The sequence below is a fragment of the Lutibacter sp. genome, assembly GCF_041555395.1.
Lineage (GTDB): Bacteria > Bacteroidota > Bacteroidia > Flavobacteriales > Flavobacteriaceae > Lutibacter.
In genome coordinates this window covers 1-54173 of sequence record NZ_JBFFKM010000013.1, presented here as the reverse complement: position 1 = coordinate 54173, position 54173 = coordinate 1, and the positions used below count along the sequence as shown (strand labels likewise).

The window sequence follows — 54173 nt, the reverse complement described above, 5'->3', positions numbered from 1 at the left end:
AAGTACTTTACTTATTTCAAATTTCATCAATTTTCCCAACAAAATTGCGTGCTATGTGATAAGTTATTAACATAGTTGTTAAAAGAATCATTGATTGTTTCTTTTTAATAGTTTCCTTACATTTGAAATCCTAAAATTATTTAAATGAACATTCATTTTATTGCAATTGGTGGAAGCGCCATGCACAATTTGGCATTGGCTTTACATCAAAAAGGAGATATAGTAACAGGCAGCGATGATGCTGTTTTTGAACCCTCAAAAACCAGATTAAAGGAAAAAGGGTTGTTGCCGGAAGAAGAGGGCTGGTTTGTAGAAAAAATCACTCCCAATTTAGATGCCATAATTCTTGGAATGCATGCAAAAGCTGATAATCCTGAATTGATGGAAGCGAAAAGGTTGGAACTTAAAATATATTCTTATCCTGAATTTTTATTTGAACAATCAAAAGATAAAACGCGTGTCGTTATTGGTGGATCTCATGGGAAAACCACCATTACCTCTATGATTTTGCATGTGCTCAACTATCACCAAATTGCCGTTGATTTTATGGTTGGCGCTCAGCTGGAAGGTTTTGACACCATGGTGCATTTAACTTCCGAAAATGAATTTATGGTGCTGGAAGGCGATGAGTATTTATCGAGTCCCATAGATATGCGCCCAAAATTTCATTTATACAAACCCAATATTGCGTTGTTAAGCGGTATTGCCTGGGATCACATTAATGTTTTCCCAACCTATAAAAATTACGTTGAGCAGTTTTCTATTTTTGTCAATTCAATTACCAATGGCGGTATTATGGTGTACAATGAAGAAGATGAAGAGGTGAAAAGGGTAGTGGAACAAGCCACAAGTCCGATTCAAAAATATCCGTACGAAACGCCAAATTTCAGAATTGAAAATGGCACTACATTTATTGAAACTTCTTTGGGTGAAATGCCTTTGGAAATTTTCGGGAAACACAATTTACAAAATTTGGCTGGCGCAAAGTGGATTTGCCAGCACATGGGTGTTGATGAAGCTGATTTTTATGAAGCCATTGTAAGTTTTAAAGGGGCAAGCAAGCGTTTAGAAAAAATTGCAGAAAGCGAATCAACAGTAGTTTTTAAAGATTTTGCCCACTCACCAAGTAAAGTTGAGGCCACCACAAATGCGGTTAAAAACCAGTATGCCAATAAAAAATTATTGGCTTGTTTGGAATTGCACACTTACAGCAGTTTAAATGCCGAATTTTTAAAAGAGTATAAGGGCGCTTTAAAATTTGCTGATAAAGCCGTGGTTTTTTATTCTCCCCACGCCGTTGAAATAAAACGATTGGAGAAAATTACTGAACAGCAAATTAAAGATGCATTTGAGCGCGACGATTTAATTGTTTACACCAATCCAACTGAATTCAAAGCTTTTTTGTTCAGCCAAAATTTTGAAAATACCGTTGTTTTGTTAATGAGTTCAGGCAATTACGGCGGGTTGGATTTTGATAAATTTAAAGCGCTAATTTAATTTTTTCTCCAGAAGAATGGCGTAAATAATATCAACACCGTAAATAACTCCAGCCTTCCAATTAACATTAAAAATGAACAAATCCATTTTGCGCCAACGGATAAATGTGCATAATTATCAACCGGACTTAAAGATCCAATTGCAGGACCAATATTTCCTAAAGAAGATGCCGTAGCACCAATTGCCGATAAAAAATCTAGTCCAAAAAAGGTTAATACGATTGCGCTAAGTATAAAAATCAACATATATAATACAAAAAAGGGCAAAATATTATAAATAATATGCTTCGGAACTCCAATTCCGTTATATCGAACCGGAATAATGGCATTTGGATGTAATAATTTTTTAAATTCAAAAATGGTATTTTTTATCATGATCACATGACGAACAATCTTTATTCCACCACTGGTTGATCCTGCAGAACCACCAATTAAAAACAAGGAAAATATGAGCATAGTAGCAAAGGAATTCCACATCGTGAAATCGGCAGATACAAAGCCAGTTGTTGTTAATATGGATGTAACTTGAAAAGCCGCATGCCTGAATGCACTTTCGGTTTCACCCCAAGGTTTTGGAAAATCAATCCCAGAGACCAAATTTGGATCTTGAAAATTTACAATGATAACAGTTATTAAAATAGTTAAACCTATTGTTCCAATAAAGTAATACTTAAATTCCTCGTTATTAAAAACTTTGCTTATTCTTCCTTTTAAAGCAAAGTAAGTTAATACAAAATTTGTTCCTGCAATAAACATAAACAGGGTTATAATGTATTGTATTATAGGATAACCATTCCAATAGGCAACACTTGCGTTTTTTGTTGAAAACCCCCCGGTACTCATTGTTGCCATGGCATGATTAATGGCATCAAACCAAGTCATACCGGCAATTTTAAGCATAAAGAATTCAGTAATAGTCAATAAAAAATAAATGATCCAAAGTCTTTTTGCAGTTTCTGTTATTCTTGGATGCATTTTGTCTGCAGATGGTCCGGGAGCTTCAGCCATAAAAAGCTGCATTCCTCCAATGCCTAACATGGGTAAAATAGCGACTGTTAAAACAATAATTCCCATACCGCCAATCCAATGTGTTGCACTTCGCCAAAATAATATCCCTTTTGGCATGGATTCAATATCGGTTAAAATAGAGGCTCCAGTTGTAGAATATCCCGAAATAGTTTCGAAAAAAGCATTGGTATAAATGGGTATGGTATCTGTAAAAACATATGGTAAAGTTCCTGTAACAGTCAGCATTAACCATCCTAATGTTACAATGAGATATCCTTCTTTTTTTCCAAGATTTTTTTTTGCATTTCTATTAAAAAACCACAGCAAAAAACCAATTGCAATAGTTGTAATTCCGGCCAGTAAAATATCCCATTTTTGGGGTTCATTATAATAAATACTAAAAGGCACAGCAAATAACATAAATACCCCATTTAGCATAGAGGTTAATCCTAGGAAACTAATTATTAGCTTGATATTGAGATATTTCATTATTAGTTAAATAATTTTTCAACACTACGGATAGCTTCCGGCAAACAAAACACAACTGCTTTATCACCGGCTAATATTTGAAAATCACCAAAGGTCATATGTGCTATTCCATTTCTGATTACGCCACCAAAAACAGCTTTTTTAGTTAAGTTTATATCCTTTATCAGATTTTTTGTAACCAAAGAATTTTCTTTTACTCTAAATTCTAATACTTCAGCATCAACATTGTGCAGGTTTGCAAGTTTTAATACTTCACCTTTACGAACATATTTAAAAATGGCGCTTGCCGCCAATAATTTTTTATTAATTAAAGTATCAATGCCAATGGTTTGAGAAATATTGATATAATCCATATTTTCAACCAGAGCAATTGTTTTTTTAACGCCTTTTGATTTTGCAACTAAGCAGGACATAATATTGGTTTCTGAATTTCCTGTAACGGCAACAAAAGCATCCATTTGTGAAATATTTTCTTCCTCCAGCAACTCAACAATTCTACCGTCTCCCCAAATAATTAAAGCACCTGGTAATTTTTCAGCAATCTCTTTAGCCCTTTCTTTATCAATTTCAATTAGCTTAATATTAAATTTATTGTCACATAAATTTCTCGCAGCTTTTATACCAATTTTACCACCACCTAAAATCATAACGTCTTTTACGCCAAAAGGCTTTTTCCCCATAAGCTTATAGAGTTTTTTTATGCTTTCTTTGGGAGCCGAGAAATAAATTTGGTCCTTGGGGCGATAAACCGAATTTCCTCTTGGAATTATAGTTTCACTGCTGTTTTCCGGCTTAATGGCAATTGTAATAAATTCAACATCTGAAAAACGCTTGCGAGCTTCCTGAACTGTTAAATTTATTAAAGGAGATTTATAGTCTAATGTACTTCCCAAAATATTTAAGGTTCCGTTCTCAAATTCAATGGTGTCATTAAATGCCGATTGGCTTAATAACATTTTAATCTCATCAGCAGCCAATTCACCAGGGGAAATCATACTGTCAATTCCTATTTCGGCAAAGTCAATTTCAGAATTTTGAGTAAATTCATGATTTGATATTCGTGCAATTGTTTTTTTAGCACCCAATTTTTTTGCCAAAACAGCTAAGGTAAAATTCGTGTTTTGGGACTCCGTTACCGCTAAAAAAATATCAGCTTTATGAATGTTAACTTCTTTTAAAAGTTTTATTGAAGTCGCATCTCCTTTTCTGGTGATAACGTCTATATGATTACTTGCATACTCAAGTTTTTCGGCGTTAAGATCAATCAAATAAATGTCTTGAGATTCGAAAGAAAGTAGTTTTGCCAAATGGAAACCAACATCTCCAGCACCGGCAATAATAATTTTCATACACAGAATATTTGACGCAAAGATATTACTCTTATATTTGATAAAAAAATTGTTTATGAATTACGAGAATAAATCCGTTTCTATAAAGTCCTGGGCTGAAGATGACAGACCAAGAGAAAAATTAGTACTAAAAGGAAAATCAGCATTGTCAGATGCTGAATTGATTGCAATTTTAATAGGTTCGGGGAGCAGAAATGAAAGTGCCGTTGACCTATCTAAAAGAATTTTAAATTCAATAGACAATAATTTAAACAAGCTTGGGAAATTATCAGTTTTGGATTTGCAAAAATTTAAGGGAATTGGTGATGCTAAAGCCATTTCTATTATCACTGCCTTGGAACTCGGTCGCAGAAGAAGGATTGAAGAAGCATTGGAATTACCTCAAATTAATAGTAGCGAAGCCATTTTTAATTTGATGCAGCCTTTCATTGGAGAACTTCAGCACGAGGAATTTTGGATTGTTTATTTAAATAATTCCAATAAAGTTTTGCATAAAGAACAATTAAGCAAAGGCGGATTAACAGGTACTTTTGTAGATGTTAGATTGGTATTTAAAAAAGCGATTGAACTGTTTTCAACGGCTATAATTTTGTGTCACAATCATCCTTCCGGTAAATTGCAACCGAGCCAGGCAGATAAATCCATAACCAATAAATTGAAACTGGCCGGAGAAACGCTTGATATAAAAGTGTTGGATCATCTCATTATAACAGAAAATGCGTATTTTAGCTTTGCCGATCAAAATATAATGTGAGGTAAGATTTTCGACTTATGGACATAGAATTTCACAAAGGACAGGCAATTGAACTTAACTAAAAAAAGGGAATGTTACTCATTTATACACATAAAATCACACCAAGACTTAACTACATCTTTAAACATTTTTTTGGCAGAATACTTAAAATTCCCGTAACATTTACTACCAAAGTTAATGAATTTGTGGCACATAACGGGCCAAAAATAACTTATTCAAAAGCACCTTTGGGTTCTGAATTTTTCATTAGAAGCCACGATTTGTTATTTGAGCAGGGTATTAATGATATTGACATCAAGATTCATAACTGGGAAGAGATTCCGTGTTTTTTTCCTGCAGGGGAATCTTCAACAATTCCATTTGATATTTTTGCGGCAAGTTTTTATTTAATAAGCAGGTATGAAGAGTATTTGCCACATGTAAGAGATGTGCATGAACGATTTACAGTAGCCGAAAGTTTGGCCTTTAAAAATGGATTTCTGGAAAAACCAGTGGTTGATATTTGGGCTTTTAAGTTTTTGGAACTGTTAAAAATTAAATTTCCAAATTATAATTATATCACAAGAGAATTTAAGTCAATATCAGCAATTAATGTAAATGTGGCTTTCATTTATAAGCATAAAGGTTTAGTGAGAACAGTTGGTGGTTCCTTAAGGGATTTATTGAGTTTACAATTTATACATTTTCGGAACAGAATGTTAACTGTTTTGAATTTCAAAACAGATCCTTATAACACTTTTTCAACGTTGTTGAAAATTAAAAATGAGTTTAAGGTGGATACGATTTTTTTCTTTTTAATCGGGGATTATACTACTTTCGATAAAAATGTTTCATCTTCAAATATCAATCTTAAATCATTAATAAAATCGGTTGCCGATTATTCAAAGGTTGGTTTACTATTCTCCTATTTTACTTTTAATGATGCAGTAATGTTGAAAAAGGAAAAATTAAGATTAGAAAACATTATCAATAGGCCGATAACCTGTTCGAGCCAGCATTATTTGCGTTTAAGTTTGCCTGAGACTTATCAAAATTTAATAGATTTAGATTTGAAGGAAGATTATACAATGGGCTTTGAAAAATCCGTTGGTTTTAGGGCAAGCACTTGCTCGCCATTTTATTTTTATGATTTAGATTTTGAAAGTCAGACACCCTTAAAAATATTTCCTTATGCGGTCATGGATGTTACTTTAAAAGAGCATATGGAACTTTCAAATGCAGAAAGTTTGGCGAAGATTTTGGAATTAAAAAATGAAGTGCAAAAAGTGAACGGAACATTTATCTCGGTTTTTCATAATGATACTTTATGTGAAAATGAGTATTGGAATGGGTGGACCAATATTTATAAAGCAACCGTAATTTAAGAAGTAGCCCAATTCTTCAATTTTCAGGAAAAAGATGTTCATTATTGTTTAATTTTAAAAGCAATTTAAGTAAATTGTCCAAAAAAATAAATGAAACACATTAAGCACATATTCTTCGATTTGGATCACACGCTGTGGGATTTCGAAACAAATTCTAATATTGCATTTGAAACTATTTTTAAAAAACATAAAGTAAAAGTTGAACTTCAGAAGTTTTTGAATTATTATAGGGGAATTAATGAGGATTATTGGAAATTATACCGTGATGAAAAAATATCAAAAGAAGAACTTAGATTAGGCAGGTTAAAAGATACTTTTGTAAAATTAAATCATAAGGTTGATATTCAATTAATCGAAGATTTATCAATAGGCTATATTGATGTACTTCCTAACAATAATCAATTATTTGAAGGCACTCACGAAATTTTAGAACATTTGTATGTGAATTATAAACTGCATATTATTACCAACGGATTTAACGAAGTACAGTCTAAAAAGATAAAAAATTCAGGGCTTAATAAATATTTTGATAAAATAATCACTTCTGAAGATGCTGGTGTAAAAAAACCAAATCGTGTAATTTTTGAATATGCTTTGGCCTTGACAAATGCAGTTTCCGAAGAATCTATGATGATTGGCGACAATTGGGAAGCCGATATTATGGGCGCTAAAGATGCAGGCTTCGATGTTATTTTCTGTAATTTTAACGAACAACCTGTTTCTGAAAATATTAAATCGATTACTAATTTAGTTGAAATAAAACACTATTTATAAACTTTGACAGCAGTAACTTTTTTTAAAATAACAAGTTAAGTCAGTACATTTACAAAAATAGGATGCTTCCGATTTTAAAATATTATAATTATGAATAAATTATTTTCAACCTGTTTTTTATTTTTACTGCTTAGCAGTTCGATTAGTTATGCGCAAAAAAGCATCAATTCGTATAAATATATTTTAGTGCCAAAACAATTTGAATTTCAAAAATCATCAGATCAGTATCAGCTGAATTCGCTCACTAAATTTTTATTTGAACGTGCTGGTTTTACTGTATTTTTCATGGATGATACTTTACCGGATGATTTGGCCAATAATAGATGTTTGACATTAAACGTTTCCGTAAATGATATCCCAAGTTTATTAAGTACAAAACTTAGAATTGATTTATCAGATTGTTATAATCAAGTGGTTTTTTCAACCGAAGAAGGAAAGTCGAGAGAAAAGAATTATAAAATGGCATATCACGAAGCCCTAAGAAATGCATTTGTTGACCTTGAAGATTTGAAATATGCGTATGATGGTACTTTAGCTGCCGATGAAAAAGTTAATACAGAAAAGAAGGTGAAAATTCAGAAACCTGCAGTAAAGAAAATTGTGCCTATAGTTGCTGTAAAGGAAGTTCAGGAGGTAAAGGATATTCCACCTATGGAAGTGGCAAAACAAATTGTTGTTAAAGAGACGAATGAAGCTAAAAATGAGCCGGTAAAATCATTCGTTAGTCCTGTAGTTAATTTAATTGAAGGCAAATATTTTGTCGATAAATGGGGTGAATGTGAAATTTCGGCCAAGGAAGGTTATTACGCTTTTGCTGGTGGTGATGAAAAATTTGAATTTGCGGTCATTTATAAAACATCTATTCCCAATTTATTTATTATAAAATGGGCAGCTTTTAAACAACCTCGGTTGCTTGAATTGGACTTGCAAGGCAATTTAAAAGTGGAAGATGAAACTGGTGATAAAATATATAAAAGAGTGGAATAGCACTGTCATTTTGCAAAATAAGGTCGATTGTAAGAATGATTATCATAATTAAAAAAGGAGTGGTGTTTTGACACCACTCCTTTTTTAATGAAATATTTTAGGTGACTTTATGCATTGGCATATTACCCAAACTGTTTAAATAGTAGCAACCTAATTTAATCGTTAAGCATTTTCCATAAGGTGTCTTTTAATTCCATTAGGCCTTGTTGGGCAATCGATGAAATAAAAAGGGTTTTAATTCCTTTAGGTAATTCCTTGATAATTTCTTCTTTTAATTCATCATCCAATAAATCGGATTTTGAAATTGCAAGCACCCTGTTTTTATCCAGCAATTCAGGATTGTGTTGTTTTAATTCATTCAATAAAATAGTATATTCTTTTTGAATATCGTCAGAATCGGCAGGAATTAAAAACAATAAAATAGAATTTCTTTCAATATGGCGTAAAAATCGATGTCCCAAGCCTTTTCCTTCTGCAGCACCTTCAATTATCCCTGGGATATCAGCCATTACAAATGTTTGAAAATCACGATATTCCACAATACCCAAATTGGGTTTTAATGTAGTAAAAGGATAATCAGCAATTTTAGGCTTAGCGGCTGTAAGAACAGAAAGTAGCGTAGATTTTCCAGCATTTGGAAAACCAACCAAACCAACATCAGCCAATATCTTTAATTCTAATTGAAACCAGCCTTCTTTCATATCAATACCTGGCTGTGCGAATCTTGGAGTTTGACGTGTTGACGATCTGAAATTCCAGTTTCCCAATCCGCCCATTCCACCTTCAAGTAAATGCTGCTCTGGGTTTTCATGCGTAATTTCAAATAAAATTTCCTGTGTTTCCCCATCTCTAATAATGGTTCCCATAGGAACTTCAATATAAACATCTTTACCGTCTTTTCCGGTACTTCGCTGCTTACTGCCATCGCCACCGTGGTCGGCTTTGAAGTGTTTTTTAAATTTTAGCGGAAAAAGTGTCCACATGTTTTTATTTCCACGAACAACAATATGTCCGCCGCGACCGCCGTCTCCACCATCCGGCCCACCTTTATCAATATATTTTTCCCTGTGTAAATGTGTGGAACCACGCCCTCCTTTGCCGGAAGAGGCGTAAACTTTTACATAATCAACAAAATTTTCTTCAGTCATTTTCGTATAAAATTGTTTACCCAAGTTTGGGTTTAAGCGCGCAAAGGTACAATTTTGAAAGTGAAAATTTAACTCTTTGTCAATTTACCAAAAAATATTTTTCTATAATTGATCAATTATTTCCGATAATCGTTTGGTAATATCATCAATGGTTCCTACGCCGTTTGCACCAAAATATTTACCTTGAAGTTGGTAATAATCCTTTAAAACTGCCGTTTTTGTATTGTATTCGTTAAATCGATTTCGAATTTTACTTTCGTCCTGATCATCGATTCTTCCGCTAATTTTACCGCGTTCCAACAAGCGAGTAACCAATAAATTTTCAGGTACTTCCAATGCAACCATGCCACTAATGAGTTCCCCTTTTTCTTCTAAAAATTTGTCTAAAGCCTTTGCTTGGGATTTAGTGCGCGGAAATCCGTCAAATATAAACCCGTTTGCATTTGGATTTTTATCAACTTCAGCCTTCAGCATATCGATAGTGACTTTATCAGGAACCAAATCACCATTTTCCATAAAGGATTTTGCCAATATTCCAAGTTCTGTTTTGTTATTGATATTGGAACGGAAAACGTCACCTGTTGAAATATGGATAAGTTTGTATTTTTCTTTAAGCATATCTGCTTGCGTTCCTTTTCCTGCGCCCGGAGGCCCGAATAAAACAATGTTTTTCATTTTTGGGGGGGTGGTAAGTTGATAAATATTGGCAAGATTTCTGCCTAAGCCATCATAATCTAAACCGTAACCGATTATAAATTTATCTGGAATTGAAATTCCGATATAATCTATTTGCAATTCTTTTTTAAACACATCTGGTTTAAAAAATAAGGTGGCTATTTTAAGTTGTTTTAATTTTCTATCACTAAATATGTCATAAATTTCCTGAAGCGTATTTCCTGTGTCAATAATATCTTCTAAAATAATAACTGTTTTCCCTTCCAAATCTTCGTTTAAACCCACTAACTGTTTTATTTTTCCAGTAGAACTAGTGCCTTCATAAGAAGCCAATTTTACAAATGAAACGGTACAGTTGTAGTTGTATTTACGAACCAAATCGGCAACAAACATGAATGAACCATTTAATATTCCGATAAAAACCGGTGTTTCGCCTTTACAGTCTTCAGTAATTTGTTCAACCATTGAATCTATGGCTTCAGCAATTTTTTCTTTTGATATGTATTTTTTAAAATAGGTATTGTGTAATTTAATAATGCTCATTTTTATGCTTTGTTACAAATTTAACAATCAATAAATAATATTAGCCCTTAATTCTGTTTTATTTGCTAATTTGAAATACAAAAACCGTTTTGACTACTCAAAACGGTTTTGCAGTTTGTAGTTGAAATAGGTATTATTTTGTAGTTTTTACTTTATCTAATTTTTTAGTGGTATCATACAATATTGGAGAGGCAATAAACCAAGAAGAATAAGTACCAACGCCAATACCAATAATTAATGCGAACATAAATCCTTTTATGGAATCTCCTCCAAATATAAATATGGCAATCAATACCAGTAATGTAGTTAATGAAGTATTTATCGTTCTACCCATTGTACTATTTAAACCGGTATTTATAACCTTATAAAAAGTCCAAGAAGTATGTGTTTTGGAGAACTCACGAATTCTGTCATAAACAATAACCGTATCATTTATTGAATATCCTAAAACTGTTAATATGGCGGCAATAAAAGATTGTCCAATCTCCATATCAAAAGGTAATATTTTATAAAATATAGAAAATACACCAAATACAATAAGCACATCATGAAATAATGCAACAATAGCGCCTAAACTGTATTGCCATTTTCTAAATCGCACTAAAATATAAAGGAATATAACTAAGAGTGACCCTAAAATAGCCCAACCTGCAGCCGTTTTAATATCATCGGCAATGGTTGGCTCAACTTTTATGGAACTTAAAATACCAATTGATTTTGCGCCATCGTAACCTGGTTTAAATTCTTCTAAAGTAAGTGCGGCTGGGTTATATGGTTTTAAACCTGTATATAATAAATTTTGTACTTCATCATCAATTTCCTTGTCTTCTAATTCGATTTTATATTTGGTGGTAATTTTTAATTGACTCACATCACCGTAGGTTTTCACCTCCGGAGCATCACCAAATACGTCTTTTAATGAAACAGCCACATCTGTAGCGCTCATTGCTCTATCGAATTTTACAACATATGATCTACCACCAACAAAATCAACTCCGTAGTTTAAACTGTTAGTATATAATGAATAAATACTAAATAAAATTAAAACACCTGAAAATATATAAGCTGGCTTTCTTAATTTCAAAAAATCCACATTAATTTTGGTAAACCATTTTTTTGTGATGTTTGTATTAAATGTGAATGTTTTTCCTTTGTTCGCATACCAATCAATTAACAAACGAGTTATAAAAATTGCGGTAAACAAAGAAGTTATTATACCTACAATAAAGGTGTAAGCAAATCCTTTTACCGGGCCTGTTCCAAAAACATACAAAATGATACCTGTTAATAATGAAGTAACGTTGGCATCTAAAATGGCTGAAAATGCACCGTCATAACTAAATCCGTATTTTATGGATGCCTTAAGGCCTTTTCCATGACTCAATTCCTCTTTAATCCTTTCATATATAATTACGTTGGCGTCAACCGCGATACCTATAGTTAAAATGATACCTGCAATTCCGGGTAAAGTTAAAACTGCTCCGAATGCTGTTAAAACACCAAAAATAAATAAAAGGTTTACAATTAAAGCAAAATCAGCTATTATACCTGCTTTACCGTAATAAAAAATCATCCAGGCAAAAACAATGAGCAATGCTAAAAAGAAAGAGGACATACTGCTGTCAATAGCTTGTTGCCCTAATGATGGACCAACAATTTCAGATTGAATAATATGTGCTGCAGCCGGTAATTTACCTGCTTTTAATACGTTAGCAATATCCTGGGCTTCTTCAACTGTCATACTTCCGCCAGAAATAGAAGTTCTTCCATTTAAAATGGCCGTATTCACTGAAGGCGCAGTATAAACATAATCATCTAAGACAACAGCAACAAATTTGCCTACATTGTCTGTAGTCATTTTTCCCCAAAGTTTTGTTCCAGATGCATTCATGGTCATACTAACTTCAGGAGCACTAGTTTGCCCGTACTCTTGACTTGCATCTTCAATTACATCGCCTTCAATTGGCGCAATGTCTTCACGATTAGATTTAATCCCGTATAAATAAATTAACTCGGTATTTTCATTGGTACCAGTTGCCGTTGCAGAAAATGGTTTTGCATCCCAAAGAAATTTAGCATACTTCATTTCATTAGGAAGTAATGATCTAATTTCTGACATGGCTAAATAGTCATTTACCTTGGCTGTATCAGCTACTTTAGCAGTTCCTATTACTGAGGATACTTGGTTTTCGGACTGAGGGACACTTGGTGTAAAAACAGAGAATAAATTATTCGTTTTTTTAGTCGCTAAGGAATCAGAAACAGCTCCCAATAAATCATCGATATTTTCTTTTACAGCTGTAGTGTCTAATTTAGTATCTTCTTTTAATAAATTTTCAACAACTGAGTTGGCTTGAAAAAAGAAATTTGCAGTTTCTTGATTTGAATATACTTCCCAGAACTCTAATTCAGCTGTGCTTTGCAATAATTTTTTAACACGGTCAATATCTTTTGCTCCTGGCAATTCAATTAAAATACGTCCTGAATTTCCAATTCTTTGAATGTTTGGCTGTGTAACACCAAATTTATCGATACGACTTCTTAAAACTTCAAAAGCAGTATTGATGGAACCTGAAATTTCAGCTTCAATAATTGGTTTTACTTCTTCATCCGTTAATTTAAAGTTTATTTTTTCACGTAACGATTTGTTTCCAAAAATACTTGGGTCACTTAATTTAACCTTTCCGTCACTTAATTCTTTAAATTCGATAAAAAATAAATTTAAAAAGGTGTCATCACTACTTTTTTGGGCTTCAGAGGCTTTTGCCAACGCTTCATTAAACGTTGGGTTTTTTGAATTGTTTGACAATCCAATTAGAATATCCTTAACAGAAACTTGTAAAATAGCATTAATACCGCCTTTAAGGTCTAATCCTAAGTTTAGTTGTTTGTCTTTAATTTCATTATAGCTAAATTGTGCAAAACCTATATCTATAACTGGATAATTTGCAATAGAGTCTAAATATGCCCTTTCTAATCTGGCTATTTCTCTACCGTCTTCAGATTTAGATTCTGCGTAAACTTTTGCTTTATTTTCAACACCATTGGAAAACCAAGTAAATGATAGTTGATATAAACTTACTAATCCGAATAGAATAGCGAATAACTTTATAAGTCCTTTGTTTTGCATCTTAAATTTATTTTATAAAAAATTCATTTGTAATTAACGTGCAAATATATAATTTCAAATAGGAACTGACAATTCTTTTTTTCTTTTATTATAGGTAATTTACCATATCCATATTTATGACTATTTTGAACAATGAATTTTATATATTTGTTACAAAATTTTTAAAAAAATGAAACATTTATCAGATATAGAAATAGCGCAGCAAAAAAAATTATTACATATAAAAGAAATTGCTGCCAAGTTAGGAATTGATGAAGACGATATGGAAATGTATGGTAAATACAAGGCCAAGCTGCCTTTAAGTTTTATTGATGAAGAAAAAATCAAAAAGAATAATTTGATTTTGGTTACAGCGATTACCCCAACACCGGCAGGGGAAGGAAAAACAACTGTTTCTATAGGGTTAACGGAAGGATTGAATAAAATTGGAAAACAAGCTATGGTGGTACTTCGGGAGCCATCACTAGGACCTGTTTTTGGAATTAAAGGTGGAGCCGCCGGTGGCGGTTATTCACAAGTAGTTCCAATGGAAGATATAAATCTTCATTTTACAGGTGATTTTAATGCCGTGGAAAAGGCAAATAATTTATTGTCGGCATTAATCGACAATAATCTACAAAGCAAAACAAACAATCTTAAACTTGATGCAAGAACTGTGGTTTGGAAACGCGTTATTGATATGAACGATAGGGCTTTGCGTAATATAGTTATTGGGCTTGGAGGCACAGTGAACGGAATTCCCAGAGAAGATGGGTTTAACATTACTCCGGCTTCTGAAGTGATGGCCATTTTATGTATGGCAACCAATTTTGAAAATTTAAAAAAGCGTTTGGGAGATATTTTTATTGGATTTACATTCGACAATAAGCCAATTTTTGCTCGTGATTTAAAAGCCGAGAATGCAATGGCAATTTTGTTGAGAGATGCAATTAAGCCCAACTTGGTGCAAACACTGGAAGAAAACCCAGCCATTATTCATGGCGGACCGTTTGCGAATATTGCTCAGGGAACCAATACCATTATTGCTACTAAAATGGGACTTTCTTTGTCAAATTATGTAGTTACCGAGGCGGGTTTTGGCGCTGATTTAGGCGCTGAAAAATTTTTAAACATCAAATGTGTAGCTGCTAATTTAAGTCCAAAAGCGATTGTGCTGGTTGCTACAATCAGGGCATTACGTCACCATGGTGGTGCGAAAAAAGAGGAGTACAATACGCCAAATCTTGAATTTGTAAAAAAAGGTTTTTGTAACCTGGAAAAACATATCGAAAACATTAGAAAATTTAATATTGAGCCTGTTGTCGCAATTAACGCTTTTATAAGTGACTCTAAAGAAGAGGTGGATTATGTTATTGATAAATGTACTGCATTAGGTGTTCAGGCGGTTGTTTCTGAAGGTTGGGCAAAAGGAGGAAGCGGAACTGTAAAATTAGCGGAAGCCGTTGTAAAAGTGGTTGAAGTTAATCTATCGGAATTTAAACCATTATATGATTGGAATACACCGGTAAGAGAAAAAATTGAAAAAATTGCCAAAGAAATTTATGGTGCTGATGGCGTTGATTTTGAAAAAAAGGCATTGTTAAATTTAAAAAGAATTGATAGGCTCGACCTTAATAATTTACCTATTTGTATGGCTAAAACCCAAAAATCATTTACGGATAATGAAACCATTTTGGGAAGACCAAAAGGATTTACTGTAACGGTTCGGGAAATTGAAATTTCTTCTGGTGCCGGATTTATAGTTCCAATTTTGGGTGAAATGATGCGGATGCCTGGGTTGCCTGGAGTTCCTGCTTCTGAAGGTATGACCATTGACAATAATGGCGTAATTTCGGGATTGTCGTAATTATTTTATAAATAAATTATAAATCGAAGATGGATTTAATGAAGGTTTGCTCTTTTATGAGTAAACCTTTTTTATTTAAAATTATTAATGTCTTATAAAAAATAAAAATAGCTAATTTCGTTTTTTATCTATTTGATTTTTAATTGATTACTATTTTTTGTTTTAAAGAACAAGGTGTCAGAAAAACGCTAGCTGTTCGTTTTTAGGTTTGTAAATAATCCATTCTTTTTCAGTGTTTTATAGAAATTTCATCAAATGTATGTAATTGAATAGATGAGTTATGTAAAAACTAACCAGATTTGAAAAAGCCCAACTTCGTTTAAGCTTCTTTTTTATTGGACATTAACGGTTCTTAATGTAAAATTTATATCTTTGATTTCTTGGTTTTGTGTGCGTTATTTTTATGATTCAACATATAAATTCAATTGTAAAATAGACTATTAGATATTGCGTGAAAAATTTCCGAGATTTAATAAAAATTAATATAAATGATTGGTATTGTTGGTGGTGTCGGACCTTATTCCGGAATAGATTTACTTAAAAAAGTATTTGATAATACTCTGGCAAACTGCGATCAGGAATACCTTGATGCCATACTAATATCCGCATCATCAAAAATTGAAGATCGAACAGAGTACTTGATTGGTAATATAAAAGAAAATCCTGCCATTGCCATTGCAGAAGTACTTTTTAAACTACAAGATGTTGGAGCTACTGTTGCCGGTATTCCTTGTAATACCGCTCACTCAGAAAAAATTTTCAGTATTATTCAACTTCAATTAAAAAAATCTGAAGCCACTATTAACGTTTTGAATATGATAGAAGAGACGGTCTCATTTATAGGTATCAATTATCCAAACATAAATAAAGTTGGTGTGCTCTCAACTACCGGAACCTATAAAAGTGGCGTTTATACCAAAGCATTACAATCAAAAGGATATGAGGTAATTGTGCCTTCATTAGAAATGCAGGAAAATCTGATTCATCCCGGAATTTACCATTCAACCTATGGAATTAAAACCATCTCCAATCCTATTCACCCGAAAGCAAGAAAAAATTTATTAGAAGGCATTTCGTTTTTAAAAGCGCAAGGAGCTCAAGCTGTGATTCTTGGCTGTACGGAAATACCTCTAGCAATAACAGAAACAGTGATAAATGATTTGATAACCATAGATCCAACCAATGTTCTGGCTAGAGCGTTGGTACTACACTCTAATCCTAACAAATTAAAACCTCTTTAATAAATGTATAAATTTATAATTCTTTTTATCGCTATGCTAAGTTTCCCTTTAGGGGCTCAAGCTCAAAAAAAATTAAGATCAAGAGAATTGGGTATAGAATCCGGTATCCTTACGCCAGGCCGTTTAAATGCCATTACTGATGTCAAGGGCGTTAGTGTAGGTCAAAAAACACTTATAGTTGGTGATTCTATTCGTACAGGTGTTACAGTAATCTTGCCACATCAGGGAAATATATTTCAGGAGAAAGTTCCAGCCGCAGTATTTGTAGGTAATGGATTTGGCAAAGCTATAGGAACTACACAAATTGAAGAATTAGGCAATATAGAAACACCAATAGCTTTAACCAATACGCTCAACGCTTTTCTAGTGGCAAATGCGTTAATAGATTACACCTTGTCAATCCCTGAAAACACCAAAATCAGATCTGTCAATCCTGTTGTAGGTGAAACCAATGATGGCTGGCTGAATGATATTAGAGGACGTCATGTAAAAAGTGTGGACGTAATGGAAGCAATCAACTCAGCCACAACAGAGGCTGTTGAAGAAGGAAATGTAGGTGCTGGTACGGGAACAAGATGCTTAGGTTTTAAAGGAGGTATAGGTACATCATCTCGTGTACTTCCAAAAGAAAAAGGAGGCTATACAATTGGGGTTCTTGTTCAAACCAATTTTGGTGGAATACTAAATATAAATGGCGCTCCGGTAGGAGAAGAACTAAACAATTTTTATATGGCAGAAGATGTTCCATACGTAGTAGATGGTTCTTGCATGATAGTAATTGCTACAGATGCACCATTATCTTCCAGAAACTTAAAACGTTTGGCAAAGCGTTCTTTTCTGGCATTCGGCAAAGTGGGATCTTTTTCATCTAATGGCAGTGGCGATTATAGTATTGCATTTAGTACGCACCCCAAACTCCTTATTTCTTATGATTCAGAAGAAATAGAAAAAACTGTTATCGAAGTTTCTAATGATTATATGTCACCTCTTTTTCTTGCAGTTGTTGAAGCTACAGAAGAAGCAATCTATAATTCGCTTTTTATGGCGACTGATATAAAAGGTCAAAAAGGAAGAGTGATGGAAGCGCTGCCTATTGAGAAAACTCTCAAAATAATGGATAAATATAATGCGCGTAAGAAATAGCTATTTCTTAATGACAAAAATACTATTCGTTAATTTGTATGGGAATAAATAATTTATTTGCCAGCTTTGTATCTGATTATTTCCGCTTTCTCAAGGGTGATTAGCCCTCCTGATTTTGATTGCTCAAATAGATTTTCAACAATCTTTGTAAAATCTTTAATTTTTTCATTGGTGTCAACAATCTCTATTACTATAGGGAGATCAGAAGAAATTTCAAGAAGTTTTGACGTATGAATTTTACTGTTTGCTCCAAAACCCATAATGCCTCTTGTTACAGTTGCTCCTGAAAGCCCTTTTTTCTTTGCCTCAAAAACAATGGTTTCATAAAGTGTTTTATAACCTATTTTGTCAGATTCACCGATGAAGATGCGAAGCAATTTGGCGTTAGGATTATTTTTCATGATTAGATAAGTTTAAGAAGTGAGTATCCAAAAAATGTTGCAAGTACACCAAACAAAACACTGGAGGTAATGTAAGCAGAAGCATATAAAAGTTGTCCGTCACGCAATAAACCGAAAGATTCGTTAGAGAAAGCGGAGAATGTGGTGAAACCGCCACAAATTCCGGTTGCAAGAAATAGCCGCATTTCAGGAGTCATGTTGGTTCTTTCACTTAGTGCAAAGACAAGACCGATGGCGAAACTTCCTATAATATTTATGCCTAAAGTTCCGAAAGGGAAAGTGGAAAGAAACTTTGTTTGAATAAATTGTGCAAGAACATATCGTAAAACGCCTCCAATAAAACTTCCTGTCCCTATTAATAGTAAAATTCTCATTTCTTGCTCGTCAGTTTAATATTAGTGGTGTGGCCAATTGATTGTTTATAACGACAGTTTCTGAAATGCCGTCGTTAAGTATTCAAAAATAGTTAAAAATTAGATGAAACAGAGGCTATTTGATGAACATTTAAAAAAATTTCAGCAAAAGGATTGTAAAAGAAACAGGTTAATTTATACAGGTTTTAAATACATCTCCAATGGGTTGAGGCATAATTTTTAAAACAAAAAGAGAAGCTATTTTATTAAATTGTTTGTTAAGTTTTTCAGCAATTCAATTATAAATGATTACAGTATTGTTAAAAAACCTAAATTTGATTTTATAAACAAAAAAATAATAATATATGAAACCATCTGCACCAAAAAAGAATTTATGGATTATTTCATTGATAATTGGGATTTTAGGAATAGTAGGCCATTTTGTTCAGATTGAATTTATATCGCAATATAGTTTGTGGTTGCTTATAGGCGGATTTGGTTTATTGGCGATTGGGACTACTTTGAAAGATTTTTAAGTTTTGCTCAACTGAGCATAAATTAAGAAAATCAAATCATCAAAAAAAGTGTTTAATATTTTTCAGTGCAATATACCAACAATAAATTATACTAAAATAGGAACTAAAAAAACTCCCCAAAACCTAAGTTTTGAGGAGTTTTAAATTTATATTTAAGAAATGCTGTTATACCAACAAATCGTTTACGGCTCTAACGCCTGCAGCGCTTTCTTTAAGCTTTGCTTTTTCTGCGTCGGTTAAATCAATTTCAACAATTTTTTCAATTCCGTTTTTGCCAATAATACAAGGCACACCTATTGAAATGTCTTTCATTCCATATTCACCATCCAATAAAGCGGAACAAGGGAACATTTTCTTTTGGTCATTCACAATTGCCTGAACCATGGAAGAAACTGCTGCACCTGGTGCATACCAAGCGCTTGTACCCAACATTTTTGTTAATGTTGCGCCGCCAACTTTGGTGTCTTCTACCACCTGAACCAAACGCTCTGTTGATAAAAATTCGGAAACTAACACGCTGTTTCTAACAGCTAAACGCGCTAAAGGAATCATACCAGTATCACTGTGACCGCCAATTACCATTCCATCCACATCTGATTGTGGGCAACCTAATGCTTCAGCCAATCGATATCTGAAACGCGCACTGTCTAAAGCACCTCCCATTCCAATAATTCTGTTTTTTGCAATTCCGGCAACTTTATGCGCCAAATAAGCCATAGTGTCCATTGGGTTGCTCACTACAATAATAATCACTTTTGGAGAATGTTTAAGTAAACTTTCGACAACCGATTTTACAATTCCAGCATTAATTCCAATAAGTTCTTCACGAGTCATTCCAGGTTTTCTAGGGATCCCGCTTGTAATTACTGCAACTTCACTGCCAGCCGTTTTTGAATAATCATTTGTTGCACCTGTAATTTTAGTGTCAAATCCCATTAATGATGCTGTTTGCATAAGATCCATAGCCTTACCTTCAGCATAATTTTCTTTAATGTCAACCAGTACCACTTCCGAGGCGAAATTTTTAATAGCGATGTACTCAGCACAACTTGCGCCTACAGCACCTGCTCCTACTACTGTTACTTTCATATCTAATGTATTGTTTATTTATAATAAAATTAATCCAAATTTACGAATTTTTATGGGAAAAGGAAGTGATATTTATGACAAAAAAAAGACTGCAAATAAGCAGTCCTTTTAAATTTTTGGTCTAAAATATATTAATTGTGTAATTTTAATATATTTGGGGCGCTTACCTAAAACTAAATGCGATTCCGGCTGTTACAGTATTGTATTCTTTTATGGTATAATCTCCAAAGATTTTAAAGAACCCAATATTTAATCTTGCCCCTAAAGTTCCTCTAACACCATTCGCATTAAAATCCATATTTATGGGGTTTGTAACGGACTCTGTTATCGAGTTGTTGCTACCTTCGTAAGTATATGTCAATTCATAAGTGCCATTTAATTTTAAGGTTGAGGTTCCTTTGTCATATCCAATTGCACCATACAATGAAATAAGGGGAAAATCCAAGGAAGCAATTGTTTGTATGGTATAGGCATTTAGCTTGAATGCAGCTTCCTGATTGCTGCCCGCAAATCCAGTAGAAACATTTCCTAAATTATATGTGGCATCCATGGAGGTAAAACCTGCAAACAAAGCAACATTTAAAGGCAATTTTTCTACAGGTCCAAAATATTGCATTAAATTGTGTTTTATTCCAAAACCTATTAAATTTCCTTCAACATCATCGGTATTAATTTTTGGTAAATAACGGATGCTGATATCTGTGTTAAGAGGTATTCCCACACTAGCCTGTATCATTGGAGAAGGAACTGCGTTTAAAGGCAAATCATTACCAATTCCGTCAGGCAAAGAAAATTGAGCAACTTTATAATCCCCAGCTTCAGGGATTCTAACTGTGATAACGCTTTTATTGTCTTCTCCCATAACTGTTTGCATTTTGCTGTCTCCACTTTCCAATGATAAGTACCGATAATCATTTGCATTGAATTGGAATGTTTTTGAAGAATTTGGAACTATGGCCGCATTTGCGCTTATGGTGATGTCAAAACCAAGTTTTTTATGGGTTTTTGCGGTATGATACCATCCGTCATTTAAACTATACAGCATTCCTTCCATAACGGGCGTCATATAATTTTTTATCAATAAATTTGAATCGTCTTTTGCCAATAGCAGCAATTCTAAATCTTGTGATTTTACTGAAAAACTCAGTAAAAATAGAAGTAATAATAGAGGTGTTTTTTTCATGATAGGGGTTTAAAATCAATTGTAAAGATATGAAGAAAGGTTTTACTGCAAAATTTATAACAAAAAAAGAGGCTGCCTTTTGTGGCAGCCTCTTTTTTTTAAAAATAATATAATTCTAAGTACCTAATATTTTAGGCAATTTAGGTACTCATTTTTAATTAGACATCAATATTTGCATATTTCGCATTTTTTTCAATGAATGCCCTACGAGGTGGAACTTCATCACCCATGAGCATAGAGAAAACTCTGTCTGACTCAGTTAAATTATCAATAGTAATTTGTCTGAGTGTTCTGAATTCAGGGTTCATGGTAGTATCCCAAAGTTGCTCGGCGTTCATTTCTCCAAGACCTTTATAACGTTGTATGGAGCTGCCGCTACCCATATTTTGTACAATTAAATCGCGTTGGTCATCGCTCCATGCATATTCCTTTTTTTGGCCTTTTTTCACAAGGTATAAAGGAGGTGTTGCAATATAAATATGTCCGTTTTCAACCAATTCTTTCATATATCTGAAGAAAAATGTCAAAATCAAGGTTGCAATGTGGCTTCCGTCAACATCGGCATCACACATAATAACAACTTTGTTATATCTAAGCTTATCCATATTTAAAGCTCTTGGATCTTCCTCAGTACCGATGGAAACCCCCAAAGCGGTATACATGTTTTTAATCTCTTCGTTTTCAAAAACCCGGTGTTGCATCGCTTTTTCAACATTTAAAATCTTACCCCTTAATGGTAAAATTGCTTGAAAAGCACGGTCACGTCCTTGCTTCGCTGTACCCCCTGCAGAATCTCCCTCAACTAAGAAAATTTCACATTTGTCAGGATCAGTTTCTGAACAATCGCTTAATTTGCCGGGCAAACCACCAATAGACATGACTGTTTTGCGTTGCACCATTTCACGTGCTTTTTTGGCAGCATGACGAGCCTGCGCCGCTAAAATTACTTTCTGAACAATGATTTTGGCATCACTCGGATTTTCTTCCAAATAATTTTGTAACATTTCAGAAACAGCCTGACTGACTGCGGAGGTAACTTCACGGTTTCCTAATTTTGTTTTTGTTTGTCCTTCAAACTGCGGTTCTGCAACTTTAACAGAAATAATTGCCGTCAATCCTTCACGGAAATCGTCTCCGGCAATTTCAAACTTAAGTTTATCCAACAACCCAGAGGTTTCAGCATACTTTTTAAGCGTATTTGTTAATCCGCGTCTAAAACCTGCCAAATGCGTTCCTCCTTCAATGGTGTTGATATTGTTCACATATGAATGTAAATTTTCGGTATACGAGGTGTTGTAAACCATAGCAACTTCAACAGGAATGTCGTTTCTTTCCCCTTCCATGGAAATTACTCTGGAGATTAATGGTTCACGGGTAGCGTCCAAATATCTTATAAATTCAGGCAATCCTTCATCACTGTGAAATGTTTCAGTGATAAGGTTACCCTCATCATCTAAAACCCTTTTGTCTGTTAAAGTTAGTGTAATTCCTTTATTTAAAAAGGAAAGTTCCCGCAACCTTGTTGCTAAAGTATCGTAATTAAATTCAATGGTTTGTGTAAAAATAGTGGTGTCCGGCAAAAAGGTAATCAAAGTTCCTTTGTCATCACTGTCCCCAATTATTTTTGCAGGGTACAATGCTTTTCCTCTTGAATATTCTTGTTCCCAAATTTTCCCGTCTAAATATACGGTTGCTCTTAAATGTTCTGAAAGGGCATTTACAACAGAAACACCAACACCGTGCAATCCACCAGAAACCTTATAGGAATCTTTGTCAAATTTACCTCCGGCACCAATTTTTGTCATAACAACTTCAAGCGCCGAAACGCCTTCTTTTTTGTGCATTCCCACAGGAATACCACGTCCGTTGTCTTTTACGGAAACTGAATTGTTTTCATTTATAACAACATCTATAGCGTCACAATGTCCTGCCATTGCTTCATCAATAGAGTTGTCAACTACTTCATAAACCAAATGATGCAGTCCTCTTAAGCCAATATCTCCAATGTACATCGATGGGCGCATACGCACATGCTCCATTCCTTCCAAAGCTTGTATACTATCGGCCGTATAATTCTGTTTTTTAGGTTCTTCACTCATATTTATAAGTCTGTTTATTATTGTAAATTCTATAAGATACAAATATAATAAATCAGCAAGCTAATTAAACGTGTTTTAAAGCAATGGCAATGCAAGTTATCAACAATTTGCCTATTAAAAAAAAGTGGCTTAAAGAAGCTAAAAACAGTCCAAAAATCGATTGTGTGTGTTTTTATAATTTCAAGGTTGTTTAAAAATTAGAAAAGGCTTTAAATGAAGTTATTTGAGTTCAAAATCGCTCAATTTAAGGAGTTTTTAGGTTTAGTTTTAAGGTTAAAGCGCCTATAATTGTTTTAAAATGCCGTAATTTAAATAAATAATAATTTGGGCGTTCCCTTTCAGGTCGCGCTTTTCGTTATATCTTTTTCTACGTTTCACGCCAAAAAAGTATATCACTCCAATCGCTAACGCAAAATGAATTTCGAATTAAACAATTAGGCAATTAGTTAATTAGCCAATTAAATAATCAAATTAAAGATTGCTGAACGAAGCCGAAGCAAAACGATTAAACAGTAAAGGCAGTTATAATCCCTATTGACTTTTTTTACTTTTCGCTTTTAAGTCTGTAGTGCCAAGAATGCCTAAAGTGCCTAGAGTTGTTTTGTGTATTTGTTCATTTTGAGTTTTAACTTCTAATAATAAGCTTTCGCCTTCTGCTTTTTTACTTTTTGCTTTTGCCTGTTGCCTATTGCCTGTTTTCCATTGCCTATTGCCTGTTTTCCATTGCCTTTTGCCTCTTTCCAGGTGCTAAAATTATTTTGTTCAGAAAAAAGCACCTAAAGTATTATGGTTTATTTAATTAATATTATTTTTGCGGATGCAAGAAAAGGTACTTATTTTAGATTTCGGTTCGCAATACACGCAGTTAATTGCTCGAAGAGTTAGAGAACTCAATATTTTTTGTGAAATTTTTCCTTTCAATAGTGAAAATTTTAAAGTGGAAAATTATAAAGCTGTAATTCTCTCAGGCAGTCCCTATTCTGTGAGAGCTGATGACGCTCCACATCCAGATTTATCTGCCATAAAGGGAAAAAAACCTTTGTTAGGTGTATGTTATGGGGCTCAATTTTTGGCACATAACTTTGGCGGAAAAGTAGGCGCTTCAAACACGCGTGAATACGGGAGGGCAAACCTTTCTTTTATAAAAGCAGATGAACTTTTTTTTGAGGGTGTTAATATGGGAAGCCAGGTTTGGATGAGCCATAGCGATACCATCGTAGCATTGCCTGAGGATTGTGAGTTAATTGCAAGTACGCATGACGTAGAAAATGCAGCCTTTAAAATTAATAATGAAAACACCTACGGGATTCAGTTTCACCCCGAAGTTTATCATTCAAAAGACGGATTAAAAATATTGGAAAATTTTCTGGTAAAAATTAGCTGCGTAGCCCAAACCTGGACACCAGATTCTTTTGTGGAAACAACTGTTGAAAATTTAAAAAAGCAAATAGGCAATGATAAAGTTGTTCTCGGACTTTCGGGAGGTGTAGATTCTACTGTGGCGGCAGTTTTATTGAGCAAAGCCATAGGCAAAAATTTATATTGCATTTTTGTAAATAACGGGTTGCTGCGAAAAAACGAATTTGAAAATGTTTTGGATCAATACAAGCACATGGGCTTGAACGTAAAAGGCGTTGATGCTTCGGCACGTTTTTTGAAAGAGCTCAAAGGAGAATCGGATCCTGAAGGTAAGCGTAAAATTATCGGAAGGGTTTTTATTGAAGTTTTTGATGATGAAGCGCATTTGATTGAAGAAGTGAAATGGTTAGCACAAGGCACTATATATCCCGATGTAATCGAATCTGTTTCTGCAAGTGGCGGACCATCAGCCACCATAAAATCACACCATAATGTGGGCGGATTGCCCGATTTTATGAAGCTTAAAATTGTGGAACCATTGCGTATGTTATTTAAAGATGAGGTGCGCAGAGTTGGGGCTACTTTAGGAATTGATGCTGAATTACTGGGAAGACATCCTTTTCCCGGACCAGGATTGGGAATTAGAATTTTGGGAGATATCACCGCCGAAAAAGTTAAAATGTTACAGGAAGTGGACGCTATTTTTATTAATGGTTTGAAAGAATGGGGGTTGTACGATAAGGTTTGGCAGGCGGGAGCCATGTTATTGCCGGTAAACTCAGTAGGCGTAATGGGTGATGAGCGAACTTATGAAAAAGCAGTGGTGTTACGTGCAGTGGAATCTACCGACGGGATGACCGCCGATTGGGTGAATTTACCTTACGAATTTCTGCAAAAAACTTCAAATAAAATAATAAACGGCGTAAAAGGCGTTAATAGAGTAGTGTATGACATTAGCTCAAAGCCACCGGCAACTATTGAGTGGGAATAACCCACTGTTAAATTAAATAGAATTTATGAAACGAGCATAACAAATTTTGATACAGGAAGGAATGATTAATGGCGAACAGCAGCTGTTACCGCTAAAAAATAAAATTTAAACAGATGAAAAGAATAACACTATTATTAATATGCCTTTTCTTGTTTAGCGCCGTAGCAATGGCGCAGCAAAAAAAGTACATTCCTTACACGGTTAAACGCGGCGAAAATATAAGAAGTATTGCCAGAGAATATGACATCTCCTTTAAAGATTTACTTCGATTAAACCCTGATATTAGTCGATATCCGGAACCCAATACCATTATTATTGTACCTAATAAAAATTACGGCAAAAATATTGTTAACGTAGATGTTGCCAGTGATAAATTTCACATAGTTAAACCTAAAGAAACGCTATATGGAATTTCTAAAATGTATGGAGTTTCTCAGGAAGTGTTAGTTGCTGAAAATCCAGAATTAAAAAACGGTTTAAAAATTGGAATGAATTTGAAGATTCCTGAAGTAAGTAAAATAAAACAAGATGATGACATTAATTATGAATTTCATATAGTAGTTAAAGACGATACTTTATATAATCTGTCGAAACGATATGGGATTGCTCAATCTGAATTGTTAAGATTAAATCCATCTTTAAAGTATGGATTAAAAATAGGATTGGAATTGGTAGTTCCTAAAATAGGTAATTCCAACTCGGAAGCCCCTGTTAATTATGAGTTTCATACCGTGGTTAAGGATGACACCTTGTATAATTTATCGAAACAATATCATGTTTCACAATCGGAATTGATGAAATTAAATCCTGAATTAAATGAAGGTTTAAAATTAGGGGTAATCTTGAAAATTAGACCAATTGAAAATGTGGAAAATAAGAAGGGTGAAACTAAAGAGACTTTTAATTTTACAGAAAAGTTAGATTTTTCAAAAGAAATTAATCTTGCTATGTTGCTTCCATATCAGTTAAACAGATTTACGGATTCTACAAGAATTGAAAACTTCGGTAAAAATCATTCTTTGTTAAATGTGGTCACCGATTTTCATTTAGGCGCAACTATGGCAATCGATTCCTTAAGAAAAAGAGGCCTGAACATAAAGGTTAAATTTTTAGATTCTGAAAATTCAGTACAAAAGCTTCAATCATTAATAAATAAAAATGATTTCAAGGGAGTTGATGCCGTAATAGGACCATTGTATTTTGACAATGCACTTTGGCTTTCGAAACATATTGATGCGCAGGTAATTGTTCCGTTCTACTCAAAAAATCAGGCGACAATTTCAAATATCAACCTAGTGAAAGCTGCACCAGAAAATGATTTATTGGAAAGTGAACTGATTAATTATTTGGAACAACATTACACAGGTCAAAATATTATTGTTATTAATGATGGGAAATCTGAATCCCAAAGTAAATTGTGGCAAATTGTAAATAAGCTGAAGGCATTTAAAAATATTCAAAATGTATCTGTTGTTAAATCCCAAGATGGATATATTTCCAGTAATGATATTTCTGAAAATTTAAAAGGAGCCAAAGATAATTGGGTGCTTTTGGTTAGTGATGAAATGGTAACCACAGCTGCAGCAGTAAATAATTTAAAAGGTTTAGTTGATAATTTCAAGATTACTTTAATTGCATTTGATAAAGGTAAAAACTTTGACAGTATTGATAATAATCTTTTGGGGAAATTAAATTTTATTTTTCCAACCCTGGAATATCTAAATATTGATGACTATAATGTGAATAATTTTTATAAAAATTATCAGAATAAAAATTATGCCATTCCTTCAAAATATGCGTTAAAAGGATTTGATATGACTTATGATGCTTTAGTTAGAATTGCATCAATGGGAGATTTGGAGAATGGATTGCAGGCCGGTAAATCTTCAAGAATTTCAACGATGTTTAATTATGATAAAAATTGGGATGGAAGTTTTGAAAATAATGGAATTTATATCATCCAATACAATACTGCATTAATGCCAGTTATTTTAAATAATTGAAGATAATCAGACATAAAAAAAGCACGCCGATCGGCGTGCTTTTTTTATGTCTGATTTAAAAATTTATATTTTTTTAAGCTGTTGCTTCAGCATTTTAATTTGATCAGTCAAAACATTCTGGGTGTCCAGTTTTTTAGCTTCACTTATTAAAGTCGTAGCTTCTCTTTTGCGTCTTTTAGACATTGCAATACCGGCCAATTGCAGTTTTGCCATCGCAATGTCATGCTTCATACTTAATCCCAGACTTAATGCTTTTTTAAAGTATTTTTCGGCTTGGTTCATGTTGGTTTGAGAAACCATAATTCCCTGTAAAAAATTATAATACCCTTGTTGCTTTTTGATCAAAGCGGTACTTGGATTTTTAATGTAGGATAACCACTTACTTGCTCCGACAAAATTTTGCTTTCTTAATTGAAGAAATGCCAACAATATAAATTCATTCTTAAAGTAAAACAGCACAAAAATTCCTGCCAAGAGCACAATTGAAATTCCATTCATGATGTTTCCGTCAATAAATTGAAATACTGCCCAAACTAAAATTCCTGCCGCTATTACTAATTTTATATACTTATTAAACATTGATAATTATTTTTAATGGATTGCAAAGTTACATTTTTGCAACGGTTTTAATTATTTTTTATAATGTTTTTTAAATTGTAAATAAGCGAATAAGCTTATGGTTGCAAAAATAACAATCGCATAATAAACAAAAGTTGGTGTAATCACTTTATCGCCACTCGCATAGGAATGCAAACCAGATAAGTAAAAGTTCACACCAAAATAGGTCATTACAATTGACGCAAATGCAGCTACCGATAACATATTGAAAGTAAATCGGCTTCTTAAGCCTGGAATCAAGCGTAAGTGAAGTACAAAAGCGTATATCATAATACTAATTAATGCCCAAGTTTCTTTTGGGTCCCATCCCCAATAACGTCCCCAGCTTTCATTTGCCCACATCCCACCTAAAAAGTTTCCAATGGTTAACATAATTAAACCAACCGTTAATGACATTTCATTTATGATGGTTATTTCCTTAATCATTAATTCAACTTTGCTTTTGTTTTTTTTGGTTGTTAATACCATTAATATTAAAGCAATAAAACCTAAAATCATACCCAAGGCGAATGGTCCGTAACTCGCGACAATAATAGCAACGTGAATCATTAACCAGTAAGAATTAAGCACAGGCTGCAGATTTGCAATTTCTGGATCCATCCAGTTCCAATGTGCCACCATTAATATAAATGCCGTTAAAAATGCAGTTGCGGCTATGGTCATCGATGATTTTCTTCCGAAGATTAATCCAAATAACATGGTTGCCCAGCCCACATAAATCATAGACTCGTAAGCGTTGCTCCAAGGCGCGTGTCCGCTAACAATCCAACGTGCAATTAAACCTCCGGTATGCAACAAAAACAAGCCAATGATAATAGCAATACTTATTTTAATTAAGGCATTGATAACCTTGTTGCTGTTAAAAATTTGGAAGATTACAAAAAAGAACATTAAGGTTCCAATATACATATAGTAGCTATATATATTTTTGAAAATATCATACTTGTTATAAGCAATTTCCACATTAATTTTTCGGTCTGAAGGATAGACGTCGCTTCCATATTTCTTTTGGAATGTTATGATGCCATCCAACATTTCATCAGATTGCGAATAATTTTTAGTCATTTGAGACGCTTCTAAAGTTTGCAGATATACTGGCAAAATTTGACGGACAAAAACTGAATCCTGACCTTTAAAATTTGCTTCATCCAAATTGTTATGTGATACCCATTTATTCGTTTTATCTCCCGGGATTGGAAAAATTCTTAAAATATCGCCTGTAATTGCAGAATATAATAAATTAACCCTTCTGTCTACATTAATAACATCTTTTTCAAATTTGCTTTTTATGTTGCTTTTTTGGGCTTCCTGTTGAATCCCTCCAATTTTGTAGTTTCCTTTTTCATCAAAAAAGTTAGAAAGTGCAGCATATTTTTGTTCATGTGGAATACCAATAAGATCTCTTAATTTTGTATTTCCGTTTTCAATAGAAATAATAGGCACCTGAAACCAAAATCTAGGATTTTGTTCAATGGATAAAAACACCTGTGTAGCATTCATGTCTTTATAACTATCTGATTTGCTTATCTTTCTTAATAATTCAGAAGCGTAAGTATGAACGGGTTTCATTCTTCCTCCAGCATCTTGTATAATTACCATGCTAAACTTTTCGGCGTGCTTTACGTCAATAGCATTGGCTTTTATTACAGAATCTATTTGCATTTCATTGATGACATGGTTGTGCTGTTGTGAAAATGAAAAAGTTGAAATCAGCAATAATAGCATGGTAGTTACAGCTGCTTTTTTATTTCTAATTTTTTGCAGGCTTTTTCTTAGAAAATCAAATCTGGTATTTTTCATAAATAGGATTAAAATCAGGCCGGCATACAATAAAAAGTATCCAATATAGGTTACGGTGGAGCCCCAAAAATCATGATTTACCGATAAATGGGTTTCTTCATATTCGGGGGTTATGTTGTAACTGGACTGGAAGAATTTGTAGCCTTTATAATTTAAAATATTGTTCATAAAAATTCTAAAATCAAAGGTTTCTTCAGGTGAAATAACGGTAACTTCACTTGCAAATGACATGGCACTATTTGAACCCGGATAATTGTCAAGTTGAAAATCGTTCAGTTTAATGCTAAACGGCAGCTGCATTTGCATAGCGCCATAACTCATTCTAAAGTTTAGCTTTCCAACAGAAAATTGTGTTGGTTGCTGAATGGCAAATTTTGTACCTTTTAATTTTATGTGTTTCGTTTCACCACCAGCAGTGACATCAAATTCTAATTGGGCTAAACCAGATTGCTCTATAGAATCGGAAATGGTTTTATATGATCCTCTAATCGGATTTTGAGGGACCACAAATTGCAGTCCTGCAAGTGAATGAACAGCCAAAAGTGAGAAATCCTGCAAAGAATCTTTAGCGATAGTGCCTTCAAAGTTATCGGCCATTCTAAAAAATGAGCCTTCGGTAACAGATTTAATTTTTAACCCGCTCTCAGTAGTAACAAAATCGATGGTATTTTTTCTTGGAGAGTCAAAACCAACCAAAACGCCATGCACTTCTTCGGTAGCCCCTTTTTTAATATAATGGTCATGACGGCCTCCGCCAGCCGATTCAACAAATTTTAAATATTCTTCGCCGGCTTCATTGGCTTCAAATACTTCTATGGCATTTGGAATGTAGTTCGTTAATTTTACATCAACATCAATTCCTTTAAAATCTGTTTTGTAATGGTAGTTATTGTTTCCCAAAGCCGACAATAAAATAGCTTTATGTACAGGTGTTTTTTGTTCATTGCCATCATTAACAACAACGCTTATATAACTTTTATCAGAGAAAAAAACATTGCTTACGGCACCTTCTTTAATCGGCATAATACCTTCAGTGCTAATATAGCGCGTTATTCCTGCGCCAATTAATATTAAGAAAAAGGACAGGTGAAAAACCAGCACCACTAATTTTTCTTTTTTATAGAGTTTGTATTTAAAAATATTCCCAAAAAAGTTCAGGGCAAAAACGGCCATAATGGCTTCAAACCACCAAGCATTATATACCAAAGCCTTTGCAGTTTCTGTGCCGTAGTCATTTTCAATAAATGTTGCAACCCCCATAGATAGTGCGAAAACTAGAAATAAAGTTGCCGTTACACGAGTTGAATAAATAAGAGAAAGAAGTTTGTTCATTTTTATAGATTTAATAGTAAAAAATAACGAAATGCGAAGATAATGATATTTGTCATAAAACTAAATTTTAATTGGTGTTTTAAGGAAATTTTAATCTTCTAAAATTTCTGGTATAACCATAATTGTTTAAATATTTTGTAAATTTGAGCCCTTTAAATTAGTAAATGAAAAACATAAACTGTTTTAAATTGAATGCAGATGTCTTTTTGAATATAAAGCGTCCCGATTCTTTTTGTGCCTAATTTTATTCTTATTTAGCGATTTTAAATCACCTTTTTACAAATATCACACAACCTTTAAACAAACATTCTTATGGAATTACCATACGCAGAACCTTATAAAATTAAAATGGTTGAACACATAAAACGTTCAACAAAAGAGCAACGATTAAAATGGATACAAGAAGCCGATTATAATTTATTCAATCTTTCATCAGATAAAGTCTTTATTGATGTGTTGACAGATTCAGGAACTGGCGCAATGAGCGACAAACAGTGGGCCGAAATGATGATTGGCGATGAAAGTTATGCCGGTTCATCATCGTTTTTGAAACTAAAAGATACCGTTCGTAAAATTACCGGTTTTAAATATTTTTTACCAACACATCAAGGCAGGGCAGCTGAAAACGTATTGTTTTCCGCTTTGGTAAAAGAGGGGGATATTGTTCCGGGAAATTCCCATTTTGACACGACCAAAGGTCATATTGAATTTAGAAAAGCAAAGGCAGTTGATTGCACTATAGATGAAGCTTTTGACACCTCCGATATGCATCCTTTTAAGGGAAATGTGGATTTAAAAAAACTTGAAAATGTTTTTAAAAGCCATCCCAAAGAGAAAATTCCTTTTGTTGTTCTTACAATAACTTGTAATAGTGCCGGCGGACAACCAGTTTCTGTGCAAAACACAAAAGAGGTTTCTGCTTTATGTAAAAAATATGGCATTCCTTTATATTTTGACGCGGCACGTTTTGCCGAAAATGCCTATTTTATTAAAAAACGTGAGCCAGGTTTTGAAAATAAATCCATCAAGGAAATTGCCAAGGAAGTATTTTCTTACGGAGATGGAATGACAATGAGTTCTAAAAAAGACGGATTGGTTAATATGGGTGGTTTTATTGCGCTTAATAACGAAGAAGTTTTTAAGCAGGCAACCGTTTTTAACATCATGTTTGAAGGATTTATAACATACGGAGGAATGAATGGTCGTGATATGGGTGCTTTGGCTGTTGGTTTAGATGAAGCTACAGAATTTAATTATTTGGAAAGCAGGGTTGAGCAAATTGCCTATTTAGGTCAGAAGTTGGTAGATTTTGGTGTTCCTGTTCAGCAGCCATTTGGCGGTCACGCAATATTTTTAGATGCCAATAAATTTGTCCCTAAAATTCCGAGAGAAGAATATAGGGCGCAGGCTTTGGCGGTAGAAATTTATATTGTTGGCGGAATTAGAGGCGTTGAGATAGGAACAGTTTTGGCAGACAGAGATCCGATTACCCGCGAAAATCGTTATCCGGAATTAGAATTGGTACGATTGGCTATTCCAAGAAGAACCTATACAAACAACCATATGGAATATATTGCGGTTGCTTTAAAAAACATTTATGATACCCGGGAAGAAGCAAAATCTGGTTATACAATCGTGGATGAAGCACCAATTATGAGACACTTTACTGCAAAATTCAAAAAAATATAATACCATTTACTCTTTTTTTAGTATTTTTGCATAAATGAATTGTTAAAAATATTAAAAAATGTTATCAAACGCCAGTAAGTACGCTATTTTATCTACCCTGTATTTAGCAGAGCATTCAAATGAGGGCAGAAAAATTAGTGTAAAAGAAATTGCTGAAAATATAGATGTGCCGAGTCCGTTCTTGGCTAAGCTATTTCAGCAATTGGTGCGTGGTAAAATTATTTCCTCAACCAAAGGTCCGCATGGGGGGTTTTACCTGTCAGAAAAAAATAAAAATAAAAACGTATTGGACATCATCGATAATATTGATGGCGTAAATAAATTGAATGGTTGTTTTTTGGGATTAAATGAATGTGATTCTGCAAATCCTTGTCCAGTACATTTTATAGTAGTGCCTTTTAAAAATAATATATTGGCTAAGTTTAGGGATAAAACAATTATGGAGTTTGCTCAAGAAATTTCAGACAAAGGGCAATTATTAACACCAAATGATATTGGTCCTTCACTTGAGGAGCCTTGCAAGTAAAGTATTTATGATAAAAATCATAGTTTAATTTACAGAAAACTCATAAATTCGCACTATTAAAAGATAAAAAGGTCTTTTAATGATAAATAATTAACCAATTAAACTCATTAAAACATGTTATCTAAAAAACAAGCAAGAGCTTTCTTTTTAGGCGGAACATTGGTAACTTTTCTTGTATTTATAGGACTTACCATTTATTCTTTCTCAAAAGAAAACGATCAAACAAACAAAGAAAATCTTACTGCTGAAGTGGTAAGAGGAAAAGAAATCTGGGAATCTAATAACTGTATGGGTTGCCATACGCTATTGGGAGAAGGGGCGTATTATGCACCCGAATTAACAAAAGTTATTGACCGTTTAAACATTCGATACGACGGTAATGGAGAAACTGTCATTAAAAGTATCTTAATGTCGCCAACCCCTTGGCAACTCAACGGAAGAAAAATGGTGGCTTATGGAATGACGGAGCAAGAAGCGTCAGACGTGGTGGCCTTTTTTAATTGGATTGGGAAAATTGACTTAAATGGTTTCGATAGGGTGATATCTCCATTGGCTAAAGAAAAAATGAACAAATAAAAAATAACATTATGAAATAGCCTAAGAAAATATTTCAAAAAGACTAAAATGAAGTATAGGCTATTGATAATGACAAATAAAAAAAAATAAAAAACAACATTATGAAATATAAATCACAAAAAGTAGCCTATTGGTTTTTTGCCCTTTCAATGCTATTGCTAGTTCTACAAATTACCTATGGTTTCATCATGGGATTCGCCCACATTGGGTTTGATAATTTACACGAATTCATACCTTTTAACACCGCACGTGCAGTTCATACAAACTTATTGGTTGTCTGGCTTCTGTCCGGTTTTATGGGGGCAGCATATTATATAATTCCTGAAGAAGCACAGCGCGAATTGGTAAACGTAAAATTGGCGTATGTTCAATTAATCAGTTTGGCACTGGTTGGCGTAATTGCAATAGTTGGTTTTCACTTTAATATTTGGGAAGGAAGAAAATTTTTAGAAATTCCACGCCCATTAGATTATCTGGTTGTGGTAAATGTGCTCCTGTTTTTAGGACTCATATTAACTACTTTATTTAAAGGAAAACGACAAACAACAACAGCTTTAGTACTATCTATGGGACTTCTTTTTGCCGCATTGTTGTATTTGCCTGGAATGATACCGTTTGACAGTCAGGTAACAGATTCATTTTTTCGCTGGTGGGTAGTTCATTTATGGGTTGAAGGCGTTTGGGAACTTATAATGGGAGGTATTTTATCTTTCTTGTTGATAAAATTGACAGGAGTAGATAGAGAAGTTATTGAGAAATGGTTGTATGTAATAGTTGGATTAACCTTCTTATCCGGAGTTTTAGGCACAGGGCATCATTATTACTATATAGGAGTCAATAAAATATGGATTATAGTTGGTGGAATCTTTTCTGCATTGGAACCTTTGGCATTTTTGGCAATGGCCTTATTCGCAGTTAATATGTATAGAAAAGGCGAGAAAAAACATCCAAACAAATTGGCACTTTATTGGACGCTTGGTGCGGCAATAGTATCGTTTGTGGGAGCAGGATTACTTGGATTTGCACATACATTGCCACAAACGAATATTTACACTCACGGAACTTTAGTTACCGCAATGCACGGACACTTGGCGTTTTGGGGAGCTTACGGTATGATAGTTTTGGCGATAATCAGTTATAGTTTGCCGAATATGACAGGAAGGAAATTATATGATAGCTCTCGTGGCAGAATGGCTTTTTGGCTGTCCAATATTGGGATGGTTGGAATGACTGTAGCTTTTGGGGTTGCCGGTGTTGCCCAAGTTTATTTAGAGCGAAAGTTTAAAATGGATTTTATGTTGGTACAAAAAGAAATTGCTATTCATTTTGTCGTATTGGTGTTGTGTGCCACAATATTTGCTACTGGAATCATACTTTATATTATTGATTTTTACAAGCATGGAAAACCGAGTGATGAAGCTTTAGAAATAAAAGAATAAATAGATTAAAACAATAAGTGTCTAGAATTATATTGAAACACAAAGATTTGGTTGTATTTTTTTAGATTGATTTCCAGCGTTGAAGATTATAAATTAGTTTTTATAATACCTTAATCTTAAACGCTGGTTTTTTTTACTTCTATTGAAACCATAAAATAACAATAGCTATGAGTGTAAAAACTCCCTATTACCATGCAATTGGTAAAGAAATTGAGGTGTTTGAACACGCCTTCAAAAATAAAATTCCCTTTCTGTTGAAGGGGCCAACAGGAACAGGTAAATCTAGATTTATCGAGTTTATGGCGCATAAATTGGATAAAAAACTAATTACTATTTCATGTCATGAAGAAACTTCTTCAACCGACTTAATTGGCAGATACATTATAAAAGGTGCAGAAACAATTTGGCTCGATGGTCCACTTACCACCGCTATAAAAGAAGGTGCAATTATTTATTTAGATGAAATTGCTGAGGCTAGACCCGACGTAATTGTGGCAATTCATTCACTCACAGATCACAGGCGAGAATTGTTTATTGATAAATTGGGCGAAACTGTGAAAGCTCATGTCGATTTTATGTTGGTTGCCTCTTTTAATCCAGGTTATCAAAAAGGATTTAAAGAATTAAAACCCTCAACACGACAAAGATTTGTGGCAACCTCATTTGCTTATCCCGAAGCTAAAATTGAAACGGAAATTTTAGTTAATGAAACTGGAATTGAATTGGATGTTGCAAAAAAATTGGTAAACATAGCAACAAAAATCAGAAACTTGACAGAACTTGGTTTGGCTGAAACTGTTTCAACCCGATTGTTGGTAGATGCAGCCAAATTGATTCATAGCGGATTGCCAAAACGTCTTTCTGTTGAAGTGGCCGTTGTTGAACCATTAACCGATGATTTGGAAGTGATAGAAGCATTGAAGGATTTGTGTAACTTAATGATTTAACTTTTTAGTATTAAGTATCAAAGTATCTGGTATCAAGATTTTCTACCATATACCATATACCATATACCATATATCTGATACTCAAAACAATGTTCGAACCTGATGAATACCTTTTTACCAAACTCGCTTATTACTTTAAGCGACGCAGCCTAAAAAAGCAGGAAAACTTGGCTCATGCCGTAAATCTGGATGACTTAAAACCACGATTAACAATTTTTGCGCGCGCCATAACTGGAGAATCTATTGAAATTTTTGAAGCAGAAAGAGAAGGCGGGTACAAAAATAATAACTTTTTCCTTCCTGTTAAGTTTGCTGAATTTCCTTCAGAAGATGAAAATATTTCATTTTACTTATTCAGAATATTGTATTTGTCGGTTCAAAAGAATTTAAATTTAAATTGGAGCGACAACCGGGAGCATGACTTATTGGCGTCTCAGCAAAAAGCGGATGAAACTTCTAAAATAGTGTTGGAATCGTTGTTCGAGCAGTTTCCTGCCACCAGAAATTACCACGAAAAATTTATCCAATTTTATAAGGGGAAAGCAAAAGAAGAATCGTTGGCAGATGCTACTTTCATCTACGGAAAATGGATGCGAAATAACCCGGAAACACCTTCAGAAAAAATATTGAAAAACTTTACCGACAAAGTTAAAAATGCCAATGAAGATCAGCCAAAAACCATCTTAAAATCTAAAGCTGTTGAAGAAATAATTTCAGTTCAGGTCGATCAAAAACAACAAGAAGACGCAGTGTTACAACATCAATTTGAAAAAGTGGAAACCGCAGAGGAGTTTGGCGGGAATTTTAAAGATTTTGACGGCGATGATGATTTGGAGGATCATTCCAATGCTTTAGATGAATTGAATATGAAATTTACTGTTCGCGTTGATGATACAGCACATTCGGTTTATCAGGCCGATTTCATTGAAAATACCACGGTTTCGGAAAGTGCAGAATATGACAATGCTGGTTATCACATTATGTATGATGAATGGGATTATTCCAAACGTGCCTATAAAGATAATTTCTGTAAAGTATACCCAAAAACATTGTTAAAATCCAATGTTTCCTATTATAAAAAAACATTGTTGAAAAATAATTCAACCTTAATTGGGTTGCGAAAAATGTTGACGACGGTAAATAATAAATACCAATTTCAGCGTAGGCAAACACAAGGTGAGGAGTTTGATATTGATGCGATAACCGATTTATTTGTTGATGTACACTCTGGACATACACCTTCAGAAAAAATATACCTTTCTAAACGCAAGAAAGAAAAGGATTTATCTATTTTGTTGTTATTGGACATTAGTTTGTCCAGCGATGGATACGCCGCGGGGAACAGAGTCATCGATGTTGAAAAAGAAGTGTCTATTTTATTCGGTGAACTTTTGAATGAATTTAATATCGATTTTTCTATCGACTGTTTTTATTCAAAAACCAGAAACCACTCCACTTACATTACCATCAAAGATTTCGACGAAGATTGGAACAAAGCAAAATTTAAAGTTGGCGCCGTTGAACCAAGCGGTTATACTCGAATTGGAGCTGCATTGCGACATTCTGGTGCGATGTTGGACAAACGTGAAACCAAAAATAAGTGGGTTATTTTAATTTCTGACGGAAAACCAAACGATTACGATAAGTATGAAGGAAAATATGGCGTTAACGATGTTAAACAAGCCTTGCGAGAATTAAATGAACGCCAAATAAACTCGTATGCACTTGCGATTGAAGCCTCTGCAAAATATTATTTACCACAAATGTTTGGGCAAAATCATTATCAAATTTTAACAACGCCCGTTGAATTGCTAAAATCTTTGGTGCAATTATTCGAAAAAATCAGGCACCAGTCTTAGGGTTAATCTCGATTAATTTTTGAATTTTTTATGATTAAATATTAGTTTAATTAATTACACACTTTTTATTAATATTAATCAAATAATAAAAGACTAAATGGTATTTTATTAGTATATTTGCATCATAATTATATACATAAAATTATGAATATCACTAAAGAGAAAACAGTTGCGGAAGTTGTTGCACAAAATATGGGAGCAGACCATGTTTTTAGTAAATATAAAATAGATTTTTGCTGTGGAGGAGGCGCAACACTAGAAACTGCCTGCAAAGAAAGCGGCGTTGAATTCGAAGTTTTGAAAAAGGAAATTGAAATTTTGTCGAGCAAAATTTCAAGCAATTCTAAATTCTAGACATATTTAGAACAACCATTTTTATTAAAATCAAATATCTAACAAAATGAATTCTTTTTTATCAACCATTGAAAAATTACCAAAAGGGCATCCTGTAGAAGTATATTACAGGGAAAGTGCTTTAATTCAGGATATATTATTGGAATTGACTGAAGCAGATCCTGTAGAAGATTTTCAAAAATATTTTAACATTTTCAATCAGTTAACAACTATTGAAAAACGATTTTCCCGTAAAGAAAACCAGTTGTTTCCATATTTGGAAAAACATGGATGGGAAGGACCAAGTCAGGGAATGTGGTCTTTTCATGACAATTTGAGAGCGCAAATTCGATTGTTAAATGATTACAATACTGAAAAAAACACCACTAAAATTATTGAAAATATTCCTTATTTGGTGGAAGGAATTAAGCGTTTATTAAGTATTGAAGATATGCGTTTGTTTCCAAACTCACTTGAATTGTTAACTGAAGAAGAGTGGAAAGAGTTTTATCAGGGAGATGAAGAAATAGGGTGGATGTTGTTAGTAAAACCAGCCCCGTATCCCGAAATTATTGAAGAAAAATATGTTCATCCCAGCGAAGATTTCGCCCAACGCGATTTGTCTTTTTCTTTAGACAATACCTTCCATTATGATGAGGGCTATATGACTCCGGAACAGGTTAATTTGTTGTTGCGTTTTTTACCAGTTGACATCACTTATGTTGATGAAAATGATAAAGTCATCTTTTACAATAGAGGCGATGACAGGGTTTTCACAAGAAGCAAGGGTATTATTGGTCGCGAGGTTCGTTTTTGCCATCCACCAAAAAGTGTGGATATGGTATTGAGGATCGTGGCTGAATTTAAAGCAGGAACGAAAGATGTCGCCGAGTTTTGGTTCAATTTTAAGGGGAGAATTATCCATATCAGGTATTTTGCCATCCGAGATAACGAAAAAAATTACAAAGGCGTCATTGAAATGTCACAAGATATTACGGAAATTCAAAAATTGGAAGGCCAAAAAAGGCTGTTAGACTGGGATTAAACATTTTTAAATATGGAATCACAGCCAATAAATGCAAAAAATATCTACTATCCGCCGGGAGGTATTTTAATGTGGATTATTATTTCTTTAGAGTTATTTACTTTCGGAATGGCTTTGGTTGCTATGGTGATGTACAGTAAAGATGAACCCGAGGTTTTTCATAGTTCCAGATTGCTTTTAAACACAACTTTTGGTATTTTAAACACTGTTTTTTTAATCACCAGCGGCTTTTTTATGACACAAGTTGTAATTAGTTTTAAAGTATTGGCTATTAAAAAATCAGCATTTTATTTAAAATTAACCATGTTGGGTGGTGTGCTGTTTTTAATTTTAAAAAGTATTGAGTATTACGGTAAAATGGAAGCTGGCTTAACAATTAATCACAATACATTTTTCACTTTTTACTGGATGCTTACTTTATTCCATGTAATTCATGTCATTGTAGGGTTGGTGATATTAAGTTCGGTTTATGTGGGTTTACGTAAAAAAAGCATGGTTTTAGAAATGGAAGATGTTGAAGCAAGTGCCACATTTTGGCATATGTGCGACCTGATTTGGCTTTTGTTATTTCCTGTAATTTATTTAATTTTTTAAATGAAAAAACAATTGAATTTTAAGGTTTGGCTGGTGCTTTTGGCAATTTCGATATTGGCGGCGTTAGTTGTTAAATTGGATATTGGATTAAATGTTGCAGCAGCAATTATTTTGGCGCTTTTTATGCTGAAATTTCTTTTTGTGGCATTTTACTTTATGGAACTTAAAAAAGCAAATGTTTTTTGGAAATGGGCAGTAACCATTTTTGCATCATTATTTTTGGCCATCGTTTTAATTATTTTTTAAAATGGCATAAATTGTAGTAAAAAAAAGAGAGACATTGACAAATGTCATTACTTATTTGCTTTAATGATCATACTTTTGTCGAAGAAATGATACAAAAAGGAAAAATCCTGAGTTAAGAGAATTAGTATTTTTTAAAATAATAATTTTTTTGAAATAAAAATTTAGTTAGTAGTTTAAGTTAGAACCAAAATATTGATTGTAAAATCATAAATTTTGGTTCTTCTTTTTTATACCAATTGAATTTTTAAATTTTATACGATATTTGAATGTTTAATTGGTATTAGTTCAACACTGAAAATTCAATGGATGAAGAGGTGAAAACGGTATGTGTCTGCGTTTTAAAATCTTCTTTCTTTGCCTTAAAAATATTTTCAACATAAGTTTGCGGATTCAAATCTATTAAAGGAAACCAAGTGCTTTGAACCTGAATTTGCAATTTATGTCCTTTCTTAAACGTATGATTTACGTCCTGCAATTTAATGTTTACGGCAGTCTTTTTGTTGGGAGTAAATGGTTCAGGATAAGTAAAGCTATTCCTAAATTTCCCCCTCATCACTTCACTGCGTACCATTAAATGATAGTTGCTCATTTTTAGATGATCTTGCATTTTATGGTTGGTTTCTTCCACATCAGAAGGATGAACGTCTATTACTTTTACAATCCAATCGGCATCAGTTCCTGTGGTTGCCACTTGCAGCTTTGCCAAAATATCGCCTGCCAAGGTAAAATTTTCCTCTAAAACATCGGTTTCAAAAACCAATACATCAGCTCTTCTTGCTGCAAAACGCTGGTCGTCTGTCATATATTTTCTTGGTGTAAATACGGTTTTTATATCTTCTGAATAAGGTACAGGTTTTTTAAGGTCACTGATGAATTTTATGCCAATTTCCTTTTCTTTGGAAGTTGTTAATTTTTGGTTTTCAGATAAATACATCGATATTTTTTTAGCAGCTGATGGCGGCCAGGTTTCATAGGATTCCCATTCTTTTTTACCGGTATCATATACATAAGCCTCGGGCAATCCCGTATTTTTATCGCCGCTTCCTTTTAAGAAATGATTGAAAAATTTTGTTTCAATTTGTTCCTGGAATTTTAAAGAAATGGAATCGCCAAAATAATAATTCCCTACACTGTTTTCTACGTTTGTTCTTGCCCATTGACCGTGGCTCCAAGGTCCGAAAACCAAAGTGTTATAATTGTTTTTATTGTACTTTTCAATGGTTTTATAAGTTTCCAGCGGTCCGTATAAATCTTCGGCATCAAATTCACCGCCAACAACCATTGTTGCTACAGACGATTTTATATTTTTCAAATGTTGAATAATGCCTTTACTTTGCCAAACTTCGTCGTAATTCGGGTGTTCAATTAATTCTTCCCAGAAGAAATCATCCACCTTATCTTTATTTTGAAGGACTGTCTCATCTAATTTTTCAAGTTGATAATAATGGTTTAAATTACTTAACGGACCAGCATCCAGAAAAAATTGGTATTGGTCTTGTGTTTTTAAATCTGGAATGTTGTACCAAGCGGTATCACTGGGTGCATTTTTTGGGGTTCCAAACAAAGCGGTTGCCCTAAAATAACTCAGTAAATAAGCACCGTTATGATGAAAATCGTCAAAAAAGAAATCGCCAATAGGCGCTTGCGGTGAAGCCGCTTTTAATGCCGGATGCGCGTCAATCGCAGAATAAGTACTATAAAAACCAGGATAGGAAATTCCCCAGGTGCCTACTTTTCCGTTGTTGTTTCCAACATTTTTCACCAGCCAGTCAATAGTATCATAAGTATCCGAACTTTCGTCAATGTCTTTGTTGTTTTTCTTATTCGGAATATAAGCGCGCATATTGTCGTAGGTGCCTTCACTCATCCATCTTCCGCGAACATCCTGATATACCACAATATTTCCTTCTTCCATCAAATATTTGTTGGGCGCAATGCTAGTTTTCAAGGTATCTGCGCCGTATGGCTGACAACTGTAAGGCGTGCGTTGGAATAAAATGGGATATTTTTTGCTTTTGTCTTTTGGCGAATAAACCACGGTAAACAATTTAATGCCGTCGCGCATAGTGATGGTGGTTTCCATTTTATCGTAATTTTCTTTGACAAAATTGGTTTCGGTCGCTTCTGAAGTGATTGTTTTTTTGCAACTAAACAGAGAAATAAATAGCAATGTGATGAAAATTGCTCTAAAAAAGTAAAATTTCATGTTGAGGTCGATTGGTTTGGTGAAAACTACAAAAAAGCAAGCTAATAATTAAGTGTAATAAATAAAATTTATGCTGTTTTTTAAATGTTCTTTTCAAGGATACATTTTTAATGTTTTTTATTTATATAATATATTAATCCAATCTTGAATATTATTACTTTTGAATGTCAAATAAAATTGCAAATAAATTTTTTTCTAAATGAACTACTTTTATGGTTTTATTACAAATTAGGTGTTAACCTTAAAAAGTCCATTTTAACCTTTTTCAATTTATATTTAGTACGTAATAACTACGACAAAGTTATTGGAAAATCAAAAATTGTCTTTAATTTGTGATTTGGGTTTAATTGATTTCTCAAATCTTAATACAGGAATAATGATCATAAAGTTGATAAAAATACCAGTGCTTTTTCTATTTCTTTTGATCACAAGTTGTGATAGCGACAATTATGAAACTGATTATATACCAAGCGCTCCGATAACAAATCAGTTAAAAATAGTAAGTTATTTAGCGCTTGGCGACAGTTATACCATTGGTCAGAGTGTTTGTGAAACTTGCAGGTTTCCCGAGCAATTGAAAAAAAATCTTGCAAATTCAAATCCCAATACTACGTATGGTTTAAAGATTATTGCACAAACTGGCTGGACAACTACCAGCTTAATTTCGGCTATAAACGCACAAAGTTTGTCTCCAAATTATGATTTGGTAACGCTGTTAATTGGCGTAAACAACCAATTCCAAAACAAAGCTTTTTCTGTTTACGAAAAAGAATTTCCCGAATTGGTCAATAAAGCGATTGCGCTTGCCAAAGGCGATAAGTCTAACCTCATTGTAGTTTCTATCCCAGATTATGCTTATACGCCAACAGGGCAGAGGTTAGGCAATCCAGAGAAGATTTCAACAGAAATAGACAATTATAATGCTTTTGCACAACAGTATTGTTTGGCGAATAATATAGAATTTGTTTTTATTACTGACATCACAAGAAATGGTTTACAGAATCCTTTACTGGTGGCTTCAGATGGTTTACATCCATCAGAATTGGCCTATTCTTATTTTGTGGAACGAATTTTGCCAAAGGCCAAAATAGCAACGCAAAACTAGAAATGGATTTTCCTAAGAAAGGAAATCCTTCATTATGAATCAAAAATGGTATTTTAAATTGATTCCTGCATAATAATTTACAGGTTCCCCGGGATAATAATAGCGGGGTTTGGCAGTTCCAAAACTGGTTGCGTTTATAAGAAGCATAGACGCATATTTTTCATTCAATATATTGTTTAATCCAACAAATAGGTCAAGCGATATTTTTTTTTCTTCTGAAGTTTTAAAACCGATGACGCCATTGACCAAATGATATTTTTTTGAAAAAATTGAATTGTCGTCTCTCATAGGTGTTTTCCCGACATAATTGAAGTCGGCGCTGCCGTAAAAACCTATGTTATTCTCTATTTTTAAAGAAGAATTTAAAGTGAAATTTGGAACGCCAGTTAACTTGTTGCCCGAATAATCGTTGTCAAAATCTGTAAATTCTTTAAATTTAAAATTGTTAAGGCTCAAATTGTTGCTGTGCTTCACATTAAAAATGCCGGTTTTTATCAGAAAATAATTACCCGTAATTTCCAATCCTGTGTAACTGGTTTTACCCGCATTTACACCAACATATTCATCTTCGCCAACGCGTTTTGCCACCAATAAATCCTTAACGTTCATTTGATAGAATGCAACATCATACGTTAGTTTATTGTTAAACACCAAACCTCGGCTTCCAATTTCAAAATTCCATCCTTTTTCAGGTTTTATATTGTTGTTTAGCCTATTGTTTGGCAACAAAGTTTCTTCCAAAGTAGGTGTTGAAAATCCGTGGTTGATGGTTGCGTAAACCATTACTTTTTTAGTGAATTGATGCGTAATGCCGATTTTAGGCGAAAGAATGGCTTTAAAATGATACTTCCCTGAAAAATCAACGGTATCGCTATTAAATTTATCGGTCAATATAAAGCTGGTCTGATTCAAATTCACGCCTAAACTGACTTGGGTATTTTCGGAAAGCAGCAAGTTAGAATCGAAAAACAGGTTAAAATATCCCCTGTTTTCTTTAAAATCACTTAATGTTTCGCCTGCTACGCTTCCTGTTTCTATGGGATATTCAAGATACAGATTTTCCAGGGTTTTGTATTTTTTAACATCGTTGAATAACTCTCCGCCTACCATCCATTGAAATGATTTTCCGAATAATTGGTCCTTCATTTCCAGTTTGCTTCTAAAGCCAAATGCAGATGTTTTGTCCTTTAAAATACTGAATGGCCGCGCTTCAACACCATCAAAAAATGAGGAGAATATACTTGTATAAAGTTTAACATCAGAGTTGTAATTGTGTTTCCAAGAAACGCCTAAAAGAGATTTTTTATAATCTTCAAAACCTTTGGCGCGTTCCCAGTTTGAAGCTGCTGCTTCCGGATTGTTTATAAAATTATTTTCGTCTATTGAACTAGGAATAAATGATTTCACATCAATATGGCTTGCAATGACCGTCAGGTTGTTTTTGTCGTTTAAAAAATGATTTGAGGCAAGGGTAAATGATTGTTTGTCGGTTTTATTGTTATCCCTGAAGCCGTCACTTTTCGTATTGGCATAAATGAGATTGGCAGCATTTGTTTGGTTTCCCAAATTTGCCTGCAACAGGTGTTTTTGTAAGCCAAAAGAACCAAAAGTGTATCCGCTTTTTAGTGTGGTTTTATCAAATAAACCTTTGTTGGGAATTAATTGAATGGTACCACCCAATCCAGAACCATAAATACTTGAGGACGGCCCTTTTAAAATTTCAATGCTGCCCAAGGCTGTCATTTCAATATCTTCAATGGAAGATTCTCCCGAGCCATTTGTTAGCGGAATGTCGTCAAAGTAAACTTTAATTTTACTGGTGCCGTACAAATTGCGTGAGCCAATTCCGCGGATGGTAATTCGGTTGGTGGTTTGCGTTCCGCTGAACATGAAGATACCGGGCGCTTTATTAATTACATTGGCAATATTTACCGTATTATTTGCGAAATCAGTATTTGAAATTACGGTGATGGAAGCCGGGATTTTATTTAATTTGCTTTTGAAATTATTACCGACAATTTGAATTTCACTTAAGTTTTCCGGTAAGGCCTGTAATGCCACGATATGAAAATTGAAGTTGTCAATCAGCATTTTTGCGGAAGAAAAACCTGTTTTTTTGAAGGTGTAAATACCCGTTTTTGTGAGGGTAAACAATCCTTTTTCATCAGAAACAGCAACAGTGACATTATCGGAATTTAAAATAGAAACGTCTGAAATTTCGATGGAATTTTCCGCATCAACAACTTTACCCGTCAGTTTTTGTGCCGAAGAAGGCACAGCCATAAAGAAGAAAAATAAATAGAGGATGGAATTTTTCATAGATCACGCAACATCTTATTCCTTTATAGCTGTAAAATTTTATGAGATTAGTTTATGGGCGTAATACGCACAATGCCTTTAAATTCAATCGCAACATAAATAAAACCATCGGGAGCCTGTTTAACATTTCTTACCCTGCCCAATCCCTCCAATAACTTTTCTTCTTTTACCACTTTGTTATTTTTAAGAACACACCTGTTCAGGTACTGAAATTTTAAGGATCCCACCAAAAGATTTCCTTTCCATTCCGGATATTTATTGCCGGTTACAAAGGCCATTCCACTTGGGGCAATTGAAGGAACCCAATAATGAATCGGATTTTCCATACCGGGCATGGAAGTTTTTTCTGTTAAGATGGAATCATCGTAATTAATTCCATACGATACTTTTGGCCACCCATAATTTTTGCCTGATTTGATAATATTTATTTCATCGCCGCCTTTTGGGCCATGTTCATGAGTCCAAATTTCACCAGTTTCAGGATGAAGAGCCATTCCTTGCGGATTTCTGTTTCCATAGGAAAAAATGGCTTTCTTTGCATCTTTTACGTTATAAAACGGGTTTGAGTTTGGAATAGTTCCATTTGAATTAATTCTGTAAATTTTGCCGGCGTCTCGGGTAATGTCCTGCGGATTTTCTTTGTTATTTCCCCTGTCACCAATAGAGAAAAATAAAAAACCTTCTTTGTTAAATTCTAAACGAGATCCATAATGCGCCCCGTTTTTAGTATTTGGGGTTGCTTTGTAAAGCAACTCTAAGTTAACCAATTTGTTGTTGGCAAGTTTTGCACGCGAAATAGCGGTATTGCTGCCTTTATTGTCGTTTTCTGTATTCGCGGCGTAAGAAAAATATATCCAGCCATTTTCAGTGTATTTGGGATCCAGTTCAATATCCAATAAGCCGCCCTGGCCATTGTTTTCTATTTTTGGCAATCCATCCACTATTGTTTTTTTTCCATTTTTGAAATGAATAAGCACGCCTTTCTTCTCCGTAATCAGCATAGATCCATCCGGTAAAAATGCCATTCCCCATGGTTGCTCCAAATCCGGAACAATTGTCTCAACCTTATATTTAAATGATTGCTCATTAGTTATATGCTCGGCAATTTTTTCCGCAGGCTTTTTATTACAAGAATTGAAAAAAACTGCAGAAACAACTAAAACTACGATAAAATATTTCATTTTTTCTATGATTTAATACTTCAACTTCAAATATATAAATAAATTATAAATTTTTTAGCTGAAAATGTTTCATCGATTTACAATGTTTTCAAAATTAATTACATTGGAAGATTTAAAATATTGTAGAAAAGCAAACTCCAGCCAATAATTAAGAACAAACCGCCAAGTGGTGTAATTGGTCCTAAAAATCTTAATTTTTTATTTTTTGCTGAAGATATGGTCAAGCCATAAATGCTAAATGAAAACAAGAGTATGCCGGCCATAAAACTGTAAACCATATATTTTTCTGAAACGGTTTCTAAATTGAAATTAAATCCGATAATTAGTAAAACAATGGCGTGATACATTTGATATTTTACACCGGTCTCGAAGCTTTTTAATTGATCTTCCAACAGGATCTTTTTTAGCGCATGCGCACCAAAAGCGCCAAAAACAACTGCCAAGCCTCCTAAAATGCTGGCAAAAAGTAAAGTGAATTGTGTCATATTTGAAAAAATTTAGTAATTATTTCAAAAATAGCATACTTTATTGAAGCATAAGGTTATTATTTATTTTTCTAATCAAAAATTTCAAATAATGATTAATTCCCTTATAATGCGACAATATTAATTACATTATTTGATTAAAATTCAAAAATATGTTTACAAATGTAATCATTAATTGTTATTTGGTTTGTCAATATAAACTAATACCTCACATTTGCATTATAATTAACAACAAAAAATAAAAGAACATGTGTGGAATTGTTTGTGCATTTGATTTAAAAGAAAAAGCAGAGGTGTTAAGACCTCAAATATTGGAGATGTCAAAAAAAATCCGTCATCGCGGTCCGGATTGGAGTGGAATATATTCAAATGATAAAGCGATATTGGCTCACGAGCGGCTGTCAATTGTTGACCCGGTTTCTGGTAAACAGCCATTATTCAGCGAAGATAAAAAATTGATATTGTCTGCGAATGGCGAAATTTACAATCATAGGGCGTTACGCAAACAATTTGAAGGGAAATATAATTTTCAAACAGAATCGGATTGTGAAGTGATTTTAGCTTTGTATAAAGAAAAAGGCACTGGTTTTATTGATGAAATGAACGGTATTTTTGCTTTTGCGCTGTATGATGCAGATAAAGATGAATATTTTATCGCCCGGGACCATATGGGAATTATTCCGTTATATATGGGATGGGACGCAAACGGAACATTTTATGTAGCTTCTGAATTAAAAGCTTTGGAAGGTGTTTGCACAAAAATTGAGTTATTTCCTCCAGGACATTTTTTATCGAGTAAAGATGGAGAGTTAACCAAATGGTACAGCAGGGATTGGATGGATTATGAAGCCGTAAAAGACAACCAAACCAGTATTGATGAAATTCATGATGCCTTGGAAGCTGCAGTTCACCGCCAATTAATGTCCGATGTGCCTTATGGCGTATTGCTTTCAGGTGGTTTAGATTCATCTGTTACGTCTGCCATTGCCAAAAAATATGCAGAGAAAAGAATAGAATCTGACGACACTCAAGCAGCTTGGTGGCCACAATTGCATTCATTTTCTGTTGGGTTGGAAGGTTCGCCTGATTTGGCGGCTGCGCGATTGGTGGCCGATCATATTGGTACAGTTCATCACGAAATAAAATTTACCATTCAGGAAGGATTGGATGCGATACGCGATGTTATTTATAACCTGGAAACTTACGATATTACTACAATTCGCGCTTCAACGCCTATGTATTTAATGGCGAGGGTAATTAAATCTATGGGTGTAAAAATGGTTCTTTCAGGTGAAGGAGCCGATGAGTTGTTTGGTGGGTATTTATATTTTCATAAAGCGCCAAACGCCAAAGAATTTCATGAAGAAACCGTACGAAAATTAAGCAAATTGCATATGTACGATTGTTTAAGAGCAAACAAATCTTTGGCCGCTTGGGGAATTGAAGGTCGTGTGCCGTTTTTGGATAAAGAATTTATGGATGTGGCCATGCGTATTAACCCACAAGATAAAATGATTAACGGTGAGCGCATGGAAAAATGGGTGCTTCGTAAAGCTTTTGAAAGTTATTTGCCGGCAAGCGTGGCTTGGAGACAAAAGGAACAATTTTCCGACGGCGTTGGATACAGCTGGATCGATACCTTGAAACAGGTTGTGGATGCAGAAATTACAGATGAGCAACTGGCAAACGCGAAATACAAGTTCCCAATACAAACCCCAACCAATAAAGAGGAATTCCACTATCGTTCTATCTTTACAGAACATTTTCCTTCTGATACTGCAGCGCTTTGCGTACCGCAAGAGGCGTCAGTTGCCTGCAGCACCAAAATCGCATTGGAATGGGATGCAAGTTTTAAAAACATGAATGATCCTTCAGGAAGGGCAGTGGCGAATGTTCATTCTGATGCTTATAAAAAATAGCCGCCAATTATTTGTTTTAATTAATTAAGAATCCGGTGAACGCCGGATTTTTTTTTGATTTATGTTGAAATCTATGGGTTTACAGCGTATTAAATCATTCCAACTATATTATTTTCAATAAAAATAAGGTAACTAATCAGTATATTAATATTTTAAAACTAATTGATTAATTAGACTTTTATTTTTTTTACCGCAAGGGTAGCAAAGAAAAAGCAAAGGTTGCAATATTAATTATAGTTGATTTACAACACATTGCGTCCATTGTGGTTAAATTTAAAGCTTTGTATTACAGGTCATTACCATACTGATTAGTAACAAAATGAGATTAATTTGATTAAACATTTCTTTTTCTTCCTATAAAAGGTATTTTTGTTGCTACAAGAACTTTCAAGATGTTCTTATAAACACTATTTCAAAAAAAATGCTGTTAAAAGAAATAAATGCTACATTAATTCCAACCCTGAAAAAATATTTTGGTTACGACAATTTCCGGGATCAGCAGCAGGCCATCATTGAATCGGTACTTTCCAAAAAAGACAACTTGGTCATTATGCCAACAGGCGGCGGAAAATCCATTTGTTTTCAATTGCCGGCTATTTTATTGGAGGGAATCACCTTGGTTATTTCTCCATTAATTGCCTTGATGAAAGATCAGGTGGATGGTTTAACCGCAAACGGAATTCCGGCTGCGTTTTTTAACAGCAGTCAGGAAAGCCAAGAACAGCATGGGATTTTTGATAAAGTCATAAATTCAGAAATTAAACTGTTGTATGTGGCCCCTGAGAGTTTGGCATTGCTTTCAACTATTCTGAAAGAAAAATATGTAAGCTGCATTGCTATTGATGAAGCGCATTGTATTTCTTCTTGGGGGCACGATTTTCGTCCGTCATACCAACAATTGGGTTTTCTGAAGAAGTTATTGCCAAACACGCCAATTATTGCATTAACCGCAACAGCCGACAAGGCCACGAGAAAAGATATTTTAGCGCAATTAAACATTTCTGACGCAACAGAATTTTTGTCTTCTTTCGACAGAAAAAACATTGAATTAGAGGTTCGTCCCGCAAATGACCGCGTGTTACAAATCTTAAAATTTATTGAAAAAAAACCAAATGAATCTGGCATTATTTATTGTTTAAGCCGAAAATCAACCGAGCAACTGGCTTCCAAACTTAAACAAAAGGGAATTAAGGCAGCCGCTTACCATGCGGGTTTAAATTTTGCGGAGCGCACCAAAACCCAGGAAGATTTTATTTACGATAAGTTGCAGGTAATATGTGCCACCATTGCCTTTGGGATGGGCATAGACAAGTCGAATGTTCGCTGGGTAATTCATTACAATATGCCTAAAAACATTGAAGGTTATTATCAGGAAATCGGACGTTGCGGAAGAGATGGCCTAAAAGCGAATGCCATATTGTTTCACAGTTATGCCGATGTGATCCAACTTCGAAAATTTATGGGCGGCGCCAGTAATGAAGACTTACAGGTTGCGAAATTGGAACGCATGAAGCAATTTTCTGAAGCAACCACTTGCCGAAGAAAAATATTGTTGAGCTATTTTGGTGAATTGTTATCCGAAAATTGCGGGAATTGTGATGTGTGTAAAAATCCGCCCCAGTTTTTTGATGGCACAACCATCGCCCAGAAAGCGCTTTCAGTAATTTCACGGCTCAAAGAATCTGAAGCCACAGGAATTGTGATTGATGTTCTTAGAGGTGCTCATAATGCAACTACTATGGATAAAGGCTACGACAAACTAAAATCACATGGCGTTGGGAAAGAAATTTCCTGGCGCGATTGGCAGCAATATATCATTCAATTAATTAATCAGGGATTTTGCGAAATTGCTTTTCATAAAAATAATGCGTTGCAGTTAACTTCTTTTTCTCAAAAGGTGTTGTTTGAAAATAAGCAGGTTAATTTAACATATCCTATTTCAGTTACAGAAAAGGCAATTGTTATAAAAGAACCAAAAGCAACTAAAATTAAAAAAGATAGTTTGTTTGAACGTTTGCGTAAACTGCGCCATCAAATTTCATTGGAAGAAAGCATTCCTGCCTATTTGGTTTTCAGTGATGCCGCATTAAAAGAAATGGAAAGAGCAAGGCCTATGAGTAAGGCCGATTTTCTTGAGATAAGCGGAGTAGGTCAGCGAAAGCTTGAAGTATACGGAGATGAATTTATTGCCGAAATTGTTTCATTTATGGGTGAAAAGGCTGTGAGGAAAAAGAAAACAGATACGAATGCCGTGACTTATGGATTGTACAAAGAAGGTTTAACGATTGATGAAATTGCTGAAAAGAGAAACCTGAGTCCGACCACTATTTTTTCCCATTTGGCCAAATTATATGCTGATGGAAAGGACATAAACATTTATGACTTTGTAACCAAAGAAGAAGTTGAATTGGTTAGAAAAGCAAAAGAAACTTTGGCAAGTCCGGCAACTTTAAAACCTTATTTTGACTATTTAAATGCCGAAGTAGCATATTTTAAAATCCGTTTGGCGCTGACGATTCTTAATAGTTAAAAAGACTGGAGACCGGAGACCGAAGACCGAAGACTGAAGCTGCAAGTTGAAAGCAAAAATGTTCAAAGTTGAAAGTTTGCATTTCCGACTCCTCCTTTGTCGGAATGACAAATAGCCTTAACCTAATGACATTTTACCTAAACCTGCTCCGACTCCGATCAGCACAAGTCTACAGAGTGAAATTTGATCCATTTAACTCCGGACTTCGGTCTTCCGACTTAAAATTTCCATCAAAGATGTGCTGATTTCACAATAGGATTGTTTTCAATAACATTTGACAATACAATGTGCGTGGTGGTTTCTCCATAGGTAATAAGCTGGTCAATAAATTTTCCTAAATGCTGTTGGTTTTTTAGCACAACTTCCATCACAATATTTTCATTTCCAGTAATTCTGTAACAATTAAGCACCTCATTAAAGTCTTTCACCTTTTCAATAAATGGCTTTAGCCTTCCCATAAAAGCGCGCAATGTGATAATTGCTTTTAACTGATTACCTGTTTCAATATAGCAGACTTTAGCGTGATAGCCTTCAAGAACTCCAATATCTTCCATTTTACGAATGCGTTCAGCAACGGCAGGTGAAGTAATTCCAACTTTGCGCGCAATTTCTGTATTTGACTGGCGTGCATTTTGCTGTAAGCAATCCAATATTTTCCAATTAATAGTGTCTAAGCTCATTTTTTAAAGTTTTAGGTCATAAAAATATAAAATTATAAATTAAATTAATGCTTATGCTTTAATTATTAAATATGGAATTTAATTTTCTGCAGTAAATTTGCATGCTTAATGTAGTGAACAATGTTTAATCCTGAAGAACAAAATCTAAATCAGTTGGTGATTTATCAAAAATCACTGTATATTTTTAAGTTGGCGCGACGCATTACTTCTTATATCACCAATGACAAAGATATTTTATCGATGTATGTATCCGATAAAAGAAGTTACAGGTATGCTGATAATTTATTGATGAATGCTTTGGGATTGGTTCCTAAAATAGTGGAGACCGAGTGCCAGGAGAATCCTAGTTTAAAACTAAAATATGCACAATCTCTTAGATATTTTATTGATGGTCTATATCAAAACTGTTTGCAGTTAGAAAGCACAAAAATTCAGGGAAAAGATTTTGTAAAACTACTTAGAAAAGAACTAAGGCATCTTCGTGAAATTCACAAACATTACGTGAAATCACTGTTGTAAAGATTTGTTAAAAAGTTTGAAAGTGAGAATCAGAAAAAAGAGAAGAGACTAAAGACTAAAAATAATAGAAGTTAGATATTTGAAGTAAATAGGCGAAAGCCAATTACACAATTAATCGATTAAACAGTTAAACAATAGGGCGTTAGGCATTCCTAATTTCTAATTGCCAAGAAAAAGAAACTTCCTTTCCAAAATACCAACAACTACTTTATCCTCTGTCTAACAACTTCATACAAAAAAGCACCGCAGGCTACAGAAACATTT

42 protein-coding genes are annotated in these 54173 nt (G+C 34.0%); 25 read left to right on the top strand and 17 right to left on the bottom strand.

Going from position 1 to position 54173, the window contains the following annotated elements; genetic code table 11:
* Nucleotides 1–144 precede the first annotated feature (144 nt).
* A complete protein-coding gene (gene murC, locus ABY285_RS04825) occupies nucleotides 145–1497 on the top strand; it encodes a UDP-N-acetylmuramate--L-alanine ligase (protein ID WP_372767587.1) in 1353 nt (450 codons plus the stop codon).
* On the opposite strand, the gene ABY285_RS04820 is transcribed toward murC, so the two are convergent.
* Both ABY285_RS04820 and trkA read right to left on the bottom strand, forming a co-directional pair.
* On the bottom strand, nucleotides 1494–2993 hold the full coding sequence (locus ABY285_RS04820) for a TrkH family potassium uptake protein (protein WP_372767585.1): 1500 nt from the start codon (nucleotides 2991–2993) through the stop codon (nucleotides 1494–1496). The genes murC and ABY285_RS04820 overlap by 4 nt on opposite strands.
* A 2-nt stretch (nucleotides 2994–2995) precedes the next feature.
* Nucleotides 2996–4342: a Trk system potassium transporter TrkA gene (gene trkA, locus ABY285_RS04815; protein ID WP_372767583.1), complete on the bottom strand. Its 1347-nt coding sequence runs from the start codon at nucleotides 4340–4342 to the stop codon at nucleotides 2996–2998.
* 55 nt (nucleotides 4343–4397) lie between these two features.
* On the opposite strand from trkA, the gene radC reads away from it, so the two are divergent.
* The 4 genes from radC (at nucleotide 4398) to ABY285_RS04795 (ending at nucleotide 8221) form a co-directional block, all read left to right on the top strand.
* Nucleotides 4398–5096: a DNA repair protein RadC gene (gene radC, locus ABY285_RS04810; protein WP_372767581.1), complete on the top strand. Its 699-nt coding sequence runs from the start codon at nucleotides 4398–4400 to the stop codon at nucleotides 5094–5096.
* 71 nt (nucleotides 5097–5167) lie between these two features.
* A complete protein-coding gene (locus tag ABY285_RS04805) occupies nucleotides 5168–6460 on the top strand; it encodes a polysaccharide deacetylase family protein (RefSeq protein ID WP_372767579.1) in 1293 nt (430 codons plus the stop codon).
* Between the two features lie 90 nt (nucleotides 6461–6550).
* Nucleotides 6551–7234, top strand: coding sequence for a YjjG family noncanonical pyrimidine nucleotidase (locus ABY285_RS04800; RefSeq protein WP_372767577.1), 684 nt, complete (start codon nucleotides 6551–6553; stop codon nucleotides 7232–7234).
* Nucleotides 7235–7324: 90 nt separating this feature from the next.
* A complete protein-coding gene (locus ABY285_RS04795; RefSeq protein ID WP_372767575.1) occupies nucleotides 7325–8221 on the top strand; it encodes a hypothetical protein in 897 nt (298 codons plus the stop codon).
* Between the two features lie 155 nt (nucleotides 8222–8376).
* On the opposite strand, the gene obgE is transcribed toward ABY285_RS04795, so the two are convergent.
* From obgE to secDF, 3 genes are all read right to left on the bottom strand, one after another.
* Nucleotides 8377–9369: a GTPase ObgE gene (gene obgE / locus ABY285_RS04790; RefSeq protein WP_372767573.1), complete on the bottom strand. Its 993-nt coding sequence runs from the start codon at nucleotides 9367–9369 to the stop codon at nucleotides 8377–8379.
* A gap of 102 nt (nucleotides 9370–9471) precedes the next feature.
* Entirely contained in the window at nucleotides 9472–10587 is a 1116-nt protein-coding gene (locus tag ABY285_RS04785) for an adenylate kinase (protein ID WP_372767571.1), read from the bottom strand.
* A gap of 133 nt (nucleotides 10588–10720) precedes the next feature.
* Nucleotides 10721–13717: a protein translocase subunit SecDF gene (secDF, locus tag ABY285_RS04780; protein WP_372767569.1), complete on the bottom strand. Its 2997-nt coding sequence runs from the start codon at nucleotides 13715–13717 to the stop codon at nucleotides 10721–10723.
* 169 nt (nucleotides 13718–13886) lie between these two features.
* On the opposite strand from secDF, the gene ABY285_RS04775 reads away from it, so the two are divergent.
* From ABY285_RS04775 to ABY285_RS04765, 3 genes are all read left to right on the top strand, one after another.
* Nucleotides 13887–15563: a formate--tetrahydrofolate ligase gene (locus ABY285_RS04775; RefSeq protein WP_372767567.1), complete on the top strand. Its 1677-nt coding sequence runs from the start codon at nucleotides 13887–13889 to the stop codon at nucleotides 15561–15563.
* Nucleotides 15564–16051: 488 nt separating this feature from the next.
* Complete coding sequence (locus tag ABY285_RS04770) at nucleotides 16052–16804, top strand: aspartate/glutamate racemase family protein (protein WP_372767565.1); 753 nt, start codon at nucleotides 16052–16054, stop codon at nucleotides 16802–16804.
* Between the two features lie 3 nt (nucleotides 16805–16807).
* Complete coding sequence (locus tag ABY285_RS04765) at nucleotides 16808–17947, top strand: P1 family peptidase (protein WP_372767563.1); 1140 nt, start codon at nucleotides 16808–16810, stop codon at nucleotides 17945–17947.
* A 53-nt stretch (nucleotides 17948–18000) separates the two neighbouring features.
* Here ABY285_RS04765 and ABY285_RS04760 read toward each other — a convergent pair whose 3' ends face one another.
* Nucleotides 18001–18348 (bottom strand): DUF190 domain-containing protein, encoded by a 348-nt coding sequence (locus ABY285_RS04760; protein ID WP_372767561.1) that lies wholly within the window; start codon nucleotides 18346–18348, stop codon nucleotides 18001–18003.
* Between the two features lie 2 nt (nucleotides 18349–18350).
* Nucleotides 18351–18722: a fluoride efflux transporter CrcB gene (gene crcB / locus ABY285_RS04755; RefSeq protein ID WP_372767559.1), complete on the bottom strand. Its 372-nt coding sequence runs from the start codon at nucleotides 18720–18722 to the stop codon at nucleotides 18351–18353.
* Between the two features lie 344 nt (nucleotides 18723–19066).
* On the opposite strand from crcB, the gene ABY285_RS04750 reads away from it, so the two are divergent.
* Nucleotides 19067–19237 (top strand): hypothetical protein, encoded by a 171-nt coding sequence (locus ABY285_RS04750; RefSeq protein ID WP_372767557.1) that lies wholly within the window; start codon nucleotides 19067–19069, stop codon nucleotides 19235–19237.
* A gap of 165 nt (nucleotides 19238–19402) precedes the next feature.
* Here the strand turns inward: ABY285_RS04750 and ABY285_RS04745 are convergent, their stop codons facing one another.
* From ABY285_RS04745 to gyrB, 3 genes are all read right to left on the bottom strand, one after another.
* Nucleotides 19403–20326, bottom strand: coding sequence for a malate dehydrogenase (locus ABY285_RS04745; protein WP_372767555.1), 924 nt, complete (start codon nucleotides 20324–20326; stop codon nucleotides 19403–19405).
* A gap of 163 nt (nucleotides 20327–20489) precedes the next feature.
* Nucleotides 20490–21509: a DUF6588 family protein gene (locus ABY285_RS04740; protein ID WP_372767553.1), complete on the bottom strand. Its 1020-nt coding sequence runs from the start codon at nucleotides 21507–21509 to the stop codon at nucleotides 20490–20492.
* A gap of 158 nt (nucleotides 21510–21667) precedes the next feature.
* Nucleotides 21668–23608: a DNA topoisomerase (ATP-hydrolyzing) subunit B gene (gene gyrB, locus ABY285_RS04735; RefSeq protein WP_372767551.1), complete on the bottom strand. Its 1941-nt coding sequence runs from the start codon at nucleotides 23606–23608 to the stop codon at nucleotides 21668–21670.
* 817 nt (nucleotides 23609–24425) lie between these two features.
* Between gyrB and guaA the strand changes: the two genes are divergently transcribed.
* Both guaA and ABY285_RS04725 read left to right on the top strand, forming a co-directional pair.
* Entirely contained in the window at nucleotides 24426–25958 is a 1533-nt protein-coding gene (guaA, locus tag ABY285_RS04730) for a glutamine-hydrolyzing GMP synthase (protein ID WP_372767549.1), read from the top strand.
* A gap of 113 nt (nucleotides 25959–26071) precedes the next feature.
* The gene (locus ABY285_RS04725; protein WP_372767547.1) at nucleotides 26072–27961 is read left to right on the top strand and encodes a LysM peptidoglycan-binding domain-containing protein; all 1890 of its coding nucleotides are present in this window, start codon (nucleotides 26072–26074) and stop codon (nucleotides 27959–27961) included.
* A gap of 63 nt (nucleotides 27962–28024) precedes the next feature.
* Here the strand turns inward: ABY285_RS04725 and ABY285_RS04720 are convergent, their stop codons facing one another.
* Both ABY285_RS04720 and ccsA read right to left on the bottom strand, forming a co-directional pair.
* Entirely contained in the window at nucleotides 28025–28540 is a 516-nt protein-coding gene (locus tag ABY285_RS04720; protein WP_372767545.1) for a DUF2892 domain-containing protein, read from the bottom strand.
* 51 nt (nucleotides 28541–28591) lie between these two features.
* Complete coding sequence (gene ccsA / locus ABY285_RS04715) at nucleotides 28592–31711, bottom strand: cytochrome c biogenesis protein CcsA (RefSeq protein ID WP_372767543.1); 3120 nt, start codon at nucleotides 31709–31711, stop codon at nucleotides 28592–28594.
* Nucleotides 31712–32023: 312 nt separating this feature from the next.
* On the opposite strand from ccsA, the gene ABY285_RS04710 reads away from it, so the two are divergent.
* From ABY285_RS04710 to ABY285_RS04665, 10 genes are all read left to right on the top strand, one after another.
* Nucleotides 32024–33400, top strand: coding sequence for a tryptophanase (locus tag ABY285_RS04710; RefSeq protein WP_372767541.1), 1377 nt, complete (start codon nucleotides 32024–32026; stop codon nucleotides 33398–33400).
* Between the two features lie 58 nt (nucleotides 33401–33458).
* Entirely contained in the window at nucleotides 33459–33926 is a 468-nt protein-coding gene (locus tag ABY285_RS04705; RefSeq protein WP_372767539.1) for an Rrf2 family transcriptional regulator, read from the top strand.
* Between the two features lie 114 nt (nucleotides 33927–34040).
* Entirely contained in the window at nucleotides 34041–34502 is a 462-nt protein-coding gene (locus ABY285_RS04700; protein WP_372767537.1) for a cytochrome c, read from the top strand.
* 101 nt (nucleotides 34503–34603) lie between these two features.
* Nucleotides 34604–35941: a cbb3-type cytochrome c oxidase subunit I gene (locus ABY285_RS04695; protein WP_372767535.1), complete on the top strand. Its 1338-nt coding sequence runs from the start codon at nucleotides 34604–34606 to the stop codon at nucleotides 35939–35941.
* Nucleotides 35942–36108: 167 nt separating this feature from the next.
* Nucleotides 36109–36888, top strand: a complete 780-nt coding sequence (locus ABY285_RS04690; RefSeq protein WP_372767533.1) for a CbbQ/NirQ/NorQ/GpvN family protein — start codon at nucleotides 36109–36111, stop codon at nucleotides 36886–36888.
* Between the two features lie 89 nt (nucleotides 36889–36977).
* Nucleotides 36978–38747, top strand: a complete 1770-nt coding sequence (locus ABY285_RS04685) for a nitric oxide reductase activation protein NorD (protein WP_372767531.1) — start codon at nucleotides 36978–36980, stop codon at nucleotides 38745–38747.
* 144 nt (nucleotides 38748–38891) lie between these two features.
* On the top strand, nucleotides 38892–39101 hold the full coding sequence (locus ABY285_RS04680) for a DUF542 domain-containing protein (RefSeq protein ID WP_372767529.1): 210 nt from the start codon (nucleotides 38892–38894) through the stop codon (nucleotides 39099–39101).
* A gap of 46 nt (nucleotides 39102–39147) precedes the next feature.
* Nucleotides 39148–40125: a DUF438 domain-containing protein gene (locus ABY285_RS04675; protein WP_372767527.1), complete on the top strand. Its 978-nt coding sequence runs from the start codon at nucleotides 39148–39150 to the stop codon at nucleotides 40123–40125.
* A 12-nt stretch (nucleotides 40126–40137) separates the two neighbouring features.
* Nucleotides 40138–40719, top strand: coding sequence for a cytochrome c oxidase subunit 3 (locus tag ABY285_RS04670; RefSeq protein ID WP_372767525.1), 582 nt, complete (start codon nucleotides 40138–40140; stop codon nucleotides 40717–40719).
* Nucleotides 40720–40965: a cytochrome C oxidase subunit IV family protein gene (locus tag ABY285_RS04665; protein ID WP_372767523.1), complete on the top strand. Its 246-nt coding sequence runs from the start codon at nucleotides 40720–40722 to the stop codon at nucleotides 40963–40965. It begins immediately after the preceding gene.
* A gap of 280 nt (nucleotides 40966–41245) precedes the next feature.
* Here the strand turns inward: ABY285_RS04665 and ABY285_RS04660 are convergent, their stop codons facing one another.
* The gene (locus ABY285_RS04660; RefSeq protein ID WP_372767521.1) at nucleotides 41246–43171 is read right to left on the bottom strand and encodes a CocE/NonD family hydrolase; all 1926 of its coding nucleotides are present in this window, start codon (nucleotides 43169–43171) and stop codon (nucleotides 41246–41248) included.
* Nucleotides 43172–43490: 319 nt separating this feature from the next.
* On the opposite strand from ABY285_RS04660, the gene ABY285_RS04655 reads away from it, so the two are divergent.
* Complete coding sequence (locus tag ABY285_RS04655) at nucleotides 43491–44276, top strand: SGNH/GDSL hydrolase family protein (protein WP_372767519.1); 786 nt, start codon at nucleotides 43491–43493, stop codon at nucleotides 44274–44276.
* 39 nt (nucleotides 44277–44315) lie between these two features.
* Here ABY285_RS04655 and ABY285_RS04650 read toward each other — a convergent pair whose 3' ends face one another.
* The 3 genes from ABY285_RS04650 to ABY285_RS04640 all read right to left on the bottom strand — a co-directional run bounded on the left by ABY285_RS04650 (nucleotide 44316) and on the right by ABY285_RS04640 (nucleotide 48261).
* Nucleotides 44316–46595 carry a TonB-dependent receptor gene (locus tag ABY285_RS04650; protein WP_372767517.1) on the bottom strand — a complete coding sequence of 760 codons (2280 nt, stop codon included), beginning with the start codon at nucleotides 46593–46595 and terminating at the stop codon, nucleotides 44316–44318.
* 47 nt (nucleotides 46596–46642) lie between these two features.
* Entirely contained in the window at nucleotides 46643–47776 is a 1134-nt protein-coding gene (locus tag ABY285_RS04645; RefSeq protein WP_372767515.1) for a PQQ-dependent sugar dehydrogenase, read from the bottom strand.
* Between the two features lie 98 nt (nucleotides 47777–47874).
* Nucleotides 47875–48261 (bottom strand): DUF423 domain-containing protein, encoded by a 387-nt coding sequence (locus ABY285_RS04640; protein WP_372767513.1) that lies wholly within the window; start codon nucleotides 48259–48261, stop codon nucleotides 47875–47877.
* A gap of 248 nt (nucleotides 48262–48509) precedes the next feature.
* Here ABY285_RS04640 and asnB point away from each other — a divergent pair, with 248 nt between their 5' ends.
* Both asnB and recQ read left to right on the top strand, forming a co-directional pair.
* A complete protein-coding gene (asnB, locus tag ABY285_RS04635) occupies nucleotides 48510–50180 on the top strand; it encodes an asparagine synthase B (RefSeq protein ID WP_372767511.1) in 1671 nt (556 codons plus the stop codon).
* A gap of 421 nt (nucleotides 50181–50601) precedes the next feature.
* A complete protein-coding gene (gene recQ, locus ABY285_RS04630; protein WP_372767509.1) occupies nucleotides 50602–52710 on the top strand; it encodes a DNA helicase RecQ in 2109 nt (702 codons plus the stop codon).
* A 230-nt stretch (nucleotides 52711–52940) separates the two neighbouring features.
* Here the strand turns inward: recQ and ABY285_RS04625 are convergent, their stop codons facing one another.
* The gene (locus ABY285_RS04625; protein ID WP_372767507.1) at nucleotides 52941–53390 is read right to left on the bottom strand and encodes an Lrp/AsnC family transcriptional regulator; all 450 of its coding nucleotides are present in this window, start codon (nucleotides 53388–53390) and stop codon (nucleotides 52941–52943) included.
* 120 nt (nucleotides 53391–53510) lie between these two features.
* Here ABY285_RS04625 and ABY285_RS04620 point away from each other — a divergent pair, with 120 nt between their 5' ends.
* The gene (locus tag ABY285_RS04620) at nucleotides 53511–53909 is read left to right on the top strand and encodes a hypothetical protein (RefSeq protein ID WP_372767505.1); all 399 of its coding nucleotides are present in this window, start codon (nucleotides 53511–53513) and stop codon (nucleotides 53907–53909) included.
* Nucleotides 53910–54173 lie beyond the last annotated feature (264 nt).

Excerpts from the sequence above, each read along its gene's own strand:
- ABY285_RS04760 (WP_372767561.1), bottom strand. The coding sequence starts at position 18,348 with ATGAAAAATAATCCTAACGCCAAATTGCTTCGCATCTTCATCGGTGAA.
- ABY285_RS04720 (WP_372767545.1), bottom strand. The coding sequence starts at position 28,540 with ATGTTTAATAAGTATATAAAATTAGTAATAGCGGCAGGAATTTTAGTT.
- ABY285_RS04620 (WP_372767505.1), top strand. The coding sequence starts at position 53,511 with ATGTTTAATCCTGAAGAACAAAATCTAAATCAGTTGGTGATTTATCAA.
- ABY285_RS04640 (WP_372767513.1), bottom strand. The coding sequence starts at position 48,261 with ATGACACAATTCACTTTACTTTTTGCCAGCATTTTAGGAGGCTTGGCA.
- ccsA (WP_372767543.1), bottom strand. The coding sequence starts at position 31,711 with ATGAACAAACTTCTTTCTCTTATTTATTCAACTCGTGTAACGGCAACT.
- ABY285_RS04725 (WP_372767547.1), top strand. The coding sequence starts at position 26,072 with ATGAAAAGAATAACACTATTATTAATATGCCTTTTCTTGTTTAGCGCC.
- ABY285_RS04785 (WP_372767571.1), bottom strand. The coding sequence starts at position 10,587 with ATGAGCATTATTAAATTACACAATACCTATTTTAAAAAATACATATCA.
- gyrB (WP_372767551.1), bottom strand. The coding sequence starts at position 23,608 with ATGAGTGAAGAACCTAAAAAACAGAATTATACGGCCGATAGTATACAA.
- ABY285_RS04690 (WP_372767533.1), top strand. The coding sequence starts at position 36,109 with ATGAGTGTAAAAACTCCCTATTACCATGCAATTGGTAAAGAAATTGAG.
- ABY285_RS04820 (WP_372767585.1), bottom strand. The coding sequence starts at position 2,993 with ATGAAATATCTCAATATCAAGCTAATAATTAGTTTCCTAGGATTAACC.
- ABY285_RS04800 (WP_372767577.1), top strand. The coding sequence starts at position 6,551 with ATGAAACACATTAAGCACATATTCTTCGATTTGGATCACACGCTGTGG.
- ABY285_RS04650 (WP_372767517.1), bottom strand. The coding sequence starts at position 46,595 with ATGAAAAATTCCATCCTCTATTTATTTTTCTTCTTTATGGCTGTGCCT.
- ABY285_RS04705 (WP_372767539.1), top strand. The coding sequence starts at position 33,459 with ATGTTATCAAACGCCAGTAAGTACGCTATTTTATCTACCCTGTATTTA.
- ABY285_RS04625 (WP_372767507.1), bottom strand. The coding sequence starts at position 53,390 with ATGAGCTTAGACACTATTAATTGGAAAATATTGGATTGCTTACAGCAA.
- ABY285_RS04675 (WP_372767527.1), top strand. The coding sequence starts at position 39,148 with ATGAATTCTTTTTTATCAACCATTGAAAAATTACCAAAAGGGCATCCT.
- ABY285_RS04750 (WP_372767557.1), top strand. The coding sequence starts at position 19,067 with ATGAAACCATCTGCACCAAAAAAGAATTTATGGATTATTTCATTGATA.
- murC (WP_372767587.1), top strand. The coding sequence starts at position 145 with ATGAACATTCATTTTATTGCAATTGGTGGAAGCGCCATGCACAATTTG.
- ABY285_RS04660 (WP_372767521.1), bottom strand. The coding sequence starts at position 43,171 with ATGAAATTTTACTTTTTTAGAGCAATTTTCATCACATTGCTATTTATT.
- ABY285_RS04795 (WP_372767575.1), top strand. The coding sequence starts at position 7,325 with ATGAATAAATTATTTTCAACCTGTTTTTTATTTTTACTGCTTAGCAGT.
- guaA (WP_372767549.1), top strand. The coding sequence starts at position 24,426 with ATGCAAGAAAAGGTACTTATTTTAGATTTCGGTTCGCAATACACGCAG.
- asnB (WP_372767511.1), top strand. The coding sequence starts at position 48,510 with ATGTGTGGAATTGTTTGTGCATTTGATTTAAAAGAAAAAGCAGAGGTG.
- recQ (WP_372767509.1), top strand. The coding sequence starts at position 50,602 with ATGCTGTTAAAAGAAATAAATGCTACATTAATTCCAACCCTGAAAAAA.
- radC (WP_372767581.1), top strand. The coding sequence starts at position 4,398 with ATGAATTACGAGAATAAATCCGTTTCTATAAAGTCCTGGGCTGAAGAT.
- secDF (WP_372767569.1), bottom strand. The coding sequence starts at position 13,717 with ATGCAAAACAAAGGACTTATAAAGTTATTCGCTATTCTATTCGGATTA.
- ABY285_RS04775 (WP_372767567.1), top strand. The coding sequence starts at position 13,887 with ATGAAACATTTATCAGATATAGAAATAGCGCAGCAAAAAAAATTATTA.
- ABY285_RS04680 (WP_372767529.1), top strand. The coding sequence starts at position 38,892 with ATGAATATCACTAAAGAGAAAACAGTTGCGGAAGTTGTTGCACAAAAT.
- ABY285_RS04645 (WP_372767515.1), bottom strand. The coding sequence starts at position 47,776 with ATGAAATATTTTATCGTAGTTTTAGTTGTTTCTGCAGTTTTTTTCAAT.
- ABY285_RS04670 (WP_372767525.1), top strand. The coding sequence starts at position 40,138 with ATGGAATCACAGCCAATAAATGCAAAAAATATCTACTATCCGCCGGGA.
- obgE (WP_372767573.1), bottom strand. The coding sequence starts at position 9,369 with ATGACTGAAGAAAATTTTGTTGATTATGTAAAAGTTTACGCCTCTTCC.
- ABY285_RS04740 (WP_372767553.1), bottom strand. The coding sequence starts at position 21,509 with ATGAAAAAAACACCTCTATTATTACTTCTATTTTTACTGAGTTTTTCA.
- ABY285_RS04710 (WP_372767541.1), top strand. The coding sequence starts at position 32,024 with ATGGAATTACCATACGCAGAACCTTATAAAATTAAAATGGTTGAACAC.
- crcB (WP_372767559.1), bottom strand. The coding sequence starts at position 18,722 with ATGAGAATTTTACTATTAATAGGGACAGGAAGTTTTATTGGAGGCGTT.
- ABY285_RS04695 (WP_372767535.1), top strand. The coding sequence starts at position 34,604 with ATGAAATATAAATCACAAAAAGTAGCCTATTGGTTTTTTGCCCTTTCA.
- ABY285_RS04665 (WP_372767523.1), top strand. The coding sequence starts at position 40,720 with ATGAAAAAACAATTGAATTTTAAGGTTTGGCTGGTGCTTTTGGCAATT.
- ABY285_RS04745 (WP_372767555.1), bottom strand. The coding sequence starts at position 20,326 with ATGAAAGTAACAGTAGTAGGAGCAGGTGCTGTAGGCGCAAGTTGTGCT.
- ABY285_RS04805 (WP_372767579.1), top strand. The coding sequence starts at position 5,168 with ATGTTACTCATTTATACACATAAAATCACACCAAGACTTAACTACATC.
- trkA (WP_372767583.1), bottom strand. The coding sequence starts at position 4,342 with ATGAAAATTATTATTGCCGGTGCTGGAGATGTTGGTTTCCATTTGGCA.
- ABY285_RS04765 (WP_372767563.1), top strand. The coding sequence starts at position 16,808 with ATGTATAAATTTATAATTCTTTTTATCGCTATGCTAAGTTTCCCTTTA.
- ABY285_RS04685 (WP_372767531.1), top strand. The coding sequence starts at position 36,978 with ATGTTCGAACCTGATGAATACCTTTTTACCAAACTCGCTTATTACTTT.
- ABY285_RS04770 (WP_372767565.1), top strand. The coding sequence starts at position 16,052 with ATGATTGGTATTGTTGGTGGTGTCGGACCTTATTCCGGAATAGATTTA.
- ABY285_RS04700 (WP_372767537.1), top strand. The coding sequence starts at position 34,041 with ATGTTATCTAAAAAACAAGCAAGAGCTTTCTTTTTAGGCGGAACATTG.